Source organism: Anabaena sp. FACHB-1391, from assembly GCF_014696755.1.
Classification (GTDB): domain Bacteria; phylum Cyanobacteriota; class Cyanobacteriia; order Cyanobacteriales; family Nostocaceae; genus Dolichospermum; species Dolichospermum planctonicum.
The window spans coordinates 1-41,914 of sequence record NZ_JACJQS010000041.1; the positions used below are offsets into that span (position 1 = coordinate 1).

The 41,914-nt window shown below is 37.4% G+C and carries 38 protein-coding genes, 1 tRNA gene, 1 pseudogene and 1 riboswitch; of the genes and pseudogenes, 23 read left to right on the forward strand and 17 right to left on the reverse strand.

The window, feature by feature from the left end; genetic code table 11:
* The 4 genes and pseudogenes from H6F62_RS16915 to H6F62_RS16930 all read left to right on the forward strand — a co-directional run.
* A pseudogene (locus H6F62_RS16915) lies at positions 1–324 on the forward strand (photosystem II D2 protein (photosystem q(a) protein)); the annotation flags it as partial.
* Complete coding sequence (psbC, locus tag H6F62_RS16920; protein WP_137907836.1) at positions 308–1,690, forward strand: photosystem II reaction center protein CP43; 1,383 nt, start codon at positions 308–310, stop codon at positions 1,688–1,690. The pseudogene H6F62_RS16915 and the gene psbC, both read left to right, overlap by 17 nt.
* A 182-nt stretch (positions 1,691–1,872) precedes the next feature.
* A complete protein-coding gene (locus H6F62_RS16925) occupies positions 1,873–2,862 on the forward strand; it encodes a hypothetical protein (RefSeq protein WP_190372539.1) in 990 nt (329 codons plus the stop codon).
* Positions 2,863–3,079: 217 nt separating this feature from the next.
* Positions 3,080–3,616 (forward strand): Uma2 family endonuclease, encoded by a 537-nt coding sequence (locus H6F62_RS16930; RefSeq protein ID WP_236097112.1) that lies wholly within the window; start codon positions 3,080–3,082, stop codon positions 3,614–3,616.
* Between the two features lie 126 nt (positions 3,617–3,742).
* Here the strand turns inward: H6F62_RS16930 and H6F62_RS16935 are convergent, their stop codons facing one another.
* The 3 genes from H6F62_RS16935 to H6F62_RS16945 form a co-directional block, all read right to left on the reverse strand.
* Positions 3,743–4,576 carry an SWIM zinc finger family protein gene (locus tag H6F62_RS16935; RefSeq protein WP_137907834.1) on the reverse strand — a complete coding sequence of 278 codons (834 nt, stop codon included), beginning with the start codon at positions 4,574–4,576 and terminating at the stop codon, positions 3,743–3,745.
* A gap of 73 nt (positions 4,577–4,649) precedes the next feature.
* Positions 4,650–5,612, reverse strand: coding sequence for a DUF4351 domain-containing protein (locus H6F62_RS16940; RefSeq protein WP_190372540.1), 963 nt, complete (start codon positions 5,610–5,612; stop codon positions 4,650–4,652).
* Positions 5,613–5,659: 47 nt separating this feature from the next.
* On the reverse strand, positions 5,660–8,863 hold the full coding sequence (locus H6F62_RS16945) for a DEAD/DEAH box helicase (RefSeq protein WP_190372541.1): 3,204 nt from the start codon (positions 8,861–8,863) through the stop codon (positions 5,660–5,662).
* Positions 8,864–9,247: 384 nt separating this feature from the next.
* Here H6F62_RS16945 and H6F62_RS16950 point away from each other — a divergent pair, with 384 nt between their 5' ends.
* From H6F62_RS16950 to H6F62_RS16975, 7 genes are all read left to right on the forward strand, one after another.
* Positions 9,248–9,949: a Uma2 family endonuclease gene (locus H6F62_RS16950; protein ID WP_137907831.1), complete on the forward strand. Its 702-nt coding sequence runs from the start codon at positions 9,248–9,250 to the stop codon at positions 9,947–9,949.
* 168 nt (positions 9,950–10,117) lie between these two features.
* Complete coding sequence (locus H6F62_RS16955) at positions 10,118–11,833, forward strand: serine/threonine-protein kinase (RefSeq protein ID WP_190372542.1); 1,716 nt, start codon at positions 10,118–10,120, stop codon at positions 11,831–11,833.
* Between the two features lie 61 nt (positions 11,834–11,894).
* Complete coding sequence (locus H6F62_RS21265) at positions 11,895–12,017, forward strand: hypothetical protein (RefSeq protein ID WP_268904595.1); 123 nt, start codon at positions 11,895–11,897, stop codon at positions 12,015–12,017.
* A gap of 570 nt (positions 12,018–12,587) precedes the next feature.
* Positions 12,588–13,268: a Uma2 family endonuclease gene (locus H6F62_RS16960; protein ID WP_190372543.1), complete on the forward strand. Its 681-nt coding sequence runs from the start codon at positions 12,588–12,590 to the stop codon at positions 13,266–13,268.
* 122 nt (positions 13,269–13,390) lie between these two features.
* Complete coding sequence (locus tag H6F62_RS16965; protein ID WP_028090279.1) at positions 13,391–13,729, forward strand: DUF433 domain-containing protein; 339 nt, start codon at positions 13,391–13,393, stop codon at positions 13,727–13,729.
* Complete coding sequence (locus tag H6F62_RS16970; RefSeq protein ID WP_028090278.1) at positions 13,726–14,088, forward strand: DUF5615 family PIN-like protein; 363 nt, start codon at positions 13,726–13,728, stop codon at positions 14,086–14,088. The genes H6F62_RS16965 and H6F62_RS16970 overlap by 4 nt, the downstream gene beginning before the upstream one ends.
* Before the next feature lie 268 nt (positions 14,089–14,356).
* Positions 14,357–16,513, forward strand: coding sequence for a polyribonucleotide nucleotidyltransferase (locus H6F62_RS16975; protein WP_137907828.1), 2,157 nt, complete (start codon positions 14,357–14,359; stop codon positions 16,511–16,513).
* 316 nt (positions 16,514–16,829) lie between these two features.
* Here H6F62_RS16975 and H6F62_RS16980 read toward each other — a convergent pair whose 3' ends face one another.
* The 5 genes from H6F62_RS16980 to H6F62_RS17000 form a co-directional block, all read right to left on the reverse strand.
* Positions 16,830–19,778: a response regulator gene (locus tag H6F62_RS16980; protein WP_137907827.1), complete on the reverse strand. Its 2,949-nt coding sequence runs from the start codon at positions 19,776–19,778 to the stop codon at positions 16,830–16,832.
* A gap of 47 nt (positions 19,779–19,825) precedes the next feature.
* A complete protein-coding gene (locus tag H6F62_RS16985; RefSeq protein ID WP_137907826.1) occupies positions 19,826–21,862 on the reverse strand; it encodes a methyl-accepting chemotaxis protein in 2,037 nt (678 codons plus the stop codon).
* Positions 21,863–21,931: 69 nt separating this feature from the next.
* Entirely contained in the window at positions 21,932–22,429 is a 498-nt protein-coding gene (locus H6F62_RS16990; protein ID WP_137907825.1) for a chemotaxis protein CheW, read from the reverse strand.
* A 600-nt stretch (positions 22,430–23,029) separates the two neighbouring features.
* Positions 23,030–23,103, reverse strand: a tRNA-Pro gene (locus H6F62_RS16995).
* Between the two features lie 124 nt (positions 23,104–23,227).
* On the reverse strand, positions 23,228–23,593 hold the full coding sequence (locus tag H6F62_RS17000; protein WP_137907824.1) for a DUF1818 family protein: 366 nt from the start codon (positions 23,591–23,593) through the stop codon (positions 23,228–23,230).
* 246 nt (positions 23,594–23,839) lie between these two features.
* Between H6F62_RS17000 and recA the strand changes: the two genes are divergently transcribed.
* Positions 23,840–24,913 carry a recombinase RecA gene (gene recA / locus H6F62_RS17005; protein WP_028090272.1) on the forward strand — a complete coding sequence of 358 codons (1,074 nt, stop codon included), beginning with the start codon at positions 23,840–23,842 and terminating at the stop codon, positions 24,911–24,913.
* 98 nt (positions 24,914–25,011) lie between these two features.
* Here the strand turns inward: recA and H6F62_RS17010 are convergent, their stop codons facing one another.
* Together H6F62_RS17010 and queG are read right to left on the reverse strand one after the other, a co-directional pair.
* Entirely contained in the window at positions 25,012–25,659 is a 648-nt protein-coding gene (locus H6F62_RS17010) for an HAD-IA family hydrolase (RefSeq protein WP_190372544.1), read from the reverse strand.
* A complete protein-coding gene (gene queG, locus H6F62_RS17015) occupies positions 25,634–26,608 on the reverse strand; it encodes a tRNA epoxyqueuosine(34) reductase QueG (protein WP_190372545.1) in 975 nt (324 codons plus the stop codon). Before queG ends, H6F62_RS17010 begins: the two co-directional genes overlap by 26 nt.
* A 208-nt stretch (positions 26,609–26,816) precedes the next feature.
* On the opposite strand from queG, the gene H6F62_RS17020 reads away from it, so the two are divergent.
* Both H6F62_RS17020 and H6F62_RS17025 read left to right on the forward strand, forming a co-directional pair.
* Positions 26,817–27,332 (forward strand): orange carotenoid protein N-terminal domain-containing protein, encoded by a 516-nt coding sequence (locus H6F62_RS17020; protein WP_028090269.1) that lies wholly within the window; start codon positions 26,817–26,819, stop codon positions 27,330–27,332.
* Between the two features lie 298 nt (positions 27,333–27,630).
* Positions 27,631–28,074 (forward strand): nuclear transport factor 2 family protein, encoded by a 444-nt coding sequence (locus H6F62_RS17025; protein ID WP_190372546.1) that lies wholly within the window; start codon positions 27,631–27,633, stop codon positions 28,072–28,074.
* On the opposite strand, the gene H6F62_RS17030 is transcribed toward H6F62_RS17025, so the two are convergent.
* The 6 genes from H6F62_RS17030 to H6F62_RS17055 all read right to left on the reverse strand — a co-directional run bounded on the left by H6F62_RS17030 (position 28,071) and on the right by H6F62_RS17055 (position 32,437).
* The gene (locus tag H6F62_RS17030; RefSeq protein WP_190372547.1) at positions 28,071–28,511 is read right to left on the reverse strand and encodes a hypothetical protein; all 441 of its coding nucleotides are present in this window, start codon (positions 28,509–28,511) and stop codon (positions 28,071–28,073) included. The two genes, H6F62_RS17025 and H6F62_RS17030, sit on opposite strands and share 4 nt — an antisense overlap.
* A 175-nt stretch (positions 28,512–28,686) precedes the next feature.
* On the reverse strand, positions 28,687–29,802 hold the full coding sequence (locus tag H6F62_RS17035) for an LptF/LptG family permease (protein ID WP_137907858.1): 1,116 nt from the start codon (positions 29,800–29,802) through the stop codon (positions 28,687–28,689).
* Positions 29,803–30,078: 276 nt separating this feature from the next.
* Positions 30,079–30,807: an LPS export ABC transporter ATP-binding protein gene (gene lptB, locus H6F62_RS17040; RefSeq protein WP_137907818.1), complete on the reverse strand. Its 729-nt coding sequence runs from the start codon at positions 30,805–30,807 to the stop codon at positions 30,079–30,081.
* A gap of 27 nt (positions 30,808–30,834) precedes the next feature.
* Positions 30,835–31,326: an LptA/OstA family protein gene (locus H6F62_RS17045; protein WP_137907817.1), complete on the reverse strand. Its 492-nt coding sequence runs from the start codon at positions 31,324–31,326 to the stop codon at positions 30,835–30,837.
* Between the two features lie 356 nt (positions 31,327–31,682).
* A complete protein-coding gene (locus H6F62_RS17050) occupies positions 31,683–32,075 on the reverse strand; it encodes a DUF309 domain-containing protein (protein WP_137907816.1) in 393 nt (130 codons plus the stop codon).
* Complete coding sequence (locus H6F62_RS17055; RefSeq protein ID WP_137907815.1) at positions 32,072–32,437, reverse strand: ferredoxin thioredoxin reductase catalytic beta subunit; 366 nt, start codon at positions 32,435–32,437, stop codon at positions 32,072–32,074. The genes H6F62_RS17050 and H6F62_RS17055 overlap by 4 nt, the downstream gene beginning before the upstream one ends.
* A 421-nt stretch (positions 32,438–32,858) precedes the next feature.
* Between H6F62_RS17055 and mtnA the strand changes: the two genes are divergently transcribed.
* Complete coding sequence (gene mtnA / locus H6F62_RS17060) at positions 32,859–33,893, forward strand: S-methyl-5-thioribose-1-phosphate isomerase (protein WP_190372548.1); 1,035 nt, start codon at positions 32,859–32,861, stop codon at positions 33,891–33,893.
* Between the two features lie 119 nt (positions 33,894–34,012).
* Here the strand turns inward: mtnA and cbiE are convergent, their stop codons facing one another.
* Complete coding sequence (gene cbiE, locus H6F62_RS17065; protein ID WP_137907813.1) at positions 34,013–35,224, reverse strand: precorrin-6y C5,15-methyltransferase (decarboxylating) subunit CbiE; 1,212 nt, start codon at positions 35,222–35,224, stop codon at positions 34,013–34,015.
* 60 nt (positions 35,225–35,284) lie between these two features.
* Here cbiE and H6F62_RS17070 point away from each other — a divergent pair, with 60 nt between their 5' ends.
* From H6F62_RS17070 to cobJ, 8 genes are all read left to right on the forward strand, one after another.
* On the forward strand, positions 35,285–35,470 hold the full coding sequence (locus H6F62_RS17070) for a type II toxin-antitoxin system HicB family antitoxin (protein WP_137907812.1): 186 nt from the start codon (positions 35,285–35,287) through the stop codon (positions 35,468–35,470).
* A gap of 45 nt (positions 35,471–35,515) precedes the next feature.
* Positions 35,516–35,968, forward strand: coding sequence for a hypothetical protein (locus H6F62_RS17075; RefSeq protein ID WP_190372549.1), 453 nt, complete (start codon positions 35,516–35,518; stop codon positions 35,966–35,968).
* 341 nt (positions 35,969–36,309) lie between these two features.
* Positions 36,310–36,561, forward strand: a complete 252-nt coding sequence (locus H6F62_RS17080; protein WP_137907810.1) for a CopG family transcriptional regulator — start codon at positions 36,310–36,312, stop codon at positions 36,559–36,561.
* A gap of 111 nt (positions 36,562–36,672) precedes the next feature.
* Positions 36,673–36,804 (forward strand): hypothetical protein, encoded by a 132-nt coding sequence (locus H6F62_RS21270; RefSeq protein WP_255501579.1) that lies wholly within the window; start codon positions 36,673–36,675, stop codon positions 36,802–36,804.
* Between the two features lie 65 nt (positions 36,805–36,869).
* A riboswitch (cobalamin riboswitch) is annotated at positions 36,870–37,028 on the forward strand.
* A gap of 41 nt (positions 37,029–37,069) precedes the next feature.
* Positions 37,070–38,536, forward strand: coding sequence for a precorrin-3B synthase (gene cobG / locus H6F62_RS17085; RefSeq protein ID WP_190372550.1), 1,467 nt, complete (start codon positions 37,070–37,072; stop codon positions 38,534–38,536).
* Positions 38,529–39,155 carry a precorrin-8X methylmutase gene (locus H6F62_RS17090; RefSeq protein ID WP_137907808.1) on the forward strand — a complete coding sequence of 209 codons (627 nt, stop codon included), beginning with the start codon at positions 38,529–38,531 and terminating at the stop codon, positions 39,153–39,155. The genes cobG and H6F62_RS17090 overlap by 8 nt, the downstream gene beginning before the upstream one ends.
* Complete coding sequence (locus tag H6F62_RS17095; protein WP_137907807.1) at positions 39,155–39,862, forward strand: precorrin-2 C(20)-methyltransferase; 708 nt, start codon at positions 39,155–39,157, stop codon at positions 39,860–39,862. Before H6F62_RS17090 ends, H6F62_RS17095 begins: the two co-directional genes overlap by 1 nt.
* Positions 39,863–39,956: 94 nt before the next feature.
* Positions 39,957–41,666 carry a precorrin-3B C(17)-methyltransferase gene (cobJ, locus tag H6F62_RS17100; RefSeq protein ID WP_190372551.1) on the forward strand — a complete coding sequence of 570 codons (1,710 nt, stop codon included), beginning with the start codon at positions 39,957–39,959 and terminating at the stop codon, positions 41,664–41,666.
* The last annotated feature ends 248 nt before the right edge of the window (positions 41,667–41,914 follow it).

Consider the following 41,914-nt stretch of genomic DNA (forward strand, 5'->3'; position numbering starts at 1 on the left):
ATGGTGACAGCAAACCGTTTCTGGTCACAGATTTTCGGGATTGCTTTCTCCAACAAACGTTGGTTACACTTCTTCATGTTGTTTGTACCAGTTACAGGCTTGTGGATGAGTGCAGTTGGTATTGTGGGTTTAGCATTAAACTTGCGGGCTTATGACTTCGTTTCCCAAGAATTACGGGCAGCAGAAGACCCAGAGTTTGAAACTTTCTATACCAAAAACATTTTACTGAATGAGGGTATCCGCGCTTGGATGGCTCCTCAAGATCAACCCCACGAACAATTTATATTCCCCGAGGAGGTATTACCACGTGGTAACGCTCTCTAATAGAGTCATTAGTGGTGGACGCGACCAAGAATCCAGCGGTTTCGCTTGGTGGTCTGGTAACGCCCGTTTAATCAACTTATCTGGTAAACTACTTGGCGCTCACGTAGCCCATGCTGGTTTGATTGTCTTCTGGGCTGGAGCAATGACCTTATTTGAAGTTGCTCACTTCGTTCCCGAAAAGCCCATGTACGAACAGGGCTTGATTCTTCTCCCTCACCTCGCCACACTTGGTTGGGGCGTTGGTGCGGGTGGTGAAGTTATTGACACCTTCCCCTATTTCGTCTCCGGTGTACTTCACCTTATTTCCTCGGCCGTTTTAGGTTTTGGTGGTATTTATCATGCCGTTCGCGGTCCTGAAACCTTAGAAGAATATTCTTCTTTCTTTGGTTACGACTGGAAAGACAAGAACAAGATGACCAACATCATCGGCTTCCACCTGATTATCTTAGGCTGTGGTGCGTTGTTGTTGGTGCTGAAGGCTATGTTCTTCGGTGGAGTTTATGATACCTGGGCTCCAGGTGGTGGTGATGTGCGTGTGATTACTAACCCCACACTCAACCCAGCTATTATCTTCGGTTATCTTTTGAAAGCTCCCTTCGGTGGCGAAGGCTGGATTATCAGCGTTGATAACATGGAAGATGTTATTGGCGGTCACATCTGGATTGCTTTAATTTGTATTTCCGGTGGTATTTGGCATATCTTCACCAAGCCTTTTGCTTGGGCGCGTCGTGCTTTTATCTGGTCTGGTGAAGCTTACCTTTCCTATAGCTTAGGCGCTCTTTCTATGATGGGCTTTATCGCTTCCGTCATGGTTTGGTATAACAACACTGCATACCCTAGCGAATTCTTCGGTCCTACTGGTCCTGAAGCTTCTCAAGCACAAGCTTTAACCTTCTTGATTCGTGACCAACGCTTAGGTGCTAACGTCGGTTCTGCTCAAGGTCCTACCGGTCTAGGTAAATACTTGATGCGCTCTCCTACAGGAGAAATCATCTTCGGTGGTGAAACCATGCGTTTCTGGGATTTCAAAGGACCTTGGTTAGAGCCTCTCCGTGGTCCTAACGGTCTGGACTTGGAAAAAATCAAGAACGACATTCAGCCTTGGCAAGCTCGTCGTGCTGCTGAATACATGACACACGCTCCACTGGGTTCTTTGAACTCTGTAGGTGGTGTGGCTACCGAAATTAACTCCTTTAACTATGTGTCTCCACGCGCTTGGTTAGCTTGTTCACACTTCGTTTTAGGATTCTTCTTCCTTGTTGGTCACTTGTGGCACGCAGGCCGCGCCCGCGCTGCTTCTGGTGGTTTCGAGAAAGGTATTAACCGGGAAACAGAACCAGTGATGTTTATGAATGACCTCGACTAGGTTGTTTTCATCTCTATTTCATCACTGACAATATCATACTTTTTATAGCTCTTGTGTCACAGCAAGAGCTTTTTTTATATTTTTTTCATATTTTTTTTATATTTTTTTCATATTTTTTTTGGTATTTTAAACATTTGATATAATATGTAACGTAACAAATAAATTTTACTAAACATCAGATAATGAACGGTTTCAAATTCGGTACGTCTGTATTGACAGTCGCGGTTGGTTTAGTCATGGGAACATCAATCAATCAGATGGTCATTGCTAAAGAAGTTGTTGCAGAATCAGTCATCCAGCCAGTAGTCACAAATGAGGTTATTGCCACATCAATTACTCCTGAAAAAACTGAGACTCCTCCTCAAGCAGGAACTTTCACTTACAGTGCTGGTGATTTACTGGCCAGAAGACCACTGGATTTAGATGTATTTTGTAAAAATTACCCTTTAAATTCCCGCTGTACTAATCAACCTGTCACCACACCAGTAACAAAACCAGAGGAAGTTAAACCTAAACCTACGGAGGAAAAGAGTGAAACTTCTGCAAAAACTCGCGGTTGGGCAATCACACCAGAAATTAGTACATTAGGTGTGGGTGCAACAGTCACCAAATCTATTACACCTAATATTAATGCTAAAGTTGGGGTTAATGGCTTAGGTATAAGTAGAGATATTAACTTGTCTGATGTTGATTATAAAGCCGATCTCAACCTGTTGAATATATCCACCCTCGCTGACTACCATCCTTGGAAAAATGGTGGTTTCCGTTTGACTGGAGGCTTGGTATTTCAGGACAATAATATAGAAGGAACTGGGAAACCCAATAATGGTGTAACAATTAATATCAATGGTACAGACTATAACTCCACAACTGTGCTTACATCAGTGAAAACCAAAGTTTCTTTCGGCAATAGTGTCGCACCGTATATTGGTATTGGTTGGGGTAATGCCGTGAAACCTGGTAAACGTTGGGGATTTTCCACAAATTTGGGTGTAATGTTTGCCGGATCTCCAAAAGTAGAAATAACACCTGGATTTGGTACAGGTGCAACACCCGCTTTACAACAGCAAATTAATACTGACATCGAAGCAGAAAGGAAAAAAGTACAGGATGACCTTAATTGGTTGAATATTTATCCTGTTTTTTCTCTTGGTGTTTCTTATCAATTTTAGATAAAGATTTAGGGTGTGTCAGTTGTTTAAAATCTGTTTATTATTACAGACTTATCAGATTTGATACACCCTAAAAAAATCTGAATTGTCACTTGCTATAATTAAATTAACTTGGATTTTATGCTGAGATATACAAATGATAATAACCAAACATCGCGCTGATAGAGTTATGCTTTATAACATCGGTTGGTAACAATTTGAGAATCTGCTGCAAGATTTGGGAGAAAATCGGGCGGCTAGAGTAGCTTATGATGATGGAAATTTAGAAATTATGACACCTTTACCAGAACATGAACAATATAAAGAAGTAATTAGTGATGCAGTTAAAGATATCGCTGAAAAGTTGGATTTAAACTATGAAAGTTTAGGTTCAACAACCTGGAAGCGAGAACGCAAAATGGCAGGAATTGAAGCTGATAATTGTTTTTATTTTCAAAATGAACCCTTAGTTAGGGGTAGGTTAGATTTAGATTTGCAAAAAGATCCACCTCCGGATTTAGCTTTAGAAATTGATGTTAGCAATAAGTCTTTAAATCGGTTTCCTATTTATGCTCGTTTGGAAGTTCCTGAGATTTGGTGTTATGATTCTGGTGAATTGACAATTTACAGCAGTTCCCGATCTTATGAAGTACAAATATTAATAATAAAACTCTTGTGGTGCGGGCATCTTGCCCGCACAAGGTGTACCTCACTCAAAGCTACTTGCTGTATCTTTTGCAATCTGGTGAATATTTGGAATCTGAGAGAAGTTTAGTATTTCCTAGTTTAAAAATTCGAGATTTACCAAAATTGATTGAGCAAAATCGGGCTGGTAGACGAGCAATTAGAAAAGCAGTGAGGGAATGGGTAAGGAGTAAAAAGTGAAAGAAAGAATAAAAACTTATGATCCTACATTCATTGCTGCTAAAAATGCCTTTTGACTTACATCTTTATACACTGCTTGTAAATATTTCATTACTAATTCACCCGCAGGTAAATTAGTTGTATTTTCCTCATCTTTTGCTAAAGGAATTGTTCCTAATACATCTAATACTGTTTCAGTCACAGCAGGTGAAATTACCACTAAAGATGATTCTAACGGCTGATTATATCGCCAAAAATCATCTATTTTAACGGGATATTGATGTTCAGAAACTTCTGGTTGCATTTCCGATGTTTCTTGAGTTGTTTCTACATTTTTACTGCTGCGTAATTGACGTAAATCACTGATAATTTGCTCTTTTGTACGTCCACGTAGTTGAAATAATACAAAAGGATCTTCACTAAAGCGATCGCCTAATTGATAATATACCGCACCGATATGTTTACAAGGAACAGCTTTATCAGGACAAGAACATTTACTGTGAACATCAGTCAGAGTAAAGGGAAATAATGATAAACCGTTACTGATAAAAACTTCCTCGATATTTTGTGGCATTTCTCCTGCTAATAATTTAGCGGCAAAAATCGCTTTTTGGGACATTGTTTCCACAATATAACCCCATTCTTCATCACTAAAAGCATCAAGAGATAAAGACACTTTATAAGGTTCTACTTCACTACCCTGCACTCTAGCTAATACCTTCCCAGCCTTAAATTTAATACTCAGAACATTTCCTCCTCGAGAATAATTTCTTGCCCGTTCTAAGCGCTTTTTAAATCGGTAAGAATCCAGTAAATCTAACCATCTTTGTGACCACCATTCCCGACTTGCTTGTAAGGTTTCGTTACTCATAATCTTTCATCTTTTTGTGGTGTTAGCAATAGACCTTCTCCATTTATTCAAAGTATCATTGAAAACTCATGTATCAACAATTCTCTAACCAATTTCGCAAATCCTCTACATCATCTAAATCAAATATTGCCTCTCCCAAAGCTTCAATAATTTCTATATTTAAACTTCTAATTTTGGTTTCTAATTCTAGATCAATCTGTCCAAATTTCCTATTAATTTGACGAATAATTAAATTTTTTTCCCTTTCAATTCCCCTTTCAATTCCCCTTTCAATTCCTTTTTCAATTCCCTTTTCAATTCCTTTTTCAATTCCTTCTTCCATCCAACTGGTAACAATTTGCATAACTTCCTCCTTTTCCTCTGTTATTAATGTACCTACTTCTATTTGAAATTTATCTTCTTCAATTTTATTCAATCTCAAATATGTGTCAATAAAACCTGATATCAATTGCATTTTGGCTGGATTTAATTTTAAGGTGACTAATAACCTTAAACATTCTGCTTTGACCTTTGGCCTATCTTCTGGTGCTATGCTCATTTTCGACATCAAAGCCGATGCAACTGGATTTTGACGGGTTAAAAAGTCTCTCCAGTTGAGTTGATTTAGTTGCACCACCTGATAATTAAATTTTAGCACCTCAAAATCAGGAAAGTTGATTTGATAGTTATTCACAGCTACGGTTTTCGGTGAGTCGTAGGAAAATATCACTATCGGATATATTGGTAAGTCCAATTTTTCATCTAATCTGGCAAAATAACGAAACATTCTTTGATTAAATTTCGGTCTTGCACCTGATTCTGCCTCAATATGAATCACAAAATAAGAAAGTTGACCTAAAAATTTAGCTTTGGCTATCAGGTCGGTTTCATATTTATCTCCTGCAGTAACATCAGTAAATATTTCCTTGTCCAAGAATATAATTGATTCCGTGTCTATATATTCAAGGACTTGAGGAAAGAATAATTCTATAAATTCTATGAAAAAGGTTGATATTAGTTCTTTGAATAAGCGGTCATGGTCTATGTTTTCTTTCATATTTTTATCTAAGTTAGGATTTACATGATTTAAGAACCAACGGTTTTTTAAACTTCATCTTCTTCAATGATTGCATGACGATCTAATATTAACAAATTTCTTAATTGATCAGTATCCATTTCTGTTAACCAATCTTCTCCTGCACCTACAACTTGTTCTGCTAATTGCTTTTTACTTTCAATCATATCATTAATTTTCTCTTCTAAAGTTCCTGTACAAACAAATTTATGGACTTGAACATTGCGAGTTTGACCAATTCTAAATACTCTATCTGTAGCTTGATTTTCCACTGCGGGATTCCACCATCTATCAAAGTGAAAAACATGATTTGCTCTAGTTAAATTTAAACCCACACCACCAGCTTTTAATGATAAAATCATAATTGGTGGTCCTTGCGGGTCATGTTGAAATCTATCAATCATTTCCTCTCTTTGTTTTTTACTGGTGCTACCATATAAAAAGAATATTTCTCGTCCTAATCTATTTTCTAAATAAGGTTTTAATAACTTACCCCATTCAGCAAATTGTGTGAAAATTAAAGCCCGGTCTCCTTCTGCCACAACCTCATCTAACATTTCTTCTAATCTTTGTAATTTACCAGAATGATGTTTTTCTAAAGTTGCTAATTTTAAATATTGGGCAGGATGATTACAGATTTGTTTTAACTTCACTAATAATCCTAAAATCATACCCCGACGTTGTAAACCTTCCGCAGATTCAATCTCTACTAAAGATTGATCTACTAATTGTTGATATATTGTAGCCTGTTCAGAAGTTAAACCACAAAAAACAGTCATTTCTTGCTTTTCTGGCAGGTCTTGAATAATATCTTTATCAGTTTTTAATCTTCGTAAAATAAAAGGTTGCACTAAAGAACGTAATTGATTTAAAGAAGCAGTATCACCATACTTTTCAATAGGCATAGCAAACCGTCTTTGAAAAAATTGTTTATTACCTAAATAACCGGGATTCAGGAAATCTAAAATAGACCATAATTCTTGTAATCTATTTTCTACAGGTGTTCCGGTTAAAGCAATACGAAATGTAGTTTCTAACTGTCGAACTGCTTGGGATTGTTTAGATTCTGAATTTTTTATATTTTGGGCTTCGTCTAAAACAATTATTTGCCATTCAACGGTTTTTAAAAGTTTAATATCGCGGTGAATGAGTGCATAGCTAGTAATAACTAAATCATGTTTATTAACAGTTTCCGTAAATGCTTTACCTTTAGGACGTTTATCACCATGATATTCTAAAACCTTGAGAGTCGGAGCAAATTTACTTACTTCCTTTTGCCAATTGCCCATAACTGAAGTAGGACAAACTAATAAAGTTGGTTTTTCTAAAACATTTTCTTCTTTGAGATGAAGTATAAAAGCGATGAATTGAATGGTTTTACCTAATCCCATATCGTCCGCTAAACAAGCGCCCAAACCCCATCTTTCTAAAAACGCTAACCAAGCTACACCACGTTCTTGATAAGGTCTTAATTGTCCGGTAAAATTGCCAGGAGTTGGTAAAGTTTGAATTTCTTGATTATTAGTTAATGCCCCAATTAATTCCTCTAACGCACCCGTAGCTTCAAAACTAACAACAGGTAATTTTTCAATAACTTGAGTATCTCCTTTACTAATACGTAAAGCATCTTCTAGACAAAGAGACATTTGTTCCTTACGGGAACTAAAAAAGTTTTGGGCGGTTTTGATATCTTGGGGACGTAATTCTACCCATTCACCATTAATTTCTACTAAAGGACTATTTAATTTTACCAATTTATCAAACTCAATTTTAGAAATTGTTTGTCCACCAATTGCTAATTGCCATTGAAAGTTTAATAAACTTTGTAAACCTAAACGTCCTGATTTTTGTTGAGGACTTTCGGCACTAATTTTTAACCCTAAACGGTTTGCCCACCCTTCCCGATTTGCTAAACTAGGAGGTAAAATTACTCCTAAACCGCTATCTTCAAATCTCCAAATTATAGCTTTGATAAATTCATAAGCTTCTGTAGGAGTCAGGTGGCAAAATTCGGGAGATGCAGTTTCTAAACTTGAAGTAATTATAGGATACAATCGAGAAGCCAAACCCAAACCTCGTAAAAAGGTTTCTTGAGGTTGTTCAATTGTCCGATGTTGATAAACTAATTTTTCTACAGGTTGCTGCCAAATTATCGCTGCTTCTATTAAAAATTCCGGGTTATCTACTGCTTGCAGAAAATACTTTAAAGTCCAATTTGGTTCTTGATTTTCTGGAGGAATTAATTGGAAACAAGTTCTAAATAATGCTTTCCCTGTAAGTTGATATTGTAAGGGTAAAGTCCAGGCTTTTAAAGTAGTTTTTAAACGTTCTCCTCCTGCCCCATTAATTGTATTATTTTCGTTATTATTTTCATGAATTAATCCTTTTAACCATTGCTGTAATACGGTAGGTAAAGACATCATGATTCTCGGTTCAAGGGGAGATTGAGAACCAACCATTAACCGCAATTGATGATCTGTAATGTGATTGAGGAATGATAATATTAATTCTTGAGGTAATAATGGTAAATCAATTGCGAGATTTTCGATATTTTGTTGATAGGTTCGACAAGCTAAAGGTATTTTTGAGGCAAATTTTTCTAATCTAGTGACATCTATCGCACTATCTAAAAGTACCTGCCATTTGGCAACTAAATTGCTATCTTTTTTCTCAATATTTGGCAGAAATTTACACCGAGAAATCAAATCTAAATGCCATCTAAAAATATGTACCCAGAAATGAATATCTGCTCCTAATAAAGCTGCTTTACTGTCATTTGGACTCAGAGGTAAAGAGCTAAGAAATTGAATTGCTAATGCTGGAGTAAGACAAAAACCCTCAATTTTCCAAGGATGTAAATATTGTGAAGATGAGTAGTTTATATCAACACCGACAGAATAAACTGGAGAAATTGTTGTTAATTCAGATTTATTACTCTCTACAAAATCAGTTGGTAAAGAAATTATTTGTGAGTGAATAGGTAATTTGATTTCTGTTGTTGGTTGACCTTTAATTCTTTGTTTATTAGTAGTATTTGGCTGAATTAAATTAGCAATTGACAAATTAGATGTTTCTAACCATTCATTTAATTCCCCTGATGTCATAGCCAATGGGTGTAAATAAATTTCAGCAGATACTTCAGTATGCACCTGTGAAGAACGCCAAATTTCCCCCCAAATAAAGAAATAGCTATTTTGATGATTTATTACCCAAGTTCCGTGTAAAATTGCCATGTTTGAATATACTAATTATTTTTTTAATTCTTAAGCTGTTGAACATTTAACTTGCATATTGCCTACAAGTAAAACTTTTGTGGGGTGGGCATCCTGCCCGCCCGAATTATGCAACTTAAAGGTTTTTCAGCTTATCTCTATTATCTCGCATTTTGAGTTAAGAGATAAAACTTGTCGGCGATTATAAATCGCTACTACACAAACAAAGTCCACCCAGGTGGACTAACAGAAAAATTAATATTTTTAAACCCATGCAGATGGGTTTTGACTGTGTAGGCGCGACTTCTAGTCGCCCAAGTTTTTAACAACTACTGAGAATTAAAGGATTTTCAGGATTAATACATTCAATGCTATAATCAACAAATAACTACTTGGTATCATATCATGATGATTACTCAAGAATTAGAATGCAAAGAAAACATCTCCCAAGATGTAATATTTCCCCCAAGTGATTTATATAGTGATGAACCGACCGTGGAAACAGAACTACATCTAAGACAAATAATTCTACTTTTCAAATGTCTAGAATGGTTATGGAAAGATAGAAATGATTTCTATGCTGCGGGAAATCTCACCATTTACTATAGTCCTAATCAGAAAAAATCTGAATATTTCCGAGGTCCTGATTTCTTTGTGGTCTTGGGAACAGAACGCAAAACCCGGAAAAGTTGGGTGGTTTGGGAAGAAGATGGTAAATATCCTAATTTCATTTTAGAAATTCTTTCACCAACTACAGCAAATACAGATAGAGAATACAAAAAAGAACTTTATCAAAATACTTTCCGCACACCGGATTATTTTTGGTTCGACCCTTATACACTAGAATTTGCAGGTTTTCATTTAGTAGACGGAGAATATCAACCTCTAGAAGAAAATCAGCAAGGACATTTATGGAGTCGTCAGCTAGGTTTATATTTAGGAATTGATCAAGGACTATTACGGTATTTTACAGCAGAAGGGGAGCTAGTTCCTACACCTGAAGAAACCGCAGAACAGGAAACTAAAAGAGCAGAAAAAGAAGCGAGAAAATCAGAACGTTTAGCAGCAAAATTGCGGGAATTAAATATAGATCCTGATACAATTTAATCCTGTTGCTGGGTTACTCTGTTGCTTAACTTAAGAGGTTTTTTTAAAAGTCTAAATTCATACTAACTCAGGCGATTCTAAATCACGGTACATTTTGCACACAGGCAAAACTCATGCAGATTATGGTAATATTAAAATATACTACTATACTTGTTACCTCTGAGAAGTATGAGCATCTACCCAGATTTTCAAGCACAAGGCTATGAGGTTATTAGAGAATTAGGACGCAACCGCGAAGGTGGTAGAATTACTTGGTTAGCAACAAATCTTAACACAAAGCAACCAGAAGTAATCAAACAGTTTTGTTTTGCTCAAGCGGGTTCAAGTTGGTCTGGTTCAGAAGCCCACGCACGAGAAATACAGGTACTTAAGGGATTAAATCATCCTGGTATTCCCAGTTATTTGCATTCTTTTGAAACCGCCGATGGTTTTTGTCTAGTTCAAGAGTATATTCATGCTTCTACTTTAGCAGAACCTCGCAGCTTTTCACCAGCAGAAATTAAACAAATTGCAGTTAAGATATTAGAAATTCTGGTATATTTACAAAATCGGATACCGTCGGTAATTCATCGGGATATTAAACCAGAAAACATTTTAGTAGATGAACAAATCAATGTCTATTTAATTGACTTTGGTTTTGCTCGTATTGGTAGTCATGATGTGGCTGGAAGTAGTGTATTTAAAGGAACTCCTGGTTTTATTCCCCCAGAGCAAATGTTTAAACCGACAAATGCTACAGATTTGTATGCTTTGGGTGCAACTTTAATCTGTTTATTAACAGGAATTAAGTCCACAAAAATAGATGAATTACAAGATGCAGACGATCCTTATTTAATTAATTTCCGTCATCTTTTACCCCGGTTGAGTTTGCGGTTTATCGGTTGGTTGGAAAAAATGGTACAACCGAAACAAAAAGACCGATTTACTAATGCAGAATTAGCTTTAGAATCACTCAAACCCCTTGATGTTATTCGTGTACCAGCAGTTGATTTTAGTGAAACAGTTTTGGAGTTTAAAGCGAATAGGCTGGGGGAAAAATTAAGTAGGCTTATTACTATTGAAAATCCCATACCAGATACTTTATTAGAAGGTAAATGGGAAGTTGCACCCCATCCTCATGACCCTCCCCATACACCAGATCATCATGCTTGGATTTCGGTTAAACCTGCTCAGTTTAGCAGCAATCATATTCGTTTTCAGGTTCAGGTAGATACGAGTAAATTAATGGCGGATAAGCAGTATAAACGTCAATTAATTCTTCATGGTAATGCTTATCCAGCCAGTCATACTTTAACGGTGAAGGTACAAACGGCGGCTTTACCCATTGAGAAGATAAAATTTGATTGGCAATCTTTTTTAATTGCGTTTTTACTGGTTGTGGTGGTAGCCATGTCCATAACTTGGAGCATACCTTATGTGACAATATCTAATTATGTATTCGGCGTGGTGTGCGGCTGTATAATGTTTATTTACTTGCTAATTCAGGGAGCTAGTGAGCGTGTGGCTAAGCGTGTGGCTGCGGATGAGGTTATGGATGAGGGTGTGCCTCTAAGTGTGGCTGTGGCTGTAGGTACGGCTGTAGGTATGGCTGTGGGTGCGGCTGTAGGTATGGCTGTGGGTGCGGCTGTGTATATGGCTGTAGGTATAGCTGTGCTTACGATTAAAGAGGACAAAAACTTGTTTACTAGTATACTAATACTACTCATATTAGGATCTGGAATTAGTGTAGGAACGGGAATAATAATAGGTTTTAACTCATTTATTTTGTTAGCACTCACTGGAACAGGTTTAACCACACTTTTCATGCTACTTTATCTACCCTTAAAAAGACGTAAATTAATTGCTAAATATCGTCAGTCTGAGGAATCTTTAATTAAGCCGTGAAAATGTCAGTCATGTAAGTTGGGTTAAGCGACAGCGCAACCCAACAAAAGATATAATGAAGATGTCTGAATCAGGATATCCAGGATTTAAGGATTTACAGGATGAAGGGATTAAATATTTATTGTCTGAATCAGGATACCCAGGATTTAAGGATTTACAGGATGAAGAGATTAAATATTTTTAATGATCACCAAATTCTATTAATCTACCAATTCTGTCAATGATGATAACAAAGCCTGATAGCGTGGCGTATCCCAGGATATATGGAATTCAATTGTTTTCTGAATGAACTATCTTTGAGAAACACACAATTATTTAATTATTCAACTCATCAAAATCCAAATCCATACAAAAATCCTGTAAATCCTTTAATCCTGGACATCCTGATTCAGACAAAAATATTTAATTATTCAACTCATCAAAATCCAAATCTAAACAAAAATCCTGTAAATCCTTTAATCCTGGACATCATCTCGACTTCGCTCGATAACCACCTGATTCAGACAAAATATATTGACAAACATAACCAAATTAAATTAACATTGAATTAGATGCTAATTAAAATTACAACCATGATTAACCTTGCTAAAAATATACATTCCCTTGCATGAGAAATATCAAATTATTATCCAACCAGTCATGTAGGTTGGGTTAAGCAACAGCGCAACCCAACAAAAGAATAATATAATGTTGGCTTTTCTCAACCCAACCTACGCAATGCTATACTCGATAAGTAACTACTTGGTATCATATCATGATGATTACTCAAGAATTAGAATGCAAAGAAAACATCTCCCAAGATGTAATATTTCCCCCAAGTGACTTATATAGTGATGAACCGACCGTGGAAACAGAACTACATCTAGAGCAAATTATGCTCTTAATTAAATGTCTCAAATGGTTATGGAAAGATAGAAATGATTTCTATACTGCGGGAAATCTCACCATTTACTATAGTCCTAATCAGAAAAAATCTGAATATTTCCGAGGTCCTGATTTCTTTGTGGTCTTGGGAACAGAACGCAAAACCCGGAAAAGTTGGGTTGTTTGGGAAGAAGATGGTAAATATCCTAATTTTATTTTAGAAATTCTTTCACCAACTACAGCAAATACAGATAAAGAATATAAAAAAGAACTTTATCAAAATACTTTCCGCACACCTGATTATTTTTGGTTCGACCCTTATACGCTAGAATTTGCAGGTTTTCATTTAGTAGACGGAGAATATCAACCTCTAGAAGAAAATCAGCAAGGACATTTGTGGAGTCGTCAGCTAGGTTTATATTTAGGAATTGATCAAGGACTATTACGATATTTTACACCAACAGGAGAGCTAGTTCCCACACCTGAAGAAACCGCAGAAAAAGAAGCGAGAAAATCAGAACGTTTAGCAGCAAAATTGCGGGAATTAAATATAGATCCGGATACAATTTAATCCCGTTCCTGGGTTAAGTAACAACGCCACCTAACAACAGCTTTAATAATCTTGAGTTTCTTGGCATCAAACCAACCAACCTAACTGATATAATGGAACTGAGTATGAATATGGGTAAAACTATGACTACCAAACAGATTACAGAGTATTTCAACTTTCTCTCCCCGGAAGACATCCGACTAAAAGATTCACGTATTGGGATTGAAACAATTCTTTATGAATACATTGATTGTGGACGTTCTCCAGAAGAAATTACCCAAATATATAAATCAATTTCCTTAGAACAAGTATATGCGACCATTCTTTATTATTTGCAAAATCAAGAAACTGTCAGCGCTTACATAAAAAACTGGATGGAACATGGTCATAAAATGAGAGAACAACAAAGACTTAATCCCCCACCAGTGTCGGAAAAACTGCACCAACTCAGAATTGCCAGACAAGCGAAAAAGCCAGCATGACCTTAAAATATTTAATTGATGAAAATGTTAATCCTCTATATCCAAATCAAATTAGATTACGAGAACCTGATATTTTGATTAAGGTAATAGGAGAAGCGAATATACCCTCAAAAGGTACATTAGATCCAGAAATTTTGTGTTGGTGTGAGAAAAATAATTTTGTATTAGTGACAAATAACCGAACTTCCATGCCTGTACATTTAGATGATCATGTTGCTATTAATCGCCATATACCAGGTATTTTCATCCTTAATCCAAATTTAAGTATTGGTGAAAATATAGAAGAACTAATATTAGTTGCTTTGGCTTCAGAAGACAATGAATATCAAGATAGAATAATTTATTTACCCTTACCATAAAAATAACTCAATTGGTAATATAGCTTGGGTTTACCATTCCTTTTTTGGGAATTACCATACAGTTAATTACATCTTAATTGATTGATGAACTATAATAAAATCCTTCTGAAAAAGATAACTTAGATGACAAACCCAGATATAAAGCCCACTGTACAGCTAACTTAGGAAATTTTGTTTTATGTTTGTTCATGACACAAGCCGTCTAGACTGCATAAATGTTAGGATTGCCACAGAGTGAGAAACGCGTAAGAGAAGGAAAAAAAACTGAATGGCAGAATTTGAAAAGTCAATATCCTTTGATGGACGGGATATTCGACTGACGGTTGGCCTACTAGCCCCCCAAGCAGGTGGGTCGGTTTTGATACAATCAGGGGATACAACTGTTTTAGTGACAGCCACAAGGTCAGCAGCCAGGGAAGGTGTTGATTTTTTGCCACTGACGGTAGATTATGAAGAAAGACTGTATGCGGCGGGAAGAATCCCCGGAGGAATTATGCGCCGGGAAGGTCGTCCACCGGAAAAGGCAATTCTTACCAGTCGTCTGATTGACCGCCCGCTGCGTCCCTTATTCCCTTCCTGGTTACGGGATGATTTGCAAGTTGTGGCCTTAACTATGTCCATGGATGAACAAGTCCCTCCCGATGTGTTAGCAGTGACAGGTGCTTCAATTGCTACCCTCATTGCCCAAATTCCATTTAATGGACCAATGGCCGCTGTGCGAGTAGGTTTAGTGGGTGATGATTTTATTATTAACCCAACCTACGCAGAAATTGAAGCGGGAGATTTGGATTTAGTCGTGGCTGGTTCACCAGATGGGGTGATCATGGTGGAAGCCGGTGCAAATCAATTGCCAGAGCGAGATATTATTGAAGCGATTGATTTTGGCTATGAAGCTGTACGGGATTTAATTCAAGCCCAATTAGATTTCCTGGATGAATTAGGTTTAAAACTTGTGCAAGAAGCACCACCCGAACCAGATCAGACCTTAGAAAATTATATCCGCGATCGCGCTAATCAAGAGATTAAGAAAATATTAGCGCAATTTGAGTTAACTAAAACTGATCGTGATATTGCCTTAGATGCAGTTAAGGATAGTATATCTGATGAAATCAAAGCTTTATCAGAAGAAGACCCCATTCGCATCGCCGCAACAGCAGACTCCAACGCCCTTGGTAATACCTTTAAAAGCATTACCAAATACTTCATGCGCCGTCAAATTATCGAAGATAATGTGCGCGTTGATGGGCGTAAACTTGATGAAGTCCGTCCCATATCTTGTCGAGTTGGTATAATACCCAAACGGGTACATGGTAGTGGTTTATTTAACCGGGGACTGACTCAGGTATTATCAATGTGTACCCTTGGTACTCCTGGAGACGCTCAAAATCTTAACGATGACTTGCAACTAGACCAAGCTAAACGTTATCTGCATCACTATAACTTCCCACCCTTCTCCGTCGGCGAAACCAAACCCTTACGCGCCCCCGGTAGAAGAGAAATCGGACATGGTGCATTAGCGGAAAGAGCATTGTTGCCTGTATTGCCACCTAAAGATAAATTTCCCTACGTAATTCGCGTAGTTTCCGAGGTGCTTTCTTCCAACGGTTCTACTTCCATGGGTTCAGTTTGCGGTTCTAGTTTATCCTTGATGGATGCTGGTGTACCAATTACTAAACCCGTCAGTGGTGCAGCCATGGGCTTGATCAAGGAAGGAGACGAAGTGCGAATCCTTACCGATATTCAGGGCATTGAAGACTTTTTAGGTGATATGGATTTCAAAGTTGCCGGTACTGATACTGGGATTACCGCTTTGCAAATGGATATGAAAATATCCGGGTTGTCTTTAGAAGTCATCGCCGACGCTGTCCACCAAGCCAAACCAGCGCGGTTGCACATTCTGGAAAAAATGCTCCAGACTATTGACACCCCCAGAGAAGAAACTTCACCCTATGCCCCCCGCCTGTTGACAATTAAGATCGATCCTGACATGATTGGTCTAGTCATTGGACCTGGTGGTAAAACCATTAAGGGCATCACTGAAGAAACTGGTGCAAAAATTGACATCCAAGATGATGGTACTGTCACTATTTCCGCAGTTGATGAAAATAGGGCTAAGAAAGCGCGGAACATTGTTCAAGGCATGACTCGTAAACTCCATGAAGGTGATGTTTATATCGGTCGTGTGACCCGGATTATACCTATTGGTGCTTTTGTAGAATTTTTGCCCGGAAAAGAAGGCATGATTCACATTTCTCAACTTGCTGACTACCGCGTTGGTAAAGTTGAAGATGAAGTCGCTGTTGGTGATGAGGTGATTGTCAAAGTGCGAGAAATTGACAATAAAGGTCGAATTAACCTCACACGCTTGGGTATTCACCCAGATCAAGCAGCAGCAGCACGAGAAGCAGCAGCGGTAAACCATTAAATCCTCTGTTGGATTTTAGATTTTAGATTACGGATGAATCACAAATCTAAAATCCGCGATGCCTTGCTAGTAGGCATCGCTGTCGTGTTTTTTTAAGCTGTTACGCGGCTAGATTGTACAATCCTAATATGGCTAAATCTTGTGGTGCGGGCTTCCTGCCCGCTATAATTATACAAATTAAATGCAGTACAGCTTATCATTTCTAATACTCTAAAGCTCTTTTTTATCTAACCACAGAGGCACAGAGGACACAGAGGGAAGAAAAAATGCTCAACTAAATTTTATTGGTTTATAATTCTGATTTTTGATTTTTGAACTAATTTGATGACTTTGTTTCTGCTATCTGGAAAATTATCTCCGCTAATGTCTGTAATAATTCTTGCTCATTATAAGGCTTGGAAAAATAAGCTTTTGCCCCTAATTTCATCGCTAATTGACGGTGTTTATTACTACTGCGAGATGTCAGCATAATTACAGGAATATCTCTCAAGTCTCTATTAGCATTAATTCGCTCTAAAAAGCTATAACCATCTATCCTGGGCATTTCAATGTCGCAAATTACCCCTTGGACTTGTAACCCATTTTCTAGCTTTTCTAAGCCATCTTGACCATCTTTTGCTTGTTCTACTTGATACCCACCTTTCTCTAGGGTTAGGGCTAAGTACCGACGCACATTAATGGAGTCATCCACAATCAAAATTTTCCCTTTTTGACGAGGGGGTTTAGTTGAAATTGCTACTTTTGAGGGTTTTAAGAAAGCAGTTTGTAATCTTGTTGTCGGTAACTTACGACTCAGATGGGGAGGTTCACAATTAGTAATCCATAACACTAAATCATTAGTATTAACTAGGGGAACTACCCGACCATCACCCAGAATTGTACAGTTATTAAAACCGCTCGGTAGAGGAATATTACCTTCTACTTGACGAATAGCTACTTCCTGTTCACCCCAGCAGCGTTCTACCTGCACTGCAACCTGTTGATTGTCATGTTTGACTATTAATACACTTATAGCATTAATTATGGGCGGAGTTTCTAATTCTAGATTATTGGAGCGGGGGCAATTAAACTCAAAGTAACTATTTAAACGCAGTAATGGTAATTGCGTATCTTGCCATTTAATCAATTCTTTACCATCCTGGAGAAAGATTGGCTGATTTTCTAGTAAGAAAATTTCCTCTATGACATCTGTATAAAATGCTAAGAGTAGTCCATCGCTCTCTACTAATAAGATTCGCGCTACTGATAAGGTAAATGGTACTGATAAAGTAACTGTCGTCCCCAATCCTTTTTGAGTATCAACGTTTACATCTCCTCGCGCTACTTTGAGGTTATTACGCACTACATCCATTCCCACCCCCCGACCAGATAAAGCTGTTACCTGTTCTGAGGTACTAAACCCTGGTTCAAAAATCAATGATAGTAGTTCCTCATTACTCGCACTCGCTAATAAAGAATCATCTAAACCCATTTTTAAAGCGCGGTGACGAATTTTGTCTAAAGAAATACCTTGACCATCATCACGGATAGTAATCATCGTCCGATTACTATGGTAAAATGCCTTTATTTCAATCAACCCTTGTTCAGGTTTTCCTTGAATTTTACGGGTAACAGGATCTTCGATTCCGTGATCAAAAGCATTGCGTAATAAGTGCATTAAAGGCTCATTTAATGCTTCCAAAATGCTCCTTTCAATTAAAGTATTACCACCTTCAATTCTTAACTGCACATTTTTTCCATACTCCACATTCAAATCTCTAATGGCTCTAGGAAAACGCTCGACTAAATCTGAGAAAGGACGCATTCTCATCTGGGTTAATTGTCTTTGCAATTGTTTAGAAGTTTTATTCAGTTTTCTCGCTATTTGGTCTGTATCATCAACACTTAATTGAATATCACTTGTAACTTCTGCAACTTGCACAATAGTTTCCATGACATCCTGAGATAAGACATCTAATTTCTGATAGTAATCTTGTTCTAAAAAGTGGTTTTCTGCTTCTTGATTATGATGATTTATCAGATGATTATGAGTCATAATTTTTCCATAAGCCGTCCGCAGTTCTTGATTTTCTTGATCAAGAATTTGCACTCGCTGATTTAGACTACGAACCAATTTACGTAATCTTTCCATTTGCACATTCAACCCATTTTTTTGAATAATAATTTCTCCAAATAAATCATGAATTTTTTCTAAGTGTTTCCCTGAAATTCTCACGGTATTTTCATGATTTTCACGTTCTTTATGAGGTAAATTAATATCTCCTTTGCGCTGTTCATTAGATTTATAATCTATATCTAAGAGCGGATTTTTTGAATCCAAAACCCTATCAAAATCAGCAAATTCGACGGCGTTAATTTCTGGAGGTAGTTCTATATCTGCTAATAATTGCCAATCATAACTAACAGTTTTTGATTGATTTACTAAATTATCTTGGGGATTTGATGATAGGTCTTTATGACTATCAACATTATCAGTAATAAACTCACAAAAGTCAATTTTTATTGGTAAATTATTCCCTTGATTACTTAATACTAAAGCTTGAGACTTTCTCCATGATTCTAAAGCTAAATTAGCAATTTCTACACAGCGATGAGGATAGGTTTCTAAGTAATTAATCACTGATTCACATAGTTGGGTAAATGCTTTTAACTGGAGCATTTCTCCTAAGCCACCTAACTCAGTGGCCATGATTAGTAATTCGGATCTTAATCCTGGTTTATGACTATTTTTTAATCGAGATTCTAGAATTTTTAAATATTCTTCAACTTCAGTTTCAAACAACAAAGGGATAAGTTGATTATCTTCTGATGATAGTTCTGATGATAGTAATGTTGTAATATTCTCTGGAGACGGCTCACCTAAACGCTCATAGAGTTGATCAAAAATTGGGTAACAAGATTCTCTTAACCGACTATGATCTAAATTGTTACCCTTTGAAAGTAATTCAACAATGCGTCGTAACCAATCAACACCAGATAGCAATAAACTTTGTAAATTGGTATCGAGTTCTAGAGAATTTTTCTCAGTCTTTAAAACCTTAAAAGCATCTTCTAGACGGTGAGCTAAATCACTTAATACACTAAATCCCATCATGGCCGCCCCACCTTTAATAGAATGAGCGGCTCGCATTGCAGCATTAATTTTTTCTAATTCCATGCGGTTGCTGCTGTCAATTCCCAACAATATCCCTTCTAAAATGTTGAGATAATCAGTTGCTTCTTCCAAAAATTGCATCTGGATTTCCAATTCTTTATCTTTGGTCATTAGTTATTATTCCTTAGTCATTAGTTATTAATTTCAAAATCAGGATATCAATTAGCTTTAAAAGTCTCAACAGTCTCTTTTAACTGCTGAGAAATATCTACTGCTTTTTGCAAAGATTGAGAAATTTGGCGGTAATTATCACGGTTAAATGTTGATATATTGGTAATATCCTTAACAGTTTGAATAACAATTTCTGATGTTTGTATTTGAGATGTAGTAGCACTTAAAATTGACTGCACTAAGGTATCTATTTGCCCTGATACATTAACAATTTGCTGTAAGCTTTCCTTGGCATTTTTGAGAATATGGCTACTTTCAACCACTTGATTAGTTCCTGTTGTCATCCCTTGTATTATTTCACCAGTTTCTCGTTGAATTTTAGCAATTATTTCCTCAGTTTCTTGGGTTGCAGTTGCAATTCTAGCGGCTAATTCTCCTACTTCCTCCGCTACTACAGCGAAACCTTGACCCTCTTCCCCGGCTCTTGCCGCTTCAATTCCGGCATTAATTGCTAATAAATTAGTTTGCATAGCAATTTGATTAATTACAGAAACTACACGAGAAATCTGTTGAGAAGATTCTCCTAAGCGTTTTACTTTTTTAACTATTTCCGAAACTGTTTCTTGGACTAAAAAAATGTTTTGCAATGTTAAATCCATTGCTGCTCCAGTTTCCGTAGCTGCATAGTTAGCATTGTTAATAATTGTGACAGCTTGCTGTGCTATATTAGCTATAGATTGAATAGCAATAGTCATATTATCAATTGTTTCTAAGCTACGGTTATTTTGTTCAGATTCTATAACTGCTTCTGTGGTTAATTTTTGAAGAAATACATTTATTTCATCAACAGCTTGTTGAATTTGGTTCACAATATGCTGAAGATTATTTGGCAAATCCTGCCGTTCTCCAGTGTCTTGATCATTGTTTAATCTACTATTTGCTTTTAACTTTTTTATCTCTATATTCTCCCGGACTAACCAACCTACAAATAATGTCATCATTAACCCAACTGCCGAGGTTGTAATAGCAATTAATAGTAAAAATTCCTTTTGTGGCTTAAAGGCGATCGCTGTATCTTTAGCAACAATTAACCACCAGTTTATATCTGGTGAATCTGATAATTTTCTCAATGGTACATAAGTAATTAGTTGCTGATTTTGCTGATTTTGGGAAACTTCTGTAAATGTCTGAATATCTTTAGCACCTAAAACCTTAGCTAAACTAGGATAAATATCCTGAGTATCTTCACCAAATAAATTTTGATTAGTTCCTATCAAAATTCTCCCTTTTTCATCTAAAAAATAATATTCCTGGCTATCACGATCATCTGTATGACTTTTGACTAATTTTTCTAAAAATTTTAAAGGTGTACGGGTTCTGACTATACCAATAGTATTACCCTTGACTCTATCTTTAATTGGTGCAGCTACATAAATCACCGCGCCTATATTTTTAACTATTTCTGGTTGACTAATAATAGGGGTATCTTGTTTAATTACCTCTTGGAAATAGATCAGTTTTTTTTCTGGACTTAGAGATTCTCCTCCTGATTTCATAATCACTTTTCCATTGAGATCAAATACAGCCACGCTATCATAAACCTTACCAGTTTTTCTCAAGCTATCTAAGGCTTCTTGTGTTTTTATATTAATTCTGCTGATATCAATTTTGTCTTTTTTGCTAGATTTTTCTGTTTTTGCGTTACTAGAATCACTTAATAATTTTATATTAGACAATCCCTGAATATCTTCATAGCGTTTTCCCATAAAACTATTAACCTCATCACTTAAGCTCATTGCCTTAGTTTCTTGGGATATAATAATTTGTTTAGTAATCAACTTGCTACCAAAAATATAAGCTATCGCCCCAATTCCCAATATCGGTAAAGTCCCAATAACTAAAGATAAAATGATGGCTTTTATACTCAATTTAAATTCGCGTAAATATTTCAATTTCAATCCATGATCCAAATTCGGCGCGTAACTAGAATTTTCTCCCTGACTATCAATAACTTTGGCTGGAGAAATTAAAGGTGCTTTATTTTGAGAATCACCGCTTTTTCTGATTTCATTTTTCTTCAACATACTATCCTCACACTAAATCCATAAAACAAAAACATTTAAACCCGATTTTCTAGGCATTAAGCATTAATTTTAGTCAACACAGAGAATAGCCGACTCTAAAATATGTACAGCATCCAATACTAATAATATTTCTTCTTGTTCCACTACACAACCACATAAATAAGGTACTAAACTAGATGCTACTTGTCCCACAGGAGAACGAATATCATCAGCAATAAACTTAGTTGTTCCTTGAATTTCTTGGACAACTAAACCTAGAATCATTGATTCTATTTGAATAACAATGATATTATATTGATGTAACTGATGATCAAGGTATTCTAAATTAAACATTTTCGGTAAATCAACTACCCAAATTATATGACTGCGCCAATTCATCAATCCTAATATACAAGCAGGCATATTGGGAATAGCTGTCACCGATGTCATGGGTACAATAATTGCCTCTTGGGTATGAGCAATGGATAAAATAGCACCAGTTTGTTGATTGAGTTGAAATTTAAGATAGCCATTTTCACTACTGTTATATATGGCTTGATGGTTAAAATCAAGTTGCAATTTTTTCATGGCTGGAGCGAGGATTATTAAAATTAATTTATTTTGGTTTTATAAGATAATTCCAAGTTGCAAAATCAATATTTTTTCAAATCACGTCTAAAAGGATGTTTCTCAAGTAGAAATTAATACAATTTTTAGCAATTAAAAACCGCTTCTACGCAGGTTAAAGATACTGATTTTTAATTATTCCATACAGGTAGATTTAGTTTGTGTACTAACGTTCGCTCTTGTCGTGGCAAAGCCTTATAGATTCGCCCAATACTTTTAAAACATCTTCTAAATACACTTGAATTTTAAATTACCCAGATTGTAGACTCAAACACTTGTGATCTGCTGATGGATATTTGAGCAAACTCTTGTGGGGTGAGAATCTTGCCTGCTTTAATTTGAAATAAATTTGAAATACAGTATATTGCAAGTGAATGAGGCAGAAGTTTGAATCACAAAGCCTTGCAGCTACATGGTTTGATTGCTGACCGCTAACTGCTGATAGCTGCTGTAAATCTGACAGAAAACTCAGTGAATTATTTTACCACTATTCCTGCCAAAAATTGCCAGAAAAATTAGCATCAAAAAATATAATAACTGTGTGATTACCAATTCCATAAATCGGAGCGGCGGGATTCGAACCCACGACCTCCACTACCCCAAAGTGGCGCGCTACCAAGCTGCGCTACGCCCCGTAACTATAAACCTAAAATTTTTAGACTTTTGGAGTGGGGATTATACCAAATTTGAGAGTCTAAAAACTAATTAAGTCACTCTAACGAGTCTATCATAAGGTTAAGGAAAATGGCAAGGGGTTTTTCAAAAAACTTTTAGCATTCCTATTGCTTGCAACAAACCAGACACGGCAGCAGCTTCCCATTTACCCTCTGTACCCCGTCCTGTATTCAGGATAAAGCGGAGATTGTAGGACTGGGGATAACCTTCCACCTCCATCCATAATAAATCACTTTCCGCCTCACAGGCAATTTTTTCTTCCTCCATTAATTCTATAGCTAGATGCTTCATAGTATCTGCAAGCTGATGCAAAAGGCGACAAAATTCATTTAATTCCGCTTCTGTTAATTCAATCGCCCAATCTTCTGTACCAACTAATCCTTTGAATTGTAGTGCATCTGGGTTCCAACCTAAGCGCCAACCCGTACCACTTTTGATAACTCGTTCCATAACTACATAAACTACATATTTTGAAACTACTACTATTGTTGATCAGTCTGTTGCAATCTGTTAATTAACCCAAATCTCAAATCTCAAATCCAAAATGCTATAATTTTGTAGCGATCGCGTTAGAATCTTGGCCAAACTATTTAATCGACGTTCCTATTCGCACACTTTGCGGTTAAGATAGTATATTCGTTCTATTAAAACTCCCGTCCCAGCAATTTTGAAAAATCCTATACTTTAGAGGCAAGAATGGCAGCTAATACCGAGACTTCTGGCAAGCAAAAAGCGTTAAATATCGTACTTGGACAAATTGAGCGTAGCTTCGGTAAAGGAGCAATCATGCGCCTGGGTGATGCTACCCGCATGAAGGTAGAAACAATATCTACCGGTGCGCTTACCCTAGATTTAGCCTTGGGAGGAGGTTTACCCAAAGGACGGATAATTGAGATTTACGGACCAGAAAGTTCTGGTAAAACTACCGTTGCTCTCCATGCTTTGGCAGAAGTCCAGAGAAATGGGGGTATTGCGGCATTTGTAGACGCTGAACACGCCCTAGATCCAACTTACGCAGCCGCATTGGGTGTAGATATTGAAAACTTGCTTGTTTCCCAACCAGACACCGGCGAATCAGCATTAGAAATAGTTGATCAACTTGTGCGTTCTGCAGCTGTTGATATTGTCATTATTGACTCCGTAGCTGCCCTAGTCCCCCGCGCTGAAATTGAAGGGGATATGGGTGATATTCACGTGGGTTTACAAGCTCGCTTAATGAGCCAAGCCTTACGTAAGATAACGGGTAATATTGGTAAATCTGGATGCACAGTTATTTTCATTAACCAGTTGCGGCAAAAAATCGGTGTCACCTATGGTAGTCCAGAAACCACAACGGGTGGTAATGCGCTGAAATTTTACGCTTCTGTACGCTTGGATATTCGCAGAATTCAAACCTTAAAAAAAGGTACGGATGAATTTGGCAACCGCGTGAAAGTGAAAGTAGCTAAAAATAAAGTTGCACCACCTTTCAGAATTGCCGAATTTGATATTATCTTTGGTAAAGGGATTTCTACCCTGGGTTGTTTAGTAGATATAGCCGAAGAAACTGGAGTTCTTTTGCGTAAAGGTGCTTGGTATAGCTACAATGGTGAAAACATTTCCCAAGGTAGAGATAACGCCATTAAATACTTAGAAGAAAAACCAGACTTTGTGGCCAAAGTTAAAGAACAAGTTCTGGAAAAACTAGATAAAGGTGCAGTAGTTTCTGCTAATTCTGTCACCCAACCCCATGACATTGAAGAGGAAGAAGAAATTGACTTAGAAGAATAGACAAAAAATAGAGATGTTACTACTAACATCTCTAAAGTAAAAATCTTCTCAAACTCTTGTTATGCGCGTCTGTAGCGCCTCTACGTCAAAAAAATTCTTTACTTTATCAAAGCCCAATTTTTAATCACACTCACTAATTCACTAGGATGATGAATTAAAAAATCTGGGTTTTGTTTACCTAGTGCTTCAGAAGAATTAAACCCCCAACTGACCGCAATTACCTTGATATTCGCCTTCTTAGCAGATTCCACATCTCTAGTTTCATCTCCTACATAAATCACTGACTCTGGTTTAAACTGTTTTTGACGCAAGACATTATTAATAATTGTGGTTTTGCCAAAAATAGTTACTCCTGAATAAATAAAATCAAACAAGTGATCCAACTTATGACACTTGAGAAATTCATGCACATTGTCTTGAGAGTTAGAAGTAATAATTCCCAAGTGATAACCTTGCTCATGAAGTTCTACTAATGCGGCTTTAATTCCATTAATAAGTTGCAATTCGTGGATTTTATGCTTTAATTCTCCTTTTACTTTTTTGACAAGAAAAGGGATTTTGAATAGTGAAACACCGGAATATTTGATAATCTCTCTGGCTGGTAAGTTTCTGAGTAGTGCTAATTCTTGGGAATTGATCGGAATATATCCAAATTCCCCGGCTAAACGATTGGCAATAGTTACAAGAGCATCTACTGTATCAGCAATCGTCCCATCAAAATCAAAAATTATTACTTTCTGGGTCATTATTATGCTTGGATACGTCAAGATTAGCGCGAGCATTACGTCGTAGCATTTCTGGTTTAATGCGCCGCAAGGCTGATGCTGTGAATCTTTTATCCCACTCCTCATCTGATATTTGTGCCAATTCTACCAGCTTGGGGTGCAAATTTTGAGGATAAGGATGAAAATCAGTTACATCAGTCACTTGAGCAAACCGTTGATTCCAAGGACAAACATCTTGACAAATATCGCAACCTGCTACCCATCCTTGTAAATGAGGTTTAATGTCTGCTGGTAGCTCTTGATCCCGATTCTCTATGGTGTGATAGGCAATGCAGCGATTAGCGTCTACCACAAAGGGTTCAGTAATTGCACCTGTGGGACAAGCTTGTAAACAACGAGTACAAGTCCCACAATGTTGCGTACTCGGTTGATCCTTTTCTAACTCTAGATTAGTTAATACTTCTCCTAAAAACACCCAAGAACCATATTTCCTGGTAATAACATTACCATTTTTAGCAATCCAACCAATCCCAGCTTTTTCAGCCCAAAGTTTATCTTGGATTGGTCCTGTATCTGCATAATAACGCGCTTTTATATCCGTACCCAGAGATTCTAGCCAACTAGCCAATTCCTTCAGCTTTTTGTGCATGACTCTATGATAATCCCGACCCCAGCCATAGCGAGAAATTTTTCCGTATTCATCCTCCTGGGGACGTGCATCGGGTGTATAATAATTCAATGCTACAGATACAAGCGTTATCACTTCCGGCATAACTAAACTAATATTCTCACGCCGGGGATTTTTCATCCATTCCATATCAGCGTGATAACCCATTTTTAGCCAATCTCTCAATTTTTGTATTTCTGTCGCTTCTAAATCAGCCACAGCAGCAATTCCCACCTCATGAAATCCCAACTCTTTGGCCTTTGCTTTCACCACTATGCTGTTAATTGATGTACATTCATTCATTTTTCTTATGGGAAATTTAGCAAAGACAAAAGGGATGATCAGTATATTATCAGGCCAGGCTATGATCCCCTAGTTTACTATTCCTGATTACACATATATGTAAATTTTATTTGCAATTTGTTAAGAAATAATGCAATATGGGATGGAAGAGGTCAAGCAACCCAGAGTGATGAACCTCCTGACTTAATTCATAGACCTTGGAGAAATTATGACATTCACTTCTGATTCAGCTTCAACCAGATTTTCTGGAACTTTTAACTATCAAACCACCGACGCTATCCCTGCGACTATTGCTGTATTTAAATCCCTGAGCGTAGATGACCAATTAGCAGTGCTATGGTATGCCTATACAGAAATGGGTCGCTCTATTACACCAGCAGCCACAGGTGCAGCGCGTTTGCAATTAGCAGAAGGTCTTTTAAATCAAATTAAACAAATGTCTCACCCAGAGCAGTTAGAAGTCATGCGCGACTTGGCTGCTCAAAAAAATAGTTCCATTTCTCGCGCCTATGGTATTCTCAGCGTCAACACTAAGTTGGCCTTCTGGTACGAATTATCAGAATTAATGGTGAAAGGCTTTGTTATTCCCGTACCAGCCGGTTATCAACTGTCCCGCGACGGTTCACGAGTTTTAGAAACCTTAAAAGAATTAGATTTTGGTCAACAAATTACTGTTTTGCGGAAAGTAGTCTCAGATATGGGTGTAGACCCCTTAGCTGATTAGATTTTGGATTTTAGATTTTGGATTTTAGATTTTGGATTTTAGATTTTGGATTTTAGATTTTGGATTTTAGATTTTAAATTCCCCTCAAAGGATTTAACAATTTCTATATCCTCATAGCCTCAATATTTGACCATTTTAGAAGTTACGCAACTGTCACAATAATATCCATAAATAGTCAGTTGCGTAATATCACTTTTTTTAGCATAAACCCATTTTTTTAATCTTGTATTTCTTTATTCCCGTCCTTCTAGCCTTTGCGGTTTATTTCTAATCCAAAATAATACAGGTAAATATATATATGACCGTTGCTAAATTCTCACCACCAGGAGAAATTCAGATTTCAGGAGTCACAGAAACAACAATTTTAAATTACTTTACTACTTTAAATGCCGGGGAATTTACACAAACCGCTGCGTTATTTGCGGAGGATGGTCTTATTTACCCACCATTTGAATGTGCTATTATCGGACAAGATGCGATCGCTACTTATCTTGACAAAGAAGCGCAAGATATCAAAGCCTACCCGCAACAGGGAATGAGTGAGAATTTACCAGATCATTATACTCAAATTCAGGTGACTGGTAAAGCGGAAACTTCCTGGTGTGGTGTAAATGTCCTGTGGTTATTCATTCTCAACCAAAATAAACAAATCACTGAAGCTAAAATCAAGCTTTTAGCCTCACCCCAAGATTTGCTGTGCTTACGGCCACCCGATAAAGAATATACAGTTGATCCCGTTTAGCCTTTAGCAGCAGTAGCTTGAGCTAAAGAACGGAATAGCAATTTTCTACCTAGTTCGATATCAGACGGTGAACACTGCCAATCTGGATGTGCTGTCATTAACAAGCTATCCAAAGTTTCCTGATCAAAAAGATGCCATACAGCAGCATCATTAATTTTTGATTCTAGACCATAACAGTTAGGAGAAATACAGTGAATTATAGAAACACTGGAAATTCTCGCCAAACCCATAATTTCGCCAGGTTGGAGAGAGCGAAATTGACGTATAACTTGTTTAAATTCAGTTATAGAAGATACTAAGAGTCCGGGGATAGACACTGTTGCTTTTTTATCTCCATTCACCGCAATCCAGTAATGACGACTAGGATCAATTCCTTCTAACCAAGGTGATTCATCATCTAGACGATAGCGGGGTGATAGGCAAAATAAAGCTTCCATAGTTGAAATTCTATTAAATTAGGGATTTTTATGTTTAGTAACCAAATAATCGGGATCATCTGCAAGCAGCCCTATATTTACAGTATTTAATAAGTTATACTGATATGTCAAATAAATTTAGCAAAAGTTATTAATTAACTTAATATTTCTTAATCATTAATTTAATCATCAACATTTATCTGCGAGCTACGCGCACTAGTAGAAATAAACCCGTTCCTAATCCAAATAAATTGGGTAGCCATGCACCGATTACAGGAGAAAGAATACCAGCCTGTGCTAAAGCTCCAGAAACAGATAATAGTAGGTAATAACTGAAAATGACAATGACACTAATACCAAAACTTGTTCCTCGTCCAGTACGTTGAGGTATACTACCCATAACTGAGCCAACTAAACCAAAAATCACACAAACAAAGGGAAAAGCGATTTTTTGTTGAATTCGCACTTGTAATTTGCGAATTTTTTGATCATTACCTCCCAAACGTTCGATTTCTAATTGTTCTAAAGCTTGAGAAATATTCATTTCCCCATAATCCCGGTTATTTTCTGCTAAAGTTAAAGGTGTGCGAGGTAGTTGTAATTGCTGATGTTCAAATCGTAAAATATTTCGATAGGATCGATCAGTTGCCACTAAATAAATAGTCCCATTATAAAAATCCCAAACTTGTTTTTTACCGTTCCATTTAGCTGATTCAGAAACGACAATTTGATTAACTTCCCCGCGAGAACGGTCTATAATTGTTAAACCCTTCATTTGTTTACCATCAAACTGATCAGCATAAAATAAGCGAGAAAGTATTTTATTTTTGCTCCCATTTGGTTCATTAATTTCTCGATATTCAGGATAATAAATATTTTGTTGTTTAAAAGAAGGTTGATCTGATTTCAGTGCTGCTTCTAGAGTAACAGTAGCTCGATAATTTGCGGCTGGAGCAATTTGTTCATTAAATATATAAGTCATGATCGTAACTGCAAAACTTAACACTACAGCAGTTAAAACCATCCGATAAACACTAACACCACAGCCACGTAATGCAATTAATTCACTTTCGCTGGAAAGACGACTATAAGTCATTAAAGTAGCTAACAAAGTCGACATGGGAAAAGAATAAACCATGACATAAGGTAGCTTTAATAAGAAAACTTCTAAAGCGATGTTAAGTGGTAAACCAGATTCTACAACTTTTCTTAATAATTCAAATAAACTATCAATTGCTAAAACTACAGAAGTAAATGCACCGACACCAAATAAAAATGGTGGCAGTAATTGGAGCGCCAAATAGCGATCCATGATAGAAAAGGAAAATAGGGAGATGAAATGAGAGAATGGTTTAAATTGTTTAGATGTCATGATTATGTTTCGCGCAAAGGAGCAAAGGCGCAAAGTTTAAAATTTTGATAGCTGGGGTGGTGTAGCCATATTTGGCAATTTTATATTTTAATTTATATTATTTCCTGCTCTCCCAAAGTACAGATTTATCTATGGTTAATTGATTATTCCTGTATTTGAGGGAGTATAGAAATACTATAGAAACGGTTATAAATTAATTTAAACAATTTAAACAATTTAAACAGAGAAATTATCACCTAAATAGTATTGTCGCACCAAAGGATTATTATAGAGTTCATCCGCATGACCAAAGGCGAGAATTTGTCCCTCGCGCATGATATAAGCACGGTTTGTAATGGACAGGGTTTCACGGACATTATGATCTGTGATTAATACACCCATACCACGTTCGCGTAATTGACCGACAATTTCCTGAATTTCAGACACAGCAATGGGGTCAACTCCCGCAAAGGGTTCATCTAAAAAGAGGAATTTAGGTCCATCTTTACCCGCAGCCAAAGCTCTAGCTAATTCTGTGCGTCGTCGTTCACCTCCAGAAAGTTGAATACCTTTACTATCGGCCACTTTTTCTAAGCGAAACTCCCGCAATAAAATATGTAATCTTTTTCCCCATTCTCTTCTAGGAACTTGAGTTTGTTCAAATACTAGGAGAATATTTTCTTGCACTGAAAGATGACGAAATACACTTGGTTCTTGAGCTAAATAGCCAATACCTAATCTAGCCCTTTTGTGCATGGGAAGATCAGTAATATCAAAATTATCTAACCACACTTTACCATGATTAGGTTTTTCTAAACCTGTAGCAATATAAAATGTTGTTGTTTTTCCAGCACCATTGGGACCGAGTAAACCGACAACTTCTCCTTGGTTAACAGCAAGGCTAACATGATTAACAATTAATCGTTTACCGTAGGATTTGTAGATATTCTCTAAAACAATTTTCACGCTTCAGCTTTTCCCTGATAGTAAATGCTAATTAGAACGCTTTAGGGATGGGGTTTTTGGGGCTGGTTTAGTAGTTTGTCTAGTTGGGGAGTCCTCTATCATGTAGATTGATTCTACCTGACGATTAGACTGGGGTAAGGCGATAAATTTACCTTCGTCAATTAGATAAGTGACTTTTTCCGCACGAATACTATTAGTACCTTGTTGTAGGATATACACATTACCACTGAAATCAATCCGTCTTTCCTTGCTAAAGTATTGTGCTTGAGCGGAAGTAGCTTGAATTTGACGAGCCGGATACAGCATTTGCACATTACCACGGGCAGTAATTACTTGGGTTTTCGCGTCATATTCCTGGACATCAGAGCGGATAGTCAAAGGACGATTGCCCCCAGGTTGGGCTATAGCAGGTTGGATTTGGGTAGACAATGCCACCGTACCCACAAAGGAAATTGGCAGCAATAAAGCCAACCCTAAGCGGCTTATCTGTGATTTTAGCAATTGATAAGAAGGTATCATAAAAGTCAAGGAATAGGGAATAGGGAATCAAATATGAGTTCTATAGCAAAAACGGACGGTGGTTTTAAATTTTAGTTTCGCTTTGAAAATGTCTGATCAAAACTGGCAAGAATTTGTTAGTTAATTGTTACTAAGTTATTGATTTTTACATATCTATGTACTTGCAATAAATTATTAAATCATACTTATACAAGTCATGATTTAGACATTAATTGACCGCGACTGGCATATTACTTAAGTGCGTCAAGTGCCAAAAATTTGTTAATTATTACCATTACCGAATTATTGAAGACGCACCCTACAGGAGATGATTAAAGGATTAAATCATGCAAATCATCCAAATCATAGTTTAGACACTAATCATGACTCAGAGAAATGCTGGGTAAAAGCCAAATTTGATTTTCTACCAATTCAGTATTTGCCAATGTTTCTAAACTTTCCTGTTGTAGTATTGTTAATAAATCTACACTTTGGGTAAATAACTCTTCCACATTAATACCGCCGTAGCTAGGTAGATAACGCCTAAGACGATTACTACCTTCTCCTAAAAGAATCATTGCCCCTCGTCGGTTACAATTACCCAGATGATAGAGTCCTACAGCGATTTGGAGAATACCTTGATAAAAAGTTTTATCTGGTTCGAGACTATCGATCCAGATTGCTTCTAGAATGTCATGACAGGCATAGAACTCTCCCGCATTGAACTGTTCTATACCATGCCAAAACTCGTCAGGCATGGTTTCATTCATCCCATACTATCCCGAACTTCTTTAATAGTTGCCATGGATATTTCTTGTTTATCACCGACAAAATCATTATCAGGGGTGAGGAACAGCATACAGTGACATTCTTTACGTTCACGCATGGGTACGCAGGGACAGTTCCAAAAAGCGGCGTTAACTTCGGCCTCTTTATCCTCATAATGGCGACAGGGACATAAAGGCGCTCCCAGGTCGTCTTTGTGTTTGGCCAGCCCTTCTATCACAACTGCGGTAACGGAAGGTTCAGAACAGAAGAATGTTCCCGTCCGTTTAGCGTATTGTTCGGAAAAATGCCGCATTGCCTCTAGGCTTTTATCGCTAGATTTTAAATTCACTTCTGGTGTAGTCATTGCTGATAAATTTTAATGTTTCTTTGCATTGTACATCACGGTCAGTGAGAGAAATCACTTTCAAACAAACTCAGAGCTTTTTGTAATTGAGGTTGTAGTTCTTGTTCGTTTTAGATAAAAATAGGGGGATATCCTTGATTAATGACCCTTTCTGCCAATGAATCTGGGTTTTGCTAGAGTAACCAACGACTAACAAAGGTTAAAGTTGATTTTTTCGGCAATAAATTTGTTCATTAATGATTGCTATATGTGAAAATTATCTGTTGATAAAGCCCTGGTGACTAGAAGTCGCAGCTATACAAACAAAGTCAGCCTACCCGGACTAAAAAAATTCAGCTGCAACCCACATAAGTGGACTTGGCTTGTGTAGATACGGTTAAATGCCCACCTAACTAAACCCCTACAACCAACAACTGATAACATGATTTATCCCGTTATTTGGCGTAATAATTCAGTATCACTGATTGATCAAACTCGCTTACCTAATGAATATATAGTGGTGGAAATTCACCGCAGTCAAGATATGGCCCAAGCTATTACCACTATGATTGTTAGAGGTGCGCCAGCAATTGGAGTGGCTGCTGCTTATGGAATGTACTTAGGGGCAAGAGAAATTGAAACTAGCGATCGCCAGGAGTTTTTAGCTAAACTAGAGAAAGTAGCCGATTTATTGCGTTCTACCCGCCCCACTGCGGTAAATTTATTTTGGGCAATTGGTAGAATGATGCAAACGGCTTATGAGACTTTGGGAACAGTTACAGAAATTCAGCAAACTCTTTTAGAAACAGCTAAAAACATTAATGCCGAAGACTTACAAACTTGTCAAGCTATAGGTGATCATGGTTTAGGCGCATTACCACAAACCCCGGAAAAACTAATTATCCTCACCCATTGTAATGCAGGTGCTTTAGCCACGGCTGGATATGGTACAGCTTTAGGTGTAGTCCGTTCCGCTTGGAAACAAGGACGTTTAGCCAGAGTATTTGCAGACGAAACTCGTCCGCGCTTACAAGGTGCAAAACTCACCGCTTGGGAATGTGTACAAGAAGGAATTCCAGTCACAGTAATTACCGATAATATGGCCGCCCACTGCATGAAACAAGGTTTAATAGATGCTGTAGTTGTAGGCGCTGATAGAATAGCTGCTAATGGTGACACTGCTAATAAAATCGGGACTTACAGTTTAGCTATTGTTGCCAAATCCCATCATATCCCTTTCTTTGTCGCTGCACCTTTATCCACCATAGATTTTCAAATAGCTAATGGTAGTCAAATTCCCATTGAAGAACGTCACCCAGGGGAAATTTATCAAATAGGTGAAACTATTCTCACCCCTCCAGGAGTAGAATTTTATAACCCGGCTTTTGATGTCACACCTGCGGATCTAATTACAGCCATTATTACAGAAAATGGTGCTTTTTCTCCAAGTGATTTATTAACGGCTAAAGAAAAATAAATACTTGCTTTTTTCTCTTTCCCATACTCTGTATGGGAATGAATTATATAATTATTAAACGCAGATAAACGCAGATAAACGCGGACGAATAAATACAGATAAATACAGATTAATTTTTTTTAATTTTTGATTCCTATCCATTGGGTAACAGGGGACATTGCTTTCCAACCCAAAAATCTTGACCCAATAGGTTCAGCGCGTTGAATTGCAATCCGGGTAAAATTCCCTCCCACTTTTTCATACCATTGATATAAAATCACTTCACCCTCTAATGTCACAACATTAACAACCATTCTCCCCCCAGAAAGTAAAGCATTCCAGCAATTTTCTAGTATTTCTGGTTCTGTCACACCACCACCAATAAAAATCGCGTTGGGTGGAGGTAAATTTTCTATAACTTCCGTACTTTTACCCGCAATAATTTGTAAATTCGGTGTTCCCAAAGCAGCCGCATTATCAGCAATATAATTTATTCTAGAGGCATTTTGTTCAATAGCGATCGCTCGACATCTCCTGTCGCTTCGCAGCCATTCTATAGAAATAGAACCACAACCAGCCCCCACATCCCACAGTAACTCCCCAGGGTGAGGTGCTAAACTCGATAAAGTCACCGCCCGGACTTCTCTTTTTGTCAATTGTCCATCATGATGAAAAGCACTATCAGGTAAACCGGGAAATCTCGATAAACCAACTATTCCCTTATCAGCAGTACATTCCACAGCAATAGTATTTAAAGGGGCGATATTTTTTCCTTGCCAATTAGTAGCGATATCTGTTATAATATCCTCATTAATATTACCCATTTTTTCTAAAACGGTAATTTGACTATTACCGTAACCGCGACTTATTAAAATTTCCGCCACATTAGCCGGGGTATGTTTTCCCTCACTCAAAATTAATAATTTTGCACCAGGATAAATGTAAGATTGGACTAGAGAAACCGGACGACCACATAAACTTAAAGTTTCCACCTCCGTTAAAGACCATCCTAGTCGAGAACAAGCTAGACTAAAAGCCGAAGGTGCAGGAATAATTGTAACTTCCGAAATATTAATATCTTTAAGAATATTTGTACCCACACCATAGCATAAAGGATCGCCACTAGCTAAAATACAAACTGCTTGGCCACGACGACTAATAATTTCTGTTATGGAAGTTTGAAAAGGTGATTTCCAGGGAATTTTTTCCCGGTGGTCGTCGGGGGGTAACATGGAAAGATGACGTTCCCCTCCAAAGATAATTTTAGCTTTGTCTAAGCAAGAAACAGCTAGGGGACTTAACCCTGCTAAACCATCTTCACCGATACCGATAATTGATAACCATTTTTGCATAATTTGTGAGGTTGTTTGTTTTGTTGGAATATCGCTTTTATTACCTTACCGTTACAGGCTATGAACTTGAAAATAGAGATTGAACAAGAGGAAGACGGACGCTTTATTGCAGAGGTGATTGATTTTCCCGCTGTGTTAACCTATGTAAACAATATAGGAAGCGGTGGCTATAAGGTTCAGGCTTTGACTTTGCGTGTTTTGTCTGATAAAGTGGCACATTATGAAGTCAAATCTGATTTGTATTGAATTAGTCTATAATTATTAAGCAAATTAATACACAAAGGAATTTAGATGCTGCGTATATTCCAAAATGCCAAAAGCGTAATATCAGTCTGTCTAGCGACATTGATTGTTGTAGTAAGCACTTTAACTATTTTTCCATCTACAGCTAGTGCGGATAATAATTTCATGCAGAGTAATTTGGGAAATAATGGAGATGTGGTAATTTTCAAATGTACCTCGGACTGCGGTAATATCTTTTCATTTGCAGCCGGAATGTTTTCCGGTAGCGCAGTAACGGTTATTGCTCTTACGGATACAACAAGTTTAGTTGCTACTTGGGCTGCTATTGGACAAACAGCTGTAACAGCTTTAGCTCCATTAGCGGCCGCTGCTACAACTGTTGTATCAGCACCAGTTCTAGTTCCTGTAGCAGCAACACTAGCAGTAGGAGCAGTAGGTGGATACGTTGCATCTCAGGTAGTAAGCAATTTAAGCGATAGCCACAGTCAAAATTTAAATTAGTAGTTTCTGATTTGCTGTATTTGACAATATTGGAAATCACCAATTTTTTAAGTCATCTGATTATTTCATAGAAGACTTGTAAACATAAAATTAATAAGCCTTCGGTTAATTTATCGAGGGTTTTTTGCTGTTAATATACATCTTTCATTTTCCCACCAAACCGCCTGAGAATGAATTCTCAGTCTCATAGCAAAAGTCTGTTAAAACAGACTTAATAAATATCAATCTTCATTCAGCTTTAGCTTAATTTTGCTATTAGCCAAGAAATTTATTTTTTGCTTTTAAAATCCAGTCAATTAAATTAGTGTTATAATTATTCTATCTATTTATAAGGAGAAATTATGAACATTGATACATCTTTAGATCAAATCATTCTTGATCAGATTAATATCATTCAACAACAAACCAACCAAGATATCAAACAAATTATTCAAACCGCAATTGATCTTTATTATCAAAAAATTAAACAGCCAGAAAATGATCCTCTTGCTTTACTTAAACAAAGTGACTTTATTGCGTGTGGAGAAGGTGATCCAGATTTGTCTAGCACTTACAAAACTCAATTAAAAACCATCTTAGAAGAATCTTTATGATTATAGCAGATACAGGATTTTGGTTAGCATTAGCAATAGGGAAAAAATCAAGACTTAATATTAAAGATTTTTGATTAAATTATCATTAGTGTATCCTTATTTATTGAAATTATGCCTACTGAAACTATTACACTACAAATACCCGAAACTATCTATCAACAGTTAGTTAATACCGCCACTGCTATGGTTCGGGCTACAATAATTAGCTTACCTATGAATAAACCCGTTACCCCTTTATTATAGTTGTTCGTAAACCTTTGTTAATGAGTGGTTGGTATCCTCTTCATGACTAAAAAAATTAACGATAGCATAAAATACTATTTTGTGGTACAATGCTAAAACTTAGGGTTGGGAAACTTCGGTGTAATTCCGGGACTGTGCCGCAGCTGTAAAGCAATTTTGGATTTGACTAAAAATCTCAAATCTAAAGTTGGGTAAGTCAGAATGCCAATTCTAGGGTATCTACTCAATTTCTGTCTCTGCGTCACACAGAGAAGGAGTCACGATTTTGCAATTTCCATTGACTGCTTGTCCAGGGTTATTTTACAATACATTAGCCCAAGATGGTTTTCTCTGTCGTCTGAGAATACCAGGGGGAATGATTAATTCTCAACAATTTGAGGCCATAGCGGATATTTCTGATCATTATGGTGGGGGCTATATTGATATTACTAACCGCGCTAATATCCAAATTAGAGAAATTAAACAAGGGATAAATATTCAAGTTCTGGAAAAATTACAAGCGCTAGGTTTAGCTTCTACTAATGCTAGTGTAGACCATATCCGCAATATTATGACTAGTCCTACAGCGGGTATTGATACTCAAGAACTAATAGATACTCGTCCCTTAGTTAAAGCTTGGGAAAAATATATTACAGCACATTCTCATCTCTCCCAATTATCGGCGAAATTTAGTGTGTGTTTTGATGGTGGAGGCAAAATTTCCCTAAAAGACCGCCCTAATGATATCATCTTAGCAGCAGAATTAATTAACAGCAATATCCATTGGCGATTATATCTCAGTTATGGAGAAAAAGGAGAACCAGCCAAAGACACGGGAATTTTACTTAAACCAGTAGAGACAATAGCAGTTTTAGCAGCATTAGCAGAAACTTACCTCAAACACATAGACATTAACAACCGTTGTAAACCACGTTTACGAGAAATTATCAATCACATCACCATCGAAAAATATCTGCACCAAGTCAAAGAAGAATTAGAGCCAAACACATTTAATTTTGAATTTAATCTTGAAAAACCTTCTCTTTGCGCCTCTGCGTCTCTGCGAGAGAAAAATCTTATAGGCATTCATAGCCAGAAACAAAGCGGGTTATATTACATTGGTATTGTTTTACCTTTAGGAAGACTAGAAACCTATCAAATTCGAGGTTTAGCTAATCTTGCCAAAAGATACGGTGATGATAATATCAGGTTAACACCTTGGCAAAACCTAATATTAAGCGACATTCCCCAAAATCAAATCATAGAAGTTGAGAAAGAAATTACCAACTTGGATTTAAACTATTCACCAACGGACATCAAAAGTTTTTTAGTAGCTTGTTCTGGGAAACGAGGTTGTGCTGCTGCGGCCACAGAAACGAAAGATGATGCTTTAGACTTGGCAAAATACCTAGAAAATCTTATGATTTTAGATTGTTCGGTTAATATCCATTTTAGTGGGTGCAGTAAATCTTGCGCTCAACATACCCAAGCTGATATTACCTTACTTGGTGTTGCCGGCGGAAATTTTCCCGGTTATCAAATTTATGTTCTTGGTCATTTGCTCTATGAATATGTGACTTTAGCTAAAGTTCCAATGATCATTCAGCAAATATTGGCAGTGTATCAGCAACAACGTCTAAGTTTACAGGAATCCTTCAGCCAGTTTATTGACCGTCAAAAACACCAATTAAACCAATTATTTAGCAAATCCAGTCCAAATTCAACAGTTACAATTTTAAAATACCATGTTTGATTACATCCGTGACGCTAACGAAATATACGCTAAATCCTTTGAAATTATTCGCTCAGAATCCAATCTCCATGTGTTACCAGATGATGTAGCTAAAATTGCTGTTCGTCTGATTCATGCCTGTGGAATGACGGATATTGTCAAAGACTTAGGATATTCTTCTACAGCGGTAGAAGCTGGGAGAAAAGCCTTGATTGACGGCGCACCGATTTTGTGCGATTCTCACATGGTAGCCGAAGGGATAACAAGAAAAAGACTACCCAAAAATAATAGGGTGATCTGTACCCTAAATGATCCAGAAGTACCACAACTGGCTAAAAGATTAAAAAATACAAGATCAGCATCTGCCCTAGAATTATGGCGCTTTCATATAGAAGGGGCAATAGTGGTGATTGGAAATGCACCTACAGCACTATTTAGGCTATTGGAAATGCTAGACGAGGGAGTTCCTAAACCGGCGTTAATATTGGGTTTTCCCGTCGGTTTTGTGGGTGCGGTTGAGTCAAAAGCCGCATTGTCCGCAGATAGCCGCAATGTACCATTCTTAACTTTACATGGAAGACGGGGCGGAAGTGCGATCGCTGCGGCTGCTGTTAACGCTTTAGCAAGTGAGGAAGAGTAATGACTAATCCTGGAGGTCGTCTTTATGGAATTGGTGTCGGACCTGGAGACCCAGAACTCATTACCTTAAAAGCCTTACGTATCCTCCGTTCCGTTCCCGTTGTTGCTTATCAGTCAGCGGTAGATAAAGAAAGTATCGCCAGAAAGATTGTTTCCCCCTACCTGGATAATCATCAAATTGAGGTATTATTTCATCTTCCTCGCGCCTTAGAACCAGAAAATGCCAAATCTATCTACGACCGAGAAGTTCAACCCATTGCTGACCATTTAGCCGCTGGTCGAGACGTGGTGGTTCTCTGTGAAGGAGACCCGTTTTTTTACGGTTCATTTATGTATTTATTTACTCGATTAGCTGATAAATACAAAACAGAAGTTGTTCCTGGAGTTTCCTCACTTATGGCTTGTCCTGTGGCTTTAGGTTTGCCATTTACTTATTATAATGATGTTCTTACCGTTTTACCTGCGCCATTACCAATAGAAATACTAACTAGCCAACTTCTAACCACTGACGCGGCGGCCATTATGAAACTTGGTCGTCATTTCTCTAAAATTAGGAATCTTCTCCATGAATTGGGACTAGCTTCACGGGCTAGATATATTGAACGCGCTACAAGTACGCAACAACGTATATTACCTTTAGATGCGGTTAACCCCTTGGAAGTACCCTATTTTTCCATGATTATCATCCCTACCAAAAATAAATTGTAGGAAATTGGGAATTGATAACTCTTGATATTCATCTGCGGTTAATTACCCATTTCTATCCCGTTTAAATTCTCAATAGCTTAGTTTCGTCAAATACATGAATACAAGAGTAGTCCCAGCGGTTGTAGTTTTAAGTCAAAATAGCGTTATTGTGGGGCGGAAAATTACTAATATCTTTGCAACCGCGAAATTATACGGTTTAGCTAGTCGTACTCATGATATTGATATTAGTTTTACCAACTTTGGCGAAACTGTGCGGGAATTGTTTGCTGCTGGTACGCCAATAATTGGTGTTTGTGCGGCTGGGATTCTCATTAGAACAATTTCACCCATTTTAAATGATAAGGGACAAGAACCACCTCTTTTAGCTGTCGCAGAAGATGGAAGTGCTGTAGTACCGCTTTTAGGTGGACTGAGTGGTGTAAATGATTTAGCCCGTCAAATTGGAGAAGTGCTGAATATTAAACCAGCAATTACCACCACGGGGGATATCCGGTTTCATACCGCTTTGTTGTCTCCCCCCTGGGGATATCATTTAGCTAACCCAGAACAGGGGAAAAAATTTATTGCTGACCTATTGTCCGGGAAAAAAGTCAAGTTACTCGGAACAGCACCTTGGTTGAGGGAGAGTAATTTACCTATTGATGAAAACGGCGAGTTAAAGATTAAAATTACCGAATATTTGGGTAATTATGACTGTAATTGTTTAGTTTATCATCCTGCGACCATAGCGATCGCTCTCACCAACCCAGAACCAGATACAATTACTCAAATTCAGCAAATACTCACAAAATCTAACTTAGCATCTGTTGCTGTCGCTGGCATATTTGCACCTCTTCACTTGGCCAATAATTCCCAACTCCATGCTGTAGCTAAGGCTTTAAACGTTCCTGTCCGGTTTTTTCGGGAAAACCAACTCTCCTCCGCTTCAGCCCTAGCCTTAGCCGCCACAGGTACAGACGGTCGAATTATATCATCTTCATGTTCTTCTATTGCTGTCGCCATTTCCAGCCAAATTATCAACCCCACCACAACAGGACAAGCCCAGGGGAAATTAGCCATTATTGGTACTGGTCCTGGTGGATTTCAATGGATGTCACCACAAGTAAGGGAAATTTTGCATTCAGCTACGGATTTAGTAGGTTATAAAACTTATATTAATTTAATTGCATCCTTGGCTGTCGGCAAGCGCGTCCATGAATCAGATAATCGAGTAGAAGCAGAAAGGGCTTATCAGGCGCTAGACTTAGCCGCAGCGGGAAAATATGTAGCGGTTGTCTCTTCTGGCGACCCCGGTATTTACGCAATGGCTGCGGCGGTTTTTGAGGTTTTAGACCAATATAATAAACCAGAATGGCGCACAATTGATATTCAGGTCGCCCCTGGTATTTCCGCTATGCAAGCCGCCTCCGCCCGTATTGGTGCGCCTTTGGGACATGACTTTTGCGTAATTTCCCTATCTGATATTTTAAAGCCTTGGGAAATTATCGCCGAAAGAATCACCACTGCGGCGGTAAGTGATTTTGTGATTGCTTTCTATAACCCTGTATCAAAAAAACGCAATTGGCAACTAGCAGCCGCGAAAAAAATTTTATTAGCATACAGAAAACCTCATACACCAGTAGTGTTAGGAAGAAATCTAGGGAGAAAGGGAGAAGAGGTTAAAGTTATTACCCTAGAAGAGTTAGAACCAACATTAGCAGATATGGGAACTGTAATTATTATTGGTTCTTCCCATACTCAACAAATTCAACAAGATAATAATGTTTGGGTTTATACTTCACGTCGCTATAACTTTGAGGAATAATGTTTTTTTATTTTTTTTATATAGCAGGGAATAGTCCAGGTTTATCTGCGGTGAACTTCCCTATTTCTCTACTTGACAGCAGAAGAGAAATACTATAATTTTCAAGATATAATTCACTTAATTATGTCTAGTTTATACAGCAGTTTCCGAAGTTATGAGGTACAGTTAGTAATAATAAAGATAATACTGTCATGAAAGCATATTCAGTGGATCTCCGAGAAAAAATAGTTGCAGCCCATATTGAGGAA

Bases quoted from the DNA above. Each gene is read 5' to 3' on its own strand.
- H6F62_RS17075 (WP_190372549.1), top strand. From the start codon at position 35,516: ATGCTGCGTATATTCCAAAATGCCAAAAGCGTAATATCAGTCTGTCTA.
- H6F62_RS16980 (WP_137907827.1), bottom strand. From the start codon at position 19,778: ATGACCAAAGATAAAGAATTGGAAATCCAGATGCAATTTTTGGAAGAA.
- cbiE (WP_137907813.1), bottom strand. From the start codon at position 35,224: ATGCAAAAATGGTTATCAATTATCGGTATCGGTGAAGATGGTTTAGCA.
- mtnA (WP_190372548.1), top strand. From the start codon at position 32,859: ATGATTTATCCCGTTATTTGGCGTAATAATTCAGTATCACTGATTGAT.
- H6F62_RS17025 (WP_190372546.1), top strand. From the start codon at position 27,631: ATGACCGTTGCTAAATTCTCACCACCAGGAGAAATTCAGATTTCAGGA.
- H6F62_RS21270 (WP_255501579.1), top strand. From the start codon at position 36,673: ATGCCTACTGAAACTATTACACTACAAATACCCGAAACTATCTATCAA.
- H6F62_RS16960 (WP_190372543.1), top strand. From the start codon at position 12,588: ATGATGATTACTCAAGAATTAGAATGCAAAGAAAACATCTCCCAAGAT.
- H6F62_RS16990 (WP_137907825.1), bottom strand. From the start codon at position 22,429: ATGAAAAAATTGCAACTTGATTTTAACCATCAAGCCATATATAACAGT.
- H6F62_RS16975 (WP_137907828.1), top strand. From the start codon at position 14,357: ATGGCAGAATTTGAAAAGTCAATATCCTTTGATGGACGGGATATTCGA.
- queG (WP_190372545.1), bottom strand. From the start codon at position 26,608: ATGAATGAATGTACATCAATTAACAGCATAGTGGTGAAAGCAAAGGCC.
- H6F62_RS16950 (WP_137907831.1), top strand. From the start codon at position 9,248: ATGATGATTACTCAAGAATTAGAATGCAAAGAAAACATCTCCCAAGAT.
- H6F62_RS16945 (WP_190372541.1), bottom strand. From the start codon at position 8,863: ATGGCAATTTTACACGGAACTTGGGTAATAAATCATCAAAATAGCTAT.
- H6F62_RS17010 (WP_190372544.1), bottom strand. From the start codon at position 25,659: ATGACCCAGAAAGTAATAATTTTTGATTTTGATGGGACGATTGCTGAT.
- H6F62_RS17055 (WP_137907815.1), bottom strand. From the start codon at position 32,437: ATGACTACACCAGAAGTGAATTTAAAATCTAGCGATAAAAGCCTAGAG.
- H6F62_RS17020 (WP_028090269.1), top strand. From the start codon at position 26,817: ATGACATTCACTTCTGATTCAGCTTCAACCAGATTTTCTGGAACTTTT.
- H6F62_RS16935 (WP_137907834.1), bottom strand. From the start codon at position 4,576: ATGAGTAACGAAACCTTACAAGCAAGTCGGGAATGGTGGTCACAAAGA.
- H6F62_RS16940 (WP_190372540.1), bottom strand. From the start codon at position 5,612: ATGAAAGAAAACATAGACCATGACCGCTTATTCAAAGAACTAATATCA.
- H6F62_RS17035 (WP_137907858.1), bottom strand. From the start codon at position 29,802: ATGGATCGCTATTTGGCGCTCCAATTACTGCCACCATTTTTATTTGGT.
- H6F62_RS21265 (WP_268904595.1), top strand. From the start codon at position 11,895: ATGTCTGAATCAGGATATCCAGGATTTAAGGATTTACAGGATGAAGGG.
- H6F62_RS16970 (WP_028090278.1), top strand. From the start codon at position 13,726: ATGACCTTAAAATATTTAATTGATGAAAATGTTAATCCTCTATATCCA.
- H6F62_RS17095 (WP_137907807.1), top strand. From the start codon at position 39,155: ATGACTAATCCTGGAGGTCGTCTTTATGGAATTGGTGTCGGACCTGGA.
- H6F62_RS16985 (WP_137907826.1), bottom strand. From the start codon at position 21,862: ATGTTGAAGAAAAATGAAATCAGAAAAAGCGGTGATTCTCAAAATAAA.
- H6F62_RS17070 (WP_137907812.1), top strand. From the start codon at position 35,285: ATGAACTTGAAAATAGAGATTGAACAAGAGGAAGACGGACGCTTTATT.
- H6F62_RS17050 (WP_137907816.1), bottom strand. From the start codon at position 32,075: ATGAATGAAACCATGCCTGACGAGTTTTGGCATGGTATAGAACAGTTC.
- H6F62_RS17000 (WP_137907824.1), bottom strand. From the start codon at position 23,593: ATGGAACGAGTTATCAAAAGTGGTACGGGTTGGCGCTTAGGTTGGAAC.
- H6F62_RS16955 (WP_190372542.1), top strand. From the start codon at position 10,118: ATGAGCATCTACCCAGATTTTCAAGCACAAGGCTATGAGGTTATTAGA.
- cobJ (WP_190372551.1), top strand. From the start codon at position 39,957: ATGAATACAAGAGTAGTCCCAGCGGTTGTAGTTTTAAGTCAAAATAGC.
- H6F62_RS17090 (WP_137907808.1), top strand. From the start codon at position 38,529: ATGTTTGATTACATCCGTGACGCTAACGAAATATACGCTAAATCCTTT.
- recA (WP_028090272.1), top strand. From the start codon at position 23,840: ATGGCAGCTAATACCGAGACTTCTGGCAAGCAAAAAGCGTTAAATATC.
- H6F62_RS17045 (WP_137907817.1), bottom strand. From the start codon at position 31,326: ATGATACCTTCTTATCAATTGCTAAAATCACAGATAAGCCGCTTAGGG.
- H6F62_RS17030 (WP_190372547.1), bottom strand. From the start codon at position 28,511: ATGGAAGCTTTATTTTGCCTATCACCCCGCTATCGTCTAGATGATGAA.
- H6F62_RS17080 (WP_137907810.1), top strand. From the start codon at position 36,310: ATGAACATTGATACATCTTTAGATCAAATCATTCTTGATCAGATTAAT.
- H6F62_RS16965 (WP_028090279.1), top strand. From the start codon at position 13,391: ATGACTACCAAACAGATTACAGAGTATTTCAACTTTCTCTCCCCGGAA.
- H6F62_RS16925 (WP_190372539.1), top strand. From the start codon at position 1,873: ATGAACGGTTTCAAATTCGGTACGTCTGTATTGACAGTCGCGGTTGGT.